Origin of the sequence: Stenotrophomonas sp. GD03654 (assembly GCF_029845105.1) — a bacterium.
In the GTDB taxonomy this organism is placed as follows: domain Bacteria; phylum Pseudomonadota; class Gammaproteobacteria; order Xanthomonadales; family Xanthomonadaceae; genus Stenotrophomonas; species Stenotrophomonas africana.
The window spans coordinates 1-57,244 of the sequence record NZ_JAOCLC010000011.1; the positions used below are offsets into that span (position 1 = coordinate 1).

General features: G+C 62.8%; 50 protein-coding genes, 1 tRNA gene and 1 pseudogene (1 of these 52 cut by a window edge). 33 read left to right on the top strand and 19 right to left on the bottom strand.

The window, feature by feature from the left end; translation table 11 throughout:
- Positions 1–71: 71 nt before the first annotated feature.
- The gene (locus tag N5J73_RS06360) at positions 72–260 is read right to left on the bottom strand and encodes a hypothetical protein (RefSeq protein WP_049444507.1); all 189 of its coding nucleotides are present in this window, start codon (positions 258–260) and stop codon (positions 72–74) included.
- Between the two features lie 113 nt (positions 261–373).
- Positions 374–943, bottom strand: a complete 570-nt coding sequence (locus N5J73_RS06365; RefSeq protein ID WP_049444509.1) for a TlpA disulfide reductase family protein — start codon at positions 941–943, stop codon at positions 374–376.
- A gap of 162 nt (positions 944–1,105) precedes the next feature.
- Between N5J73_RS06365 and N5J73_RS06370 the strand changes: the two genes are divergently transcribed.
- Positions 1,106–1,246: a hypothetical protein gene (locus tag N5J73_RS06370; protein ID WP_162838403.1), complete on the top strand. Its 141-nt coding sequence runs from the start codon at positions 1,106–1,108 to the stop codon at positions 1,244–1,246.
- A 10-nt stretch (positions 1,247–1,256) separates the two neighbouring features.
- On the opposite strand, the gene N5J73_RS06375 is transcribed toward N5J73_RS06370, so the two are convergent.
- Together N5J73_RS06375 and N5J73_RS06380 are read right to left on the bottom strand one after the other, a co-directional pair.
- A complete protein-coding gene (locus N5J73_RS06375) occupies positions 1,257–1,541 on the bottom strand; it encodes a hypothetical protein (protein ID WP_019337170.1) in 285 nt (94 codons plus the stop codon).
- A gap of 30 nt (positions 1,542–1,571) precedes the next feature.
- Positions 1,572–2,339, bottom strand: a complete 768-nt coding sequence (locus N5J73_RS06380; protein WP_049444511.1) for a MipA/OmpV family protein — start codon at positions 2,337–2,339, stop codon at positions 1,572–1,574.
- 145 nt (positions 2,340–2,484) lie between these two features.
- On the opposite strand from N5J73_RS06380, the gene N5J73_RS06385 reads away from it, so the two are divergent.
- The 14 genes from N5J73_RS06385 to N5J73_RS06450 all read left to right on the top strand — a co-directional run bounded on the left by N5J73_RS06385 (position 2,485) and on the right by N5J73_RS06450 (position 18,499).
- Complete coding sequence (locus N5J73_RS06385) at positions 2,485–3,156, top strand: response regulator transcription factor (protein WP_049444513.1); 672 nt, start codon at positions 2,485–2,487, stop codon at positions 3,154–3,156.
- Position 3,157: 1 nt separating this feature from the next.
- Positions 3,158–4,501 carry a HAMP domain-containing sensor histidine kinase gene (locus N5J73_RS06390; protein WP_049444515.1) on the top strand — a complete coding sequence of 448 codons (1,344 nt, stop codon included), beginning with the start codon at positions 3,158–3,160 and terminating at the stop codon, positions 4,499–4,501.
- 59 nt (positions 4,502–4,560) lie between these two features.
- The gene (locus N5J73_RS06395) at positions 4,561–6,960 is read left to right on the top strand and encodes a DNA internalization-related competence protein ComEC/Rec2 (RefSeq protein WP_049444517.1); all 2,400 of its coding nucleotides are present in this window, start codon (positions 4,561–4,563) and stop codon (positions 6,958–6,960) included.
- 3 nt (positions 6,961–6,963) lie between these two features.
- Positions 6,964–7,626 (top strand): MotA/TolQ/ExbB proton channel family protein, encoded by a 663-nt coding sequence (locus N5J73_RS06400; protein ID WP_049444519.1) that lies wholly within the window; start codon positions 6,964–6,966, stop codon positions 7,624–7,626.
- 3 nt (positions 7,627–7,629) lie between these two features.
- Positions 7,630–8,052, top strand: a complete 423-nt coding sequence (locus N5J73_RS06405) for a biopolymer transporter ExbD (RefSeq protein WP_004152323.1) — start codon at positions 7,630–7,632, stop codon at positions 8,050–8,052.
- Entirely contained in the window at positions 8,049–9,797 is a 1,749-nt protein-coding gene (msbA, locus tag N5J73_RS06410; RefSeq protein WP_049444520.1) for a lipid A export permease/ATP-binding protein MsbA, read from the top strand. The genes N5J73_RS06405 and msbA overlap by 4 nt, the downstream gene beginning before the upstream one ends.
- Positions 9,797–10,816 (top strand): tetraacyldisaccharide 4'-kinase, encoded by a 1,020-nt coding sequence (lpxK, locus tag N5J73_RS06415; RefSeq protein ID WP_049436561.1) that lies wholly within the window; start codon positions 9,797–9,799, stop codon positions 10,814–10,816. Before msbA ends, lpxK begins: the two co-directional genes overlap by 1 nt.
- Before the next feature lie 74 nt (positions 10,817–10,890).
- Positions 10,891–11,664, top strand: coding sequence for a 3-deoxy-manno-octulosonate cytidylyltransferase (kdsB, locus tag N5J73_RS06420; RefSeq protein WP_049444522.1), 774 nt, complete (start codon positions 10,891–10,893; stop codon positions 11,662–11,664).
- Positions 11,661–12,149 carry a low molecular weight protein-tyrosine-phosphatase gene (locus tag N5J73_RS06425; protein WP_049444524.1) on the top strand — a complete coding sequence of 163 codons (489 nt, stop codon included), beginning with the start codon at positions 11,661–11,663 and terminating at the stop codon, positions 12,147–12,149. Before kdsB ends, N5J73_RS06425 begins: the two co-directional genes overlap by 4 nt.
- Entirely contained in the window at positions 12,146–13,558 is a 1,413-nt protein-coding gene (locus N5J73_RS06430; protein ID WP_049444526.1) for a nhl repeat protein, read from the top strand. Before N5J73_RS06425 ends, N5J73_RS06430 begins: the two co-directional genes overlap by 4 nt.
- Positions 13,555–15,399: an excinuclease ABC subunit UvrC gene (gene uvrC / locus N5J73_RS06435; RefSeq protein WP_049444528.1), complete on the top strand. Its 1,845-nt coding sequence runs from the start codon at positions 13,555–13,557 to the stop codon at positions 15,397–15,399. The genes N5J73_RS06430 and uvrC overlap by 4 nt, the downstream gene beginning before the upstream one ends.
- Before the next feature lie 18 nt (positions 15,400–15,417).
- Positions 15,418–16,044, top strand: a complete 627-nt coding sequence (pgsA, locus tag N5J73_RS06440) for a CDP-diacylglycerol--glycerol-3-phosphate 3-phosphatidyltransferase (protein ID WP_049444530.1) — start codon at positions 15,418–15,420, stop codon at positions 16,042–16,044.
- Between the two features lie 209 nt (positions 16,045–16,253).
- A tRNA-Gly gene (locus N5J73_RS06445) sits at positions 16,254–16,329 on the top strand.
- A 226-nt stretch (positions 16,330–16,555) separates the two neighbouring features.
- The gene (locus N5J73_RS06450) at positions 16,556–18,499 is read left to right on the top strand and encodes an integrase arm-type DNA-binding domain-containing protein (RefSeq protein WP_012614046.1); all 1,944 of its coding nucleotides are present in this window, start codon (positions 16,556–16,558) and stop codon (positions 18,497–18,499) included.
- 66 nt (positions 18,500–18,565) lie between these two features.
- On the opposite strand, the gene N5J73_RS06455 is transcribed toward N5J73_RS06450, so the two are convergent.
- Positions 18,566–19,207, bottom strand: coding sequence for a LysR substrate-binding domain-containing protein (locus N5J73_RS06455; RefSeq protein WP_012614047.1), 642 nt, complete (start codon positions 19,205–19,207; stop codon positions 18,566–18,568).
- Positions 19,208–19,311: 104 nt separating this feature from the next.
- On the opposite strand from N5J73_RS06455, the gene N5J73_RS06460 reads away from it, so the two are divergent.
- A complete protein-coding gene (locus tag N5J73_RS06460; protein ID WP_024082527.1) occupies positions 19,312–19,605 on the top strand; it encodes a helix-turn-helix transcriptional regulator in 294 nt (97 codons plus the stop codon).
- Between the two features lie 26 nt (positions 19,606–19,631).
- Here N5J73_RS06460 and N5J73_RS06465 read toward each other — a convergent pair whose 3' ends face one another.
- Together N5J73_RS06465 and N5J73_RS06470 are read right to left on the bottom strand one after the other, a co-directional pair.
- Positions 19,632–20,525 (bottom strand): LysR family transcriptional regulator, encoded by an 894-nt coding sequence (locus tag N5J73_RS06465; protein ID WP_012614048.1) that lies wholly within the window; start codon positions 20,523–20,525, stop codon positions 19,632–19,634.
- A gap of 320 nt (positions 20,526–20,845) precedes the next feature.
- Entirely contained in the window at positions 20,846–21,442 is a 597-nt protein-coding gene (locus N5J73_RS06470; protein ID WP_017511445.1) for a VOC family protein, read from the bottom strand.
- Here N5J73_RS06470 and N5J73_RS06475 point away from each other — a divergent pair.
- Together N5J73_RS06475 and N5J73_RS06480 are read left to right on the top strand one after the other, a co-directional pair.
- Entirely contained in the window at positions 21,441–21,659 is a 219-nt protein-coding gene (locus tag N5J73_RS06475) for an Lrp/AsnC ligand binding domain-containing protein (RefSeq protein ID WP_017511446.1), read from the top strand. The two genes, N5J73_RS06470 and N5J73_RS06475, sit on opposite strands and share 2 nt — an antisense overlap.
- 100 nt (positions 21,660–21,759) lie before the next feature.
- Positions 21,760–21,954, top strand: a complete 195-nt coding sequence (locus N5J73_RS06480; protein ID WP_012614049.1) for a heavy-metal-associated domain-containing protein — start codon at positions 21,760–21,762, stop codon at positions 21,952–21,954.
- A gap of 74 nt (positions 21,955–22,028) precedes the next feature.
- Here N5J73_RS06480 and N5J73_RS06485 read toward each other — a convergent pair whose 3' ends face one another.
- The 5 genes from N5J73_RS06485 to N5J73_RS06505 all read right to left on the bottom strand — a co-directional run bounded on the left by N5J73_RS06485 (position 22,029) and on the right by N5J73_RS06505 (position 26,333).
- Entirely contained in the window at positions 22,029–22,397 is a 369-nt protein-coding gene (locus N5J73_RS06485; protein ID WP_223656233.1) for a MauE/DoxX family redox-associated membrane protein, read from the bottom strand.
- A gap of 95 nt (positions 22,398–22,492) precedes the next feature.
- Positions 22,493–22,765, bottom strand: a complete 273-nt coding sequence (locus N5J73_RS06490; RefSeq protein WP_012614050.1) for a glutaredoxin — start codon at positions 22,763–22,765, stop codon at positions 22,493–22,495.
- 223 nt (positions 22,766–22,988) lie between these two features.
- Complete coding sequence (fdx, locus tag N5J73_RS06495) at positions 22,989–23,327, bottom strand: ISC system 2Fe-2S type ferredoxin (RefSeq protein WP_012614051.1); 339 nt, start codon at positions 23,325–23,327, stop codon at positions 22,989–22,991.
- Between the two features lie 15 nt (positions 23,328–23,342).
- Complete coding sequence (gene cueR / locus N5J73_RS06500; protein WP_012614052.1) at positions 23,343–23,822, bottom strand: Cu(I)-responsive transcriptional regulator; 480 nt, start codon at positions 23,820–23,822, stop codon at positions 23,343–23,345.
- Positions 23,823–23,837: 15 nt separating this feature from the next.
- Positions 23,838–26,333, bottom strand: a complete 2,496-nt coding sequence (locus tag N5J73_RS06505; protein ID WP_017511447.1) for a heavy metal translocating P-type ATPase — start codon at positions 26,331–26,333, stop codon at positions 23,838–23,840.
- Between the two features lie 235 nt (positions 26,334–26,568).
- On the opposite strand from N5J73_RS06505, the gene N5J73_RS06510 reads away from it, so the two are divergent.
- Positions 26,569–26,925 carry a metalloregulator ArsR/SmtB family transcription factor gene (locus tag N5J73_RS06510; RefSeq protein WP_015912826.1) on the top strand — a complete coding sequence of 119 codons (357 nt, stop codon included), beginning with the start codon at positions 26,569–26,571 and terminating at the stop codon, positions 26,923–26,925.
- Positions 26,926–27,034: 109 nt separating this feature from the next.
- Here N5J73_RS06510 and lpdA read toward each other — a convergent pair whose 3' ends face one another.
- From lpdA to N5J73_RS06540, 6 genes are all read right to left on the bottom strand, one after another.
- Complete coding sequence (lpdA, locus tag N5J73_RS06515; RefSeq protein WP_015912827.1) at positions 27,035–28,462, bottom strand: dihydrolipoyl dehydrogenase; 1,428 nt, start codon at positions 28,460–28,462, stop codon at positions 27,035–27,037.
- Positions 28,463–28,567: 105 nt separating this feature from the next.
- Entirely contained in the window at positions 28,568–28,966 is a 399-nt protein-coding gene (locus N5J73_RS06520; RefSeq protein WP_015912828.1) for a hypothetical protein, read from the bottom strand.
- Between the two features lie 53 nt (positions 28,967–29,019).
- The gene (locus N5J73_RS06525) at positions 29,020–32,166 is read right to left on the bottom strand and encodes an efflux RND transporter permease subunit (protein ID WP_012614056.1); all 3,147 of its coding nucleotides are present in this window, start codon (positions 32,164–32,166) and stop codon (positions 29,020–29,022) included.
- A 13-nt stretch (positions 32,167–32,179) separates the two neighbouring features.
- Positions 32,180–33,295 carry an HlyD family efflux transporter periplasmic adaptor subunit gene (locus N5J73_RS06530; protein WP_003821159.1) on the bottom strand — a complete coding sequence of 372 codons (1,116 nt, stop codon included), beginning with the start codon at positions 33,293–33,295 and terminating at the stop codon, positions 32,180–32,182.
- Complete coding sequence (locus N5J73_RS06535) at positions 33,292–33,843, bottom strand: hypothetical protein (protein ID WP_015912829.1); 552 nt, start codon at positions 33,841–33,843, stop codon at positions 33,292–33,294. The genes N5J73_RS06530 and N5J73_RS06535 overlap by 4 nt, the downstream gene beginning before the upstream one ends.
- A 34-nt stretch (positions 33,844–33,877) precedes the next feature.
- Entirely contained in the window at positions 33,878–35,089 is a 1,212-nt protein-coding gene (locus tag N5J73_RS06540) for a TolC family protein (protein WP_223656232.1), read from the bottom strand.
- A gap of 399 nt (positions 35,090–35,488) precedes the next feature.
- On the opposite strand from N5J73_RS06540, the gene N5J73_RS06545 reads away from it, so the two are divergent.
- From N5J73_RS06545 to N5J73_RS06600, 12 genes are all read left to right on the top strand, one after another.
- The gene (locus N5J73_RS06545) at positions 35,489–35,746 is read left to right on the top strand and encodes a metal-sensing transcriptional repressor (RefSeq protein WP_003821156.1); all 258 of its coding nucleotides are present in this window, start codon (positions 35,489–35,491) and stop codon (positions 35,744–35,746) included.
- A 9-nt stretch (positions 35,747–35,755) separates the two neighbouring features.
- Positions 35,756–37,066, top strand: a complete 1,311-nt coding sequence (locus N5J73_RS06550) for an MFS transporter (RefSeq protein WP_003821155.1) — start codon at positions 35,756–35,758, stop codon at positions 37,064–37,066.
- 133 nt (positions 37,067–37,199) lie between these two features.
- A complete protein-coding gene (locus tag N5J73_RS06555; RefSeq protein WP_003821153.1) occupies positions 37,200–38,222 on the top strand; it encodes a cation diffusion facilitator family transporter in 1,023 nt (340 codons plus the stop codon).
- Between the two features lie 43 nt (positions 38,223–38,265).
- Positions 38,266–38,643: a metalloregulator ArsR/SmtB family transcription factor gene (locus tag N5J73_RS06560; protein WP_003821152.1), complete on the top strand. Its 378-nt coding sequence runs from the start codon at positions 38,266–38,268 to the stop codon at positions 38,641–38,643.
- A 229-nt stretch (positions 38,644–38,872) separates the two neighbouring features.
- Positions 38,873–39,442 (top strand): DUF4148 domain-containing protein, encoded by a 570-nt coding sequence (locus tag N5J73_RS06565; RefSeq protein WP_034018378.1) that lies wholly within the window; start codon positions 38,873–38,875, stop codon positions 39,440–39,442.
- A gap of 166 nt (positions 39,443–39,608) precedes the next feature.
- A complete protein-coding gene (locus N5J73_RS06570; RefSeq protein ID WP_012614060.1) occupies positions 39,609–42,323 on the top strand; it encodes a heavy metal translocating P-type ATPase in 2,715 nt (904 codons plus the stop codon).
- A gap of 111 nt (positions 42,324–42,434) precedes the next feature.
- On the top strand, positions 42,435–43,742 hold the full coding sequence (locus N5J73_RS06575) for an efflux RND transporter periplasmic adaptor subunit (RefSeq protein ID WP_003821145.1): 1,308 nt from the start codon (positions 42,435–42,437) through the stop codon (positions 43,740–43,742).
- Positions 43,739–46,915 carry an efflux RND transporter permease subunit gene (locus N5J73_RS06580; protein ID WP_012614062.1) on the top strand — a complete coding sequence of 1,059 codons (3,177 nt, stop codon included), beginning with the start codon at positions 43,739–43,741 and terminating at the stop codon, positions 46,913–46,915. Before N5J73_RS06575 ends, N5J73_RS06580 begins: the two co-directional genes overlap by 4 nt.
- Positions 46,916–46,935: 20 nt before the next feature.
- Positions 46,936–48,441: an efflux transporter outer membrane subunit gene (locus N5J73_RS06585; protein ID WP_003821143.1), complete on the top strand. Its 1,506-nt coding sequence runs from the start codon at positions 46,936–46,938 to the stop codon at positions 48,439–48,441.
- A gap of 49 nt (positions 48,442–48,490) precedes the next feature.
- A complete protein-coding gene (locus N5J73_RS06590) occupies positions 48,491–48,877 on the top strand; it encodes a MerR family transcriptional regulator (RefSeq protein ID WP_015912830.1) in 387 nt (128 codons plus the stop codon).
- A gap of 79 nt (positions 48,878–48,956) precedes the next feature.
- Positions 48,957–50,087, top strand: coding sequence for an MFS transporter (locus tag N5J73_RS06595; RefSeq protein ID WP_049285238.1), 1,131 nt, complete (start codon positions 48,957–48,959; stop codon positions 50,085–50,087).
- 14 nt (positions 50,088–50,101) lie between these two features.
- Complete coding sequence (locus tag N5J73_RS06600; protein WP_073661981.1) at positions 50,102–53,542, top strand: molybdopterin-dependent oxidoreductase; 3,441 nt, start codon at positions 50,102–50,104, stop codon at positions 53,540–53,542.
- A 230-nt stretch (positions 53,543–53,772) separates the two neighbouring features.
- On the opposite strand, the gene N5J73_RS06605 is transcribed toward N5J73_RS06600, so the two are convergent.
- A protein-coding gene (locus N5J73_RS06605) for an IS630 family transposase (RefSeq protein ID WP_161789755.1) occupies positions 53,773–54,802 on the bottom strand; the annotation gives its coding sequence in 2 pieces (ribosomal slippage) (positions 53,773–54,349 and positions 54,348–54,802; 1,032 coding nt in all).
- A 119-nt stretch (positions 54,803–54,921) separates the two neighbouring features.
- Here N5J73_RS06605 and N5J73_RS06610 point away from each other — a divergent pair.
- Both N5J73_RS06610 and N5J73_RS06615 read left to right on the top strand, forming a co-directional pair.
- Positions 54,922–56,154 carry an efflux RND transporter periplasmic adaptor subunit gene (locus N5J73_RS06610; protein ID WP_073661980.1) on the top strand — a complete coding sequence of 411 codons (1,233 nt, stop codon included), beginning with the start codon at positions 54,922–54,924 and terminating at the stop codon, positions 56,152–56,154.
- A pseudogene (locus N5J73_RS06615) lies at positions 56,151–57,244 on the top strand (efflux RND transporter permease subunit) (its annotated part continues 643 nt past the right edge of the window); the annotation flags it as partial. The gene N5J73_RS06610 and the pseudogene N5J73_RS06615, both read left to right, overlap by 4 nt.

Here is a 57,244-nt window from a genome sequence, read left to right on the forward strand (position 1 = left end):
CGCCGCAGGGCTGGCTCAGCGCTGCGGCACCTGCAGCAGATCAGCGGGGCCGGCCTGCGGCGCGGCTTCGATTACAGCGGATCACAGCACAGCACCTGGCCAGGCTTGCCCGAGTTGCCGAACGGGCAGCTCGGATGCGGCTCGCAACCGGGCGCATAGCCGGTCTTGGGGGCGACGGCGAAGGCCTGGCTGGCACCGAAGGCCATGGCCGCAACAACGACGATACCGGCGACGGACGAAAGCACTTTCTTTCCGATCATGTGTATCTCCTTGGTTGGCGTAGTGGTGTTGCAGTTGCCGAAGGCACTGGAGTGCCGGTTGTGGCGCGTATGCGGTAAACGATGACGCGCGCGCTGATGCGGCGCGCGGTATCTCAGGGCAGTGCGGCGACTGGCGTCAGCGAGTTCATGGCGGCGCGCACCACCTGCTCATCAAGCTGGCCCACATGCTTGTAGATCACGCTGCCATCGGTGGCCAGCACCATCAGCATCGGCGTGACCGTGGCGCGGTAGCGATTGGACGCATCGCCCTCGCTGTCGATGGCGATCGGGAACTGCAACGCATGCTGTCCGGCGTAGTCGGCCAGTTGGTCGTAAGGAGGCAGTCCCACACCGATCAGCTCACTGCGGCCGCGCGCTGCTGCGATCTGTTGCAACTGCGGCATCGAGGCCAGGCAGTAGCGGCAGGTAGTGGAAAAGAAGTACAGGATCTGAGGTGCGTCGCGCGCGCCGCCGATATCGACGTGGGTGTGCTGGGTCGTGCGCAGCGCCAATGCATCCGGGCGGCTGCCCAGGCCGGGACCATGTGCTTCCAGCCGCATGTTCTGCAGTTGGGCAGCCATCTGCGCGTTGATCTGCCGGAGCTGGTGGTTCTGCCATCCCAGCGCGACGATCAGCGCGGACAGCAGCAGGGCGACAACGGGGAACAGGACGCGCTTGAGCATCGATCATCCTTGAACACAGCGTTGGACCGAACATACCCGAACGGGCGCGTAGGATGTTAAGGCGATGTTCCCCGCACATCCGTAGAGGCGCCACCTGGACTAGAGTGGTGCCTGCGCGGTCAGGCACGCGCACCCCGCAACCACCACCAGGATCAAACAACGATGAGCGATCACGTACCGGTTTCCAGACCCAATCCGTTCTTCGAACTGCTGTTCGGCGGCAACATGCTGGAAGGCACCTTCAAGGCGGTGATCTGGGTGGCCTTGCTGGCGGCGGTGCTGGCCTGGACCACATTCCGCTGAGCGCGGTCGCTCAGGCACTGAAGGCCTGGCGCAGGCTGCGCAGGGTAGCCTGGCGATGTTCCTTTGCGGTTGCTTCGCCCATCTCAAGTTCCTGCAGGCGCAATCCCACCAGCGTCATCGACAACGCATAGCCGCGCGCTGCATCGGCAGCGCGCGAAAGGCCCAGTGCGCGGCGCGTCAGCGCGTTCACGTGTTCCAGGTCGGGCAGCAGCCCCAGGTAGGCGCGCTCGGCGCTGTCCAGGTCCGGGGCACGCAGGATCGCGTGCGCTTCAGCAGCAGGGGAGACGGAGGCCATGGGGGGTCCTTGTCCGTTACGGGAGCTCGATCAGAACGAGCGCATCAGGGAAACGAAGGCCGACGTCTGGGTACCGCGACGGGCCATCGGGCTGTCCTTTACGGCATCGCCGAACCACTGGTTGGCGACGACGCCGGTCGCGCGCCACTTCGTGCCTAGGGGCGTGCTGACGGCGATCTGCAGGCTCGGTGATGTCGCGCTGCCCGGGGTGTAGGCGGCAAGTCCCGAGCGCAGCGCTTCTTCGTCGGTGATGCCGTAGTAGTAGTCGAGCAGGCGCGCACTGGAGTGCACCACGCCGACCTTGGGCACCCAGGTGAAGCGACCGGCCTGGATCGGATAGCTGTAGTGCAGGCGCGTCTCCATGCCACCTCCGTGCCCGGTGACCTCGCGCATCACGCTGGCCTCGACGACGCCCCAGTCCGTGCTGTATTCACCATTGACGCCGGCCATGGCGGACATCTGCCGGCTGTGCAGGCGACGCAGCTGAGGATCGTTCACGTCGTCGGTCTTGAAGCGCAGCGTGTAGGGCGTGACTGCCGCCGACAGGCGCAGGCCCTCGCGCTTGTACAGGTACATGCCCAGCGAGCCCGGGCTGGCGAAGAAGCGCTCGCCCTGCCAGGCAATGGACGGTACGACCAGCGGCTTGACGTCGTAGTGGGCGTACGCCCCTGAGGTCGCGCCGGCACTGATGCCGGCCTGCACCCCCGTGTTGCGGTCGGCGGCGTGGGCGATCAACGGAAGGCCGATGGCAGCGGAGAACAGCAACGGGCGCAGCAGGGTCGGGGACAGCGACGGCATCGATCAGCCACTTTGCGGGGGATGGCTGCGCATGGTGGGGGCACAACATTGTCAGAACATTGCGCCTTGGCAATCGGCACGCGAACGCGCCCAAACCCGGCGCCAGGCACTATGATCGGCACCGTTTCCGGTTGCCGAGCCCCTGATGCGCATCCTCCTGGTCGAAGACGATCCCGATCTGTCCCGTGCCCTGCAATCGGGCCTGGAGCGGCAGGGCGTGGTCGCCGACGTGGTCGGCAGCCTGGCCGAAGCCGCGCTCGCGCTGCGCGAGCCGGTGCACCAGCTGATGCTGCTCGACCGCCAGTTGCCCGATGGCGATGGCGTGGCGTTCGTCGCGACCGCGCGCGCACTGCGCCCGAACCTGGCGGTGATCATGCTGACCGCCAAGGGCACGCTGTCGGACAAGGTCGAGGGGCTGGACGTCGGTGCCGATGACTACCTGGTGAAGCCGGTGGCGATCGAAGAACTGATGGCGCGCATCCGTGCAGTCTCGCGGCGGCCCTCGGCAATGGTGACACCGAGCCTGCATCTGGGTCGGCTGGAATTCGACTTCGAATCGCTGCAGGCACAGGTGGAGGGACAGGCGCTGGCGCTGCCACGCCGGCAGGTACTGGTCCTGCAGGCGCTGGCGATGCGTCAGGGGCGCACGGTCACCCGCAGCGCACTGGAGGCGGCGGTGTACGGTTTTGATGATGAGATCCAGTCCAATGCGCTTGATGCGCACATTTCCAAGCTGCGCAAGGCGCTGCAGCAGGCCGGGGCCGGCGTGGAGATCCATGTGATCCGAGGCGTCGGCTACCTGCTGGCGGAGGCCTGAGATGGCCCGTCCGATCCGCTCCATCACGCTTGGCCTGGCCTGGCGGTTGTTCCTGGCGCAGGCCTTCACCGTGCTGTTCGCGGTGGTCGCGCTGATCCTGACCTGGGGCGACAAGGACTCCTGGGGCATGGACATGTTCACCGCCGAGGCAGTGGCCAAAGCCGTGCACAGCGAAGGTGGCAGGTTGGTGCTGGACCAGGCGCGCTGGGAAAAGCTCAACGCCGGGGCCGGCGGCAATCTCTGGTTCGCGGCGGTCGATGACAAGGGCATGTGGCTGGAACGCGGCACGATTCCGGCGATCCACGCGCCGTTGCTGGCACGCTTGCCGACAGTGGGTGCAACCGAACTGGGTTCACTGGTGCCGCCCTATCTGGACGTGGCGCGGGTGATGATCCGCAACGAAGATGGGCGGCGCATCACGGTGATGGTGGGCGGGGCACCGAAGGGCGGGTTGCTGGATGGCGCGCTGATGGTGCTGCGCCTGATCGGCCTGTGGTTCTTCCTGCCGTTGATCGTGGTCACGCTGCTGGTGATGCCGACCGTGATCCACCGTGCGATGCGTGGCGTGCGCCGGTCCGCACAGCAGGCCAAGGAGCTGGACATCGGCCAGGCCGGCGCGCGGCTGGATGCACAGCTGGTGTCGACCGAGGTTGCGCCGCTGGTGGAGGCCTTCAACGATGCCATCGACAAGGTGCAGCAGGGCTATGCGGCGCGTGACAAGTTCCTTGCCGACGCCGCGCACGAACTGCGGGTGCCGATCGCGGTGGTGCAGGCGCGCCTGTCGCAGCTGCCGCAGGGCGAGCTCAAGTCGCAGCTGCTGACCGATGTTGCGCGGCTGGGCAACGTTGCCGAGCATCTGCTGGATCTGCAGCGGCTCGATCGCAACGTCGGCGCGCTGCAGCGGCTGGACCTGGCGCTGCTGGTGCGTGAGGCAGCTGCTGATCTGGCGCCACTGGTGGTCGGTGCCGGCTATGGCTTCGAAGTGGATGCACCGGAGGCTCCGGTGTGGATCCACGGCGACAGCTTGGCGCTGGGCCGGGTGATCGCCAACCTGGTGCACAACGCCATCGTCCACGGCGGCGGACGCGGCACCATCTGCGTGCGCCTGGACACGCGCGGCCTGCTGGAAGTCAGCGACCAGGGCGCCGGTATTCCAGTGAGCGACCGCGAGGCGATCTTCGAACCCTTCCATCGCCTCCGCGCGGCGGGCAGCGGCAGTGGCCTGGGCCTGCACCTGGTGAAGGAAATCGTGCAGCACCACGGCGGCTCGGTCAGTGTGGGCGAGGCCGCCGGCGGCGGTGCCAGCTTCCGGGTCAACTTCCACCGCGGCACCGTCCGGCGCTGACAGCCACGCGGGGAAAATCCCGATAGGCAGCCTGTTACGCCTGGCGGCAGGCTGGTGGAATGGTTTCCGAACGTTCCGCGCCGGCCCTGTTCGGCCCCGGCTGCGCCGCCGGCCTGGTGCTGGGTGCGTTGGCCTGCGTGCAGATGCCGGTGCTGCTGCCGCTGTGGCTGAGCGTGCCGATGGCGGTTGCCGGCGGTGCGGGCTGGCTGTTGCGCTGGCGCGGCCGGGCCTGGGCTGCAATCGTGCTCGGCCTGGCATGGGCCACATTGCACGGGCAGTGGGCCCTGCACGGCCAGCTACCACCGGGCGCGCCGCCGCAGGATGTGCAGGTGCGCGGGCGGGTGGCTGATCTTCCACAGCGCGGGCCCGGCTACACGCGTTTCGTGTTGCACGTGGATGAGGCCGATACGCTGCCAGCACTGCGTGGCAGGCGCCTGCAGCTCACCTGGAACGACCCGTGGCGCAGATCGTCAGCGCACGAGGCCGAGGGCGGACGCCATGCAGTTCGTGCGGGATCGCATTGGCAGTTGTCGTTGCGCGTGCGTGCGCCACGCTCGCGAATCAATCCCGGCGGCTTCGATGGCGAACGCCATGCATTGCTGCGCGGCATTTCCGGCAATGGCACGGTGCGCGATCCGGGCGCTGCGCATGAGCGCACGCCCGCGCAGGGCCTGCCGGCCTGGCGCGAGCGCAGTAGTGACGCCATCGCCACGCAGGTGGCACATCCTGCCGCACGGTTCGTGCAGGCCTTGGCCCTGGGCGACACCCGCGGACTGTCCGATGCCGACTGGGAGCACCTGCGCGCGCTGGGCCTGACCCATCTGGTCGCCATTTCCGGGTTTCACGTGGGCGTGGTGGCTGGTTTCGGCGTACTGCTGTGCCGCTTGTCGTGGTGGCTGTGTCCGCTGCTGGGACGGTACTGGCCACGGCCGCAGGCGGCGGCGTGGGGCGCGGCGCTGGCCGCAGCCGCTTATGCCGTGGCAGCCGGCGGCGCGCTGCCAACGGTGCGCGCGGCGCTGATGATCGGGCTGGTGGCACTGGCCCGTGCCGGACGTCGCCCGGTGGGTGCGGGGCAGGGGCTGGCCCTGGCCGCGATGGTGATGCTGCTGCCGGCGCCGCTGTCGGTGCTGTCGGCCGGGTTCTGGCTCAGCTTTGGCGGCGTGCTGTGGCTGCTGTGGTGCCTGCCGCGAACCGGGCCGGAGGGCGTCGGCGGCGGCCTGCGCGGCTTCCTGGCCGCGCAGGGCGTGGCCAGCCTCGGCCTGTTGCCGCTGTGCGTGGCCCTGTTCGGCGGCACCGCGCGCTTGGGGCCGCTGGTCAATCTGCCGATCATCCCGTGGTGGACGCTGCTGGTGGTGCCGTTGTCGCTGCTGGGTACCGGCCTGCACGCGCTGCATGACGGCGCCGGGCGTTGGGCCTGGCGCGTCGCCGCCTGGCTGTTCGAGCTCAGTTGGCAGGCCCTGCAGCCACTGGCGCTGCACCCGCAGGCGATGTGGTGGCTGGCCGAGGCGCCGCGCTGGACAGTACCGGCGGCGCTGCTGGGGGTGTTCTGGTGGCTGCTGCCGCGCGGCGGCGGCGGTGGCCTGGCGGGCCTGCTGCTGTGCCTGCCGCTGCTGTGGCCCGCCCGGCATGCACCGGCCGAAGGGGAACTGGAACTGCTGGTGCACGATGTCGGCCAGGGCACCGCGGTGTTGCTGCGCACGGCGCGGCACGCACTCTGGTACGACGTGGGGCCGCCGACCGGAGGCGATGGCAATGAGCGGATCCTGGTGCCGGTGTTGCGTGCGCTGGGGCAGGAGCCGCCGCAGCAGGCGATGCTCAGCCATGACCATCTGGACCACACCGGCAGCCTGCCGAGCCTGCGCCGGCAATTGCCTGGGTTGCAGCTGATGGCGCCGCCCGGCAGCACCATCGCCGGAGCCACGCCCTGCCAGCAGGGGATGCGCTGGCAGTGGGACGGTGTCGACTTCCAGGTGCTGCACCCGGCACCGGGCAGCCGGCAGGCTGAGAATGAAGACAGTTGCGTGCTGCGCGTCGCCAGCCGTCATGGCGTGGTCCTGCTGCCGGGCGATATCGGCCGCCCGGCCGAGCAGGTGCTGTTGCAGGCGTCTCCGGCGGCATTGAAGGCGGATGTGGTGCTGGTGCCGCACCATGGCAGCGGTGGCAGCTCCAGCGCGCCGTGGGTGGCCGCCGTGGCGCCACGGTTGGCAGTGGTCTCGGCCGGGCACCGCAACAGCTTCGGTCATCCACGCCGGGACGTGGTCGAGCGCTGGCAGGCGCAGGGGGCGGAAGTGCTGGCCACGGCCGACTCCGGGGCGATCCGCGTATGGCTTGGTGCACAAGGGCTGCAGCTGCGTGAACAGCGTATCCACGCATCCCGGTGGTGGGATGCCGCTGGGCGGGCGCGGTCGGCTGCTATCCTATCGCCGATCGAACAAGCGGCCATTGGGCCGGAGGGTTGAAACGTGTGGGAACTGGTCAAGGCCGGTGGCTGGCCGATGGTGCCGCTGCTGCTGTTGGGCGTACTGGCTTTGGCGATCATCCTGGAGCGTTTCTGGTCCCTGCGGCGAACTGAGGTGCTGCCGCCCGGCCTCGGCCAGGAAGTGCGCAACTGGGCCGCGCGCGGCAAGCTCGACCCGGCCCACCTGCAGACCCTGCGTAGCAACTCGCCGCTGGGCGCGCTGCTGGCCGCCGCACTGGAAGCGCGCAACCGCCCGCGCGACCAGATCCGCGAACGCATCGAAGACACCGGCCGTCACCTGGTGCACCGCATGGAGCGTTTCCTGAACGCGCTGGGCACCATCGCCTCGGCCGGCCCGCTGCTGGGCCTGCTTGGCACGGTCATCGGCATGATCCAGATGTTCCTGGGCATCCTCGACCACGGCGTGGGCGACGTGAACCAGCTGGCCGGCGGTATCGGCAAGGCGCTGGTGTGCACCGCCACCGGCATGATCGTGGCCATCCCGGCGCTGATGTTCCATCGCTACTTCAAGGGCCGTATCCACGGCTACGTGGTGGAAATGGAACAGGAAGCGAGCGCCCTGCTGGATACGCTCGACGGCCGCCCCGGGGTGATGAACCCGGCCCCGGCCGCGCGTCCGGCCGGCGCCGCCACGGCGAAGGCCTGATCGATGCGTATCGGCAACGACCGATCCCAGGATGAGCCGCATATCGATCTGGTGCCGCTGATCGACGTCATCCTGGTGCTGATCATCTTCTTCGTGGTCACCACCACCTTCGATGCGCGTTCGACGCTGCAGGTGCAGCTGCCAACGGCCAGCCAGCAGCAGACCAACGAACCGCCGCGCTCGCTCAGCGTGCTGATCAACGCTGAAGGCCGCTACTTCATCAATGACCAGGAAGTGCTGCGCAGCGACGTCGAGTCGGTCAAGCAGACCATCGCCGCCGTGGCCGGCAGCGATCGCGAGCAGACCGTGCTGCTGCGTGCCGACGCACGCACTCCCTACCAGGCCGTGGTGACCGCGCAGGACGCGCTGGGTCAGCTCGGTTTCCGCCGTATTGCCATTGCAACAGCACCCGAGGTGCGTCCATGAGTTCCAATCACGCGCCGGTGTGGCCGATCTACAAACGTCTGCTGGGGTACACCCGTGCCTACTGGGTATTCATGGTGGCCGCGGTCATCGCCATGGTGGTCGAAGCCCTGGCGGGCTATCACTTCACCAAGTTGATGGAGCCGCTGGTCAACCGTGGTTTCGTCAACCCGGAACCGCGCATGGCGGTGATCCTGCCGCTGACGATCCTCGGCCTGTTCCTGATGCGCAGCATTGCCACCTGGGTGAGCGACTATGCGCTGGCCAAGACCGGCCGCAGCGTGGTGCGCGACCTGCGCGAACAAGTGCTGGCCAAGTACCTGCACCTGCCGTCCTCGCATTTCGATACCGAAGCGACGCCGGTGATGGTCAGCCGCCTGAACTTCGATACCGAACAGGTCACCCAGGCCAGCGCCGACGCGCTCAAGACCGTGGTCGCCGATACCCTGACCATCATCGCCATGCTGGCGGTGATGCTGCAGATGAGCGTCAAGGTCACCGTGGCGATGCTGGTGGTGGTGCCGCTGATCGGCGTGATCGTGTCCTTCGTGGGCAAGCGCTACCGCCGCATCAGCCGTGGCATCCAGGACGGCATGGGCTCGATGGCGCAGACCGCCGAGCAGTCGCTGGCCGCGCAGCAGGAAGTGAAGGTGCATGGCACCCAGCAGCACGAGATCACACGCTATTCGCGCTTGGCCAACCGCATGCTGTCGCTGAACATGAAGGTGGAAGTCACCCGTGCCGCGGCGTCCAGCGTGGTCCAGTTCCTCGCCGCCCTGGCACTGGCGGTGATCGTCTGGGTATCTACGCGCGAAGCGCTGGCCGGTCGTCTCAATGCGGGCCAGTTCATGGGCCTGATGACCTCGATGATGGCGATCATTCCTTCGCTGCGTCGTCTGACCAGCGTGCAGACCTCGATCTCGCGGGGCGTGGCGGCTGCCGAGCGTCTGTTCAGCATTCTCGACATGCCGGTGGAGCGCGACGAGGGCCGCAGGACGGTGCAGCGCGTGCGTGGCGAACTGGCCTTCGACCACGTCATGCTGCGTTACCGCGAGGACAGTGGCATTGCGCTGGACGACATCAGCTTTGTTGCCAAGCCCGGAACGGTCACCGCCATCGTCGGCCGCTCAGGCAGCGGCAAGACCAGCCTGATCCGGCTTGTGCCGCGCTTCTATGAACCCAGCGGCGGACGCATCACCCTTGATGGCGTCGCGCTGGATGATTATCCGCTGGCCGACCTGCGTCGCCAGGTGGCGATGGTGGGGCAGAAGGTCATGCTGTTCGATGACACCATCGCTGCCAACATCGCTTACGGCATGGAGGCCAGCGACGAGCAGATCCGCGCGGCGGCCGAAGCGGCCAATGCGTGGGAATTCATCGCACGCATGCCGCAGCAGCTGCAGACCCCGGTGGGTGAGAACGGCGCGCTGCTGTCCGGCGGCCAGCGCCAGCGCCTGGCGATCGCCCGCGCGATCCTGCGGGATGCGCCTATCCTGATCCTTGATGAAGCCACCGCCGCGCTGGACAACGAATCCGAGCGGCTGGTGCAGGATGCGCTGCAGCGCCTGATGCCGGAGCGCACCACGCTGGTCATCGCGCACCGCCTGTCGACCATCGAGCACGCCGACCTGGTGCTGGTGATGGACCACGGGCGCATCGTCGAACGTGGCACCCACAAGGAGCTGCTTGCCATGGGCGGCCTGTACCAGCATCTGCACAGCATGCAGTTCCGCGAAAGGCAGGACTGATGGCCGGCAAGGGTACCCAGACCCCGCCGTATTGGTACGACGGCAGCCCGGTTCCGTGGGCGATGCGTCTGCTGGCGCCGCTGTATGCCGGCGTCACCGCGCTGCGCCGCCGGGCCTATCGGCGTGGCTGGCGCAAGCGCTACACGCTGCCGGTACCGGTCATCGTGGTTGGCAACATCACCGCCGGTGGCACCGGCAAGACGCCGCTGACCATCGCCCTGGTCGAGCGCCTGCGTGCCGCCGGCTGGAAGCCGGGCGTGGCCAGTCGTGGCTACGGCCGCGAGGATGCGGACAAGCCGCTGTGGGTGAAGGCTGATACGCCGACCGCCAAGGGGGGTGACGAACCGGTGCTGATCGCCTGGAAGACCGGCGTGCCGGTGCGCGTGGACAGTGACCGCGTTGCTGCCGGCAAGGCGCTGATCGAGGCCGGCTGCGATGTGATCGTCTGCGACGACGGTCTGCAGCACTACCGGCTGGCGCGCGACATCGAAATCGAGGTGGTTGATGCGCAGCGCCGCTACGGTAATGGCCGGATGATCCCGGCCGGACCACTGCGCGAGCCGGTCAGCCGCGCCAGCGAGTGCGATTTCCGCGTGGTCAATCTCGGCCAGGCCGATGAGGAATCTGCGGCCCAAGCCTGTGGCTTCGGCCAGTGGCCGATGGCACTGCACATCGACAGCGCACAACCGCTGGCCGGAGGCCGTGCCCGTCCGCTGTCGTACTTCAAGGGCCAGCGCGTGCACGCCGTGGCCGGCATCGCGCATCCGCAGCGTTTTTTCGACATGCTGCGCGCGCGTGGTATCGGCGTCGTACCGCACGCCTTCGCCGACCATCAGGCCTATCAGCCGCAGGACCTGTCCTTCGGCAGCCAGCTGCCGGTGCTGATGACCGAAAAGGATGCGGTGAAATGCCGCGCGTTCGGCAATGACTGGCATTACGCGGTCCCGCTGCGTGCTGAGCTGCCTGCGGCATTCTGGGTGGCGCTGACCGACCGCCTGGACAAGCTGCGACCGAACTGAATGGCGCGGCGGCGCTTGCATTCATGCGCCGCCGGCCGCATTCCCGTTGTAACGAGCCTGCCGAGTACCGCCCCATGACCGAATTCGTCGTCGCCATCCCGGCCCGCTATGCCGCCTCGCGGTTGCCGGGCAAGCCGCTGCGCCTGCTGGGCGGTGAGCCGCTGGTGCTGCACGTGGCGCGCCGCGCGCTGCAGGCCGGTGCCGGAGAGGTCTGGGTCGCTACCGACGACCAGCGCATTGCCGACGCACTGTCCGGGCTGGCCGAAGTGAAGGTGGCAATGACCGCCACCTCGCATGCTTCCGGTACCGACCGCCTGGCCGAGTGCGCGCGCATCGCTGGCTGGGTCGACGACACCGTGGTGGTCAATCTGCAGGGCGATGAACCGTTCGCGCCCGCGGCGGGCATCCGCGCGGTGGCCGAGGCGCTGGTTGAAGGCAATGCGCCGATGTCGACCCTGGCCACGACCGTCGAGGATGCGCATACCTTGTTCGACCCGAACGTGGTGAAGCTGGTGCGCAATGTGCGCAACGAGGCGATGTACTTCAGCCGCGCGCCGATTGCGTGGCACCGCGATGGCTTTGCGCGCAGCCGCGACACGTTGCCGGCCGGTCACAACTGGCTGCGCCATATCGGCATCTACGGCTACCGGGCCGGCTTCCTGCAGCAGTTCGCGGCGATGCCGCCGGGCCAGCTGGAGCAGGTCGAATCGCTGGAACAGCTGCGCGTGCTGGAAGCGGGCTTCCCGATCAGCGTGGCGATCTCGCCGGAGCCGTTCCCAGCCGGCATCGACACCCCCGAGGACCTGGAGCGCGCCGAAGCGTTGCTGCAGGCAATGGCCGCGCGATGAAGCTGCTGGTCGTCTGCCTCGGCAACATCTGCCGTTCGCCGATGGCCGAAGGTGCGCTGCGCGCCCGCCTGGAGGCCTCGCCGCTGGCCGGGCGGGTGCAGGTGGATTCGGCTGGCACCGGCGACTGGCACGAGGGCGAGCCACCGGATCGGCGCGCGATCGCCTGCGCGGCCGGGCACGGTGTGGACATCGGCGGCCTGCGTGCGCGCCAGCTGCAGGCCGCGGATTTCGACCGCTTCGACTGGATCCTGTGCGCCGACGAAGCCAACCTGCGTGATGCCGGTCGCTTGGCCACCTCTGCCCAGCGCGAACGCTTGGCACTGTACCTGCCATGGTCGGGCGGAGAGGGCCGGATGGCGATCCCGGATCCCTACACCGGCGGTAGTGATCATTTCGAACAGGTCTGGTCGCTGGTCGACAATGCTGCAAAACGTGCCGTGGCACGACTGTTGCATGACGCCGACTCCGGCATAATCGGGTCATGAACGTCCAGCCCGTCCCGGACCTGCCCGAGTTCGCCACCTGGCTCAATGCCACCCCCTGCACCCTGACCGAACTGCGCGGTCGGCCGGTGGCGCTGTTGTTCGTCAACGCCGCCTCCGCCTGGAGCGCGCAACGCCTGGCCGAATTCGGCCAATGGCTGTCACGCCACCCCGGCAAGCTGCAGCCGCTGGTGCTGCAGGTGCCGCGCTTCGACTTCGAACGCGACGCCGGTGCCGCACTGAAGCTGTTGCGTCGCCAGGGCCTGACGATGCCGGTCCTGCTCGATGCCGACTGGGATGGCTGGCGCCGCTTCGGCATCACCGCCTGGCCAACCCTGGTGCTGCTGGATGCGCAGGGCCGCGAACAGCAGCGGCTGGTCGGCCAGGGCGCGCCCGGCGAACTGGAGCGTGCCTTGAACGCACTGTGCGAAGGCGCACCGTCGGCGCCGCCGCGCGGCGGCAGCGAACTGCATCCGGAACCGCGCCAGTCCCTGCGCTTCCCGCAGGGACTGGCGGTCAGCACCGAACGCCTGTACATCGCCGACAGCGGCCATCACCGCATCCTCGAATGCAGCCATGGTGGCCGCATCCTGCGCCAGTTCGGCCTCGGCACCGCCGATTTCATGGACGGCAACCTCGCCGAAGCGGCGTTCCATCGCCCGCAGGCGCTGGTGCTGGAGCGCGATTCGCTGTACGTCGCCGACACCGGCAACCACGCGGTGCGCCGCATCAACCTGTTGACCGGCATCGTCGACACGCTGTGTGGCAACGGTCGTCCCGGGGCGCCGGTGGAAGGTCCGGTCGCGCAGGCGCGGCAGGTCCCGCTGGACCATCCGGTTGGCCTGGCCATCGCCGACAACCAGCTGCACATCGCCATGGCCGGCGACAACCGCATCTGGAGCTACCACCTGGGCCAGCGCAGCCTGCAATGGCGCGCGGGCAGTGGTTCCATCGACGAGCGGGATGGCAGCGGCCATCTGGCTGCCTTTGCCCAGCCAACCGCGCTGGCCGTGGTGCAGCAGGTGCTGTACGTGGCCGACGCGCTGGGTTCCTCGATCCGCGCGCTGCAACTGCGCGGCGACCTGGTGCAGACGCTGGTCGGGCAGGGGCCGTGGCGCTTCGGCAGTGAAGACGGCCCGCGTGCGCAGGCCAGCCTGCAGTTTCCCCAGGCGATTGCATTGAGCGCGGACGCCCCGCTGCTGTGGATTGCCGATACCGGCAACGGCCGCCTGCGCACGCTGCGCCTGGGCGGTGGCGAACTGACCACCCAGCCCCTGCCGCGTCGCCTGCATGGCCCGGCCGGGTTGGCGGTGGGCGCCGGGGCGGTGTGGATCGCCGAGACCGACGCCCACGCCGTGCTGCGATTCGACCCCGACAGCGGCGTGCTCAGCGAAGTGCCGATCAGCGAATGACCGACGTTCCTGCTCCGGTCTTCGACGGCAAGGCCTTCGCGGCCCAGCTCAGCACCGCCCCCGGCGTATACCGCATGTACGCGGCCGACGACACTCTGCTGTACGTGGGCAAGGCGCGCGCGCTGCGCAATCGCGTCGGCAGCTATTTCAACGGCAGCCCGAAGAACGCGCGGATCATGTCGATGATCTCGCAGATCACGCGCATGGACGTGACCGTGACGCGCTCGGAAGCCGAGGCGCTGCTGCTGGAAAACCAGCTGATCAAGTCGCTGTCGCCGCGCTACAACGTCTCGCTGCGCGACGACAAGACCTACCCGCATGTGCTGCTGACCCGCGAGGACTGGCCGCGCATCGCGCTGCATCGTGGTCCGCGCGCCATTCCCGGCCGCTATTTCGGGCCGTATCCCGGCGTGACCGCAGTGCGCGAAACGCTGAACCTGATGCACAAGCTGTTCAAGCTGCGCAGCTGCGAGGACAGCGTGTTCCGCAACCGCTCGCGGCCGTGCCTGCAGTACCAGATCGGACGCTGCAGCGCGCCCTGCGTGGAGCTCGTGCCGGCAGCGGAGTATGCCGAGTCGGTACGCCGCGCCGCGCTGTTCCTCGAAGGCAAGAGCGACGAGCTCACCCGCGAGCTGGGCGAGCAGATGCAGGCCGCCAGCGAGGCACTGGAATTCGAGCAGGCTGCGCGTCTGCGCGACCTGATTTCCTCGCTGCGCAGCATGCAGACCCGGCAGTACGTGGATGGCCGCGCCGCCGACCTGGACGTGCTGGCGGTGGCCATGCAGGGGTCTCAGGCCTGCGTGCTGCTGCTGGCGTTCCGTGATGGCCGCAACCTTGGTACCCGTCCGTTCTTCCCGCGCACCAACGGTGAAGAAAGCCCGGAAGAGGTGCTGGCCGCGTTCGTCTCGCAGTACTACATCGAATTCGAGCCGCCGCGCGAGATCCTGCTGGACCGCGAGATTCCCGACGCCGACCTGCTGGTTGCCGCGCTGTCGGCCTCGGCCGAGCGCAAGGTGCAGCTGAAGTGGAACGTGCGCGGCGAGCGCGCCGGCTACGTGGAACTGGCCAGCCGCAACGCGCAGCTGACCCTGGCCACCGAACTCAACAGCCGCAACGCGCAGCACGCGCGCAGTGATGCGCTGCGCGAGATGCTGGGTCTGGCCGAGCCGGTCAAGCGGGTCGAGTGTTTCGATATCAGCCACACCCTGGGCGAGGCTACCGTGGCCTCGTGCGTGGTGTTCGATGCGGCCGGCCCGGTGCGTGCGCAGTACCGCCGCTTCAACATCAGCGGCATCGAGCCCGGCGATGACTACGCCGCCATGCGCCAGGCCATCGACCGCCGCTTCCGCCGTGCGGTGGAAGAGCAGGGCGTGCTGCCGGACGTGCTGCTGATCGACGGTGGCGCCGGGCAGCTGGCGCAGGCCCAGTCCGCACTGGCCGATCTGGGCGTGGAAGGCGTGCTGCTGGTGGGCGTGGCCAAAGGCGTGGAGCGCCGCGCCGGCCACGAAGCGCTGGTGATGCCCGATGGCCGCGAGCTGCGCCCGGGCGCGGCCAACCCGGCGCTGCAGTTCATCCAGCAGGTGCGCGACGAGGCGCACCGCTTCGCCATCACCGGCCATCGCGGCCGCCGCCAGAAGGCGCGGATGACCAGCAAGCTGGAGGACATCCCCGGCATCGGGCCGCGCCGGCGTGCCAGCCTGCTCAAGCATTTCGGTGGCCTGGTGGGCCTGAAAGCGGCCGGTGAAGCGGAAATCGCCAAGGTGGAAGGCATCAATGACGCCCTTGCGGCACGCATCTACGCTAACCTGCACGGGTTGGCCACGCCTGATGCGGCCGAGTAGAGAGAGAAGCACGCAAGCATGAAGTTGACCCTGCCCACCTGGCTGACGTTGTTGCGGATCGTGATGATCCCGGTGCTGGTGCTGGTGTTCTACCTGCCCTACACCTGGACCAACTTCGCTTCGGCGGCGATCTTCGGTATGGCCGCGATCACCGACTGGCTCGACGGCTGGATCGCACGCCGTTACCAGCTGGAGTCGGCCTTCGGCGCCTTCCTCGACCCGGTCGCGGACAAGCTGATGGTGGCAGTGGCACTGTTCCTGATCGTGCAGGGCCACCCGACGCCGTGGATGGCCTTCTGGGCAGCGGTCATCGTCGGCCGTGAGATTGCGGTATCGGCGCTGCGCGAGTGGATGGCCGAGCTGGGCCAGCGCGCCAAGGTGCGCGTGGCGATGATCGGCAAGGTCAAGACCACCGCGCAGATGGTCGCGCTGCTGTGCCTGCTGTATTCGGTGGCCCCGAACGTGCCGGTGGAAGACATCTGGATGGGCTGGCCGGTGTTCCATGTCGGCGACTGGACCCTGGCCATTGCCGCGGTGCTGACCCTGTGGTCGGGCCTGCAGTACCTGCACGCTGCCTGGCCGAGCCTGCGCGATGACGAGCGCGCGGCGCGCGAGCGGGCGCGGCAGAAGAAGCTGGGCAACTGACCTGGGGTCTGACCCCATCGATGCGTCTATCCACGCATGGCGTGGATCTACTGGAAATGCCGCATCCAAGGAGGGGGCGGATCCATCAGTTTGCGGAGACGCTGTAGTAGATCCACGCCATGCGTGGATACGCGGTGCCAGGTGCCTCGGTAGACCCTGAAAAAAGCGCTTGACGCCATCCTTGGAATAGGTAAAATTTCGCCTCCCAAGCGGGAATAGCTCAGTTGGTAGAGCGCAACCTTGCCAAGGTTGAGGTCGCGAGTTCGAGTCTCGTTTCCCGCTCCAGATAGTGATCTACAGACTTCTACTGACGTCTGTAAGTCGTTGAAAAGAGGGGCTTTGGCCCCTTTTTTCATTCCAGCGAGCGCCACGGAAATCCACCCACAGCTACCGTTTTTGAGTGACCAATTGAGGCACAAGAATACGGTTGGGACGGCTACCGGATAGTTGCTGGGGCTGAGCGGGAACCATGACGAGCATTAGGCCTAAGTCATAACTTAGGAGCCTCGAAATGGCACTCTCTGATCTGACAGTCCGGCAGGCAAGAACCACCGGCAAGCGCTACACCCTCTCCGATAACGACTGCCTGGGCCTGATGGTCTCTGCCGCAGGCGGCAAGTCGTGGATCTTCCGATACTACTGGCTGGGCAAGCAAAAGCGCATGTCCCTGGGTGGCTATCCCGCCCTCAGTCTGCGCGAGGCCCGCGCCGAGCGGGACAAGGCTCAGGTTCTGCTCGCCAAGGGCATTGATCCCCAAATCGAACGCGACCAGCGCCGGCACGCGGCCAAGCTGGCGGGCGAATACACCTTCAAGAACGTCTTCGATGCTTGGGTCGAGCATCGCCGCAAGGAACTCAAGGAAGGCCGTCAGAGCACGCTTTCGCAGATCCTGCGCATCTTCAACAAGGACGTGCTGCCTACCCTGGGGAAGATGTCGATCTACGACATTCGACGGCCCCAGCTCGTGGGCGTCGTGGCGGCGATCGAGAAACGCAAGGCGTTCACCACCGCCGAGAAGGTCCGCACCTGGTTCAACCAGATGTTCCGCTATGCCCTGGTCATCGCCGAAGGGCTGGAAGTCAATCCGGCCGCGGACCTGGACGTGGTGGCCGAGCCCAAGCCCCCGGTGGCCCACAACCCCTATCTGCACCTGCCCGAGCTGCCCGAGTTCCTTCAGAAGCTCCGGCGCTACAACCCCCGGGGCTGGCAGACCCAGCTTGGCGTCCGGCTGCTGTTCCTGACGGGGGTGCGCACGGGCGAGTTGCGCCTGGCCGAGCCTGAGCAATTCGACCTCGACCGCGGCTTGTGGATCATCCCGCCGCAGGTCGTCAAGCAACTCCAGGACGAAATGCGCAAGGCCGGCAAGCGGCCGCAGGACGTGCCGCCCTACATCGTGCCCCTGTCCCTGCAGGCCATCGAGATCGTGCGCTATCTCCTGGGCGTGATGCGTCCAGCGCAGAAGTACCTGCTGTCGCATCGCAGCGAACTCAAGAAGCGCATCAGCGAGAACACCCTCAACAAGGCCGTGCAGCTCATGGGCTACGAGGGGCGCCTGACCGGCCACGGCATCCGCGGCACCATCTCGACCGCGCTCAACGAGATCGGATACCCGAAGATTTGGGTGGACGCTCAGCTTTCGCACTCCGACCCCAACAAGGTGAGTTCGGCCTACAACCACGCCAAGTACGTGGAGCCTCGGCGTCGCATGATGCAGGACTGGGCAGACCGTCTTGACCTGCTCGAACAGGGTGAAGTCGAAGCCGCGAGCGCGCATCTGACCATCCGTATCGACGGGGTGCCGGCAATGGCGGAAGTGGAGGAAGTGGTGGGCGCGGTCTCCACGACTGCTGAGCCTGTTGTCCCCGGCGTGCCGCCCGTGGTGGCCACGCCTATCGTCGTGACCCCCAACAGCGGCGGAATCATGTTCCAGCGGCTGTCGCAGGTGCCGCCGCCTCCGGTGCATGCCCCGGAGCCGGAAGTCTCCGCGATCCAGCGCGAGCGCGAGGAAATGCTGGCCATCTACGAGTCGCCGAACAATCTGCCGGTCCCGCTGTTCGGCAAGCTGGCCGGGAAGTCCAAGGACCAGATCAACCGCGAGCTGAAGGCGGGCAAGCTGCTGTCGATCAGCCTGGGCAACCGGGGGCAGCGGGTTCCCGACTGGCAACTGGTGCCGCTCAAGCACAAGCTGGCCCAAGTGCTCATGAACCAATGCCCGCACGCCGATTCGTGGGACCTGTACCGCATGCTGACCCAGCCTCACCCCGACCTGGGTGATCGTGCGGCCATTGATGCGGTCACGCCAACGAACGTGCCCGCAATCATCCGGGTTCTCATGGGCGACTACCAGCACCATGCGGATGTGCCCGAGGCCGTTGCCCCGCGGCCCATCCCCGAGGACGTGCGGCAGAGCGTCCGCCGACTGGTGGACAGCGCAGCGGTGCTTGAAGGGGTCTAGTCCGGTCTAGTCCCATGCTGCAACCTATGGCCGGGATGAGACGGCTCCGGCCTATAGGAGTGCCTGCTACAGGGCGCCTGCCTCGGCGATCTGCAGCGCCCTGCGCTCGAAACGCTTGGCAGCAGAATCTGCTTGCGCGTGGGGCCGTTGGAGGTACGTCACGATCTCATAGGGGCCATCGGCGAGCGGTCGCATGCTTACCCCCCATTGATGGGCACGCTCGATGCGCGATTGCGCGCATACGCCGATGCCGTAGCCGGCTGAAACCCACAGCGCCATCATCTCGAATGAAGTTGCAGGCAGGATGTTCTCTTGGTCCACTGGCATCAGGGAGGCCAACCTCTCGTCCAGCAAGGGACAAGCCTCCGCCTGCCAGCGATAGATTGGATAGTCCTGAAGATCGGAGATGGTGAGCTTCGCCTGATCAACCAAACGGAACCGCGGTGGTATCGCGACGGCCATGCTTTCGCACCACAGCCTCCGGCTACTCGTCAGGTGATCCCCCGCACTGCTAAGAGATAGCCCCGCGTCGTAGCGGCCCTCATGCAGGCCCGTTACCAGCTCTTGATCCGAAACTTCACGCACGGCGATCGCGACACCCGGCTCGTGCGCTCGCTGCAGTGCAAGCAGCGCCGACAGCCGTGAAGACGGCACACCTGGCGCTATGGCGAGTGTGAAATTCGGGGACGGTCTGATGGCGTTGTGCATGGATGCCCCCAAGAGGCAACGGGATCGAAAAGAGCAGCCGACATCATACTCAAGAGATATCTTTAACGTGGTTAAAGATCAGTGATTCCATGACGCTTCTGCGAATGCAGAAGCGCACTATTCGGCCTGGACGGCCCGCCGGAGTAACCACCTATGAGTCCGCACCGGCGTTGGCGTTCGGGCAAGCGGTGCGAGCCGCTCGCCTGGCTCAGGGGATTGCTCAGGATGAGTTCGCGGGCTTGGCGGGGATCGCGCGCTCGCACATGGGCAAGATTGAGCGCGGCGAGCACATGCCGACACTCGCTCTCATTCTAAAAATTTCCCTGGCTCTCAAGATCAGCTCGGCCGAACTGATGACGGCCACGGAGCGCAACCTCTACCTTCAGGGCGATGCGTGACGCCGGATGTGGCGCAGGCGTCGTAGCTAATCGCTCTTTGGCGAACGCAAACGCTCGATGAAGCGCTCTACGGGTGCGGATAGTCCGCTACCGCCTTCGGGCCGAAGCAGGTAGGTGATGATGACGGCCGAATCGAGCGCCAACGGCCGGATCACCACGTCGGGACGTTGACACGCCGCGATTCGGGTCGCCGTTGCGAAGCCGATGCCGTAACCAGCTCCGACCAATGTGAGCATCATGTCCAGCGACGAGACATGCTCAACGATGGTGGACTCGCGCTCCAGGGGATGTAGCAGCCGGGTCAATTCGCGGCAGTAGCCCTCGCAAAGCTGCGGATCGCACATCACCAGCGGGTAACTCACGAGTTCACGTAGCGACACTTCCTTGTGGGCCAGCAACGGGTGCCGGATCGGCACGGTCACCACCAGCGGGTCCTGCCAGATGGGCTCCGTCACCAGTCCGTCGCCGACGTCCGCGGTGTGTGCGAAACCGATCGCGAAGTCGCCGGATCGCAGTCCCCGCAACTGTTCCGCCAGGGTGACCTCGGAGAGCCGTATTTCGATCTCCGGCTCCTCCTGGCGGCACAGGGCAAGAAGTGCAGACAGCCGCGGGTCGATGGCGCCATCGGAGATGGCGATGCGCACGCTGCCTCTTAGGCCTGCGGCGATCGCCCTGACGTTTTCTCGTGCCTGCTCCAGGTTGGTGAACAGCCTGCGAATGTCCTGAAGGAAGGTGGTGCCCGCTGGCGTCAACCGCGTTCCCCGCCGATCGCGGTCAAAGAGCAGCACCCCCAGTTCGTCTTCCAATTCCTTGATCGTGCGGGACAGCGGCGGCTGCTCGATGTGCAAGCGCTCCGCAGCACGGGTGAAATGCAGCTCTTCGGCGAGAGCCACGAAGCAGCGCAAATGACGAAGTTCCATGGGCACGTCCTTCAGCAATCCTGGTCATTGGGTTGGCCACGGCGCATTGCTGCCGAAGTGCGCTTAGAGGGGGCGACGTAGTGCTGGGTCCCTCTTCAGGGCGAGGAAAAAGGCCATCGGTGTATCTGAATAAGAATACATATGTTCATGTATTAACTCAAGTCAAGGGCGGTAGCAACTGTTTCGGAACGTGACGCCGAAGCCAACCCGCTCAATGCTTGAGCGGCTAAGGCAGTACTGACGCCAAAGTAGCGCGAGCCCACAGAGGGGCTCGCGAGATGTAGGACTGAAGGCGCTCTGCCTTCATGGAAAGGCCCAAATCAGGCCGGGTTGATTTCCAACGAGCCACGGTTGATCTGGTCGCGTTCCATCGACTCGAACAAGGCACCGAAGTTTCCTTCGCCGAAGCCCTCGCGGTAGTTGCCCTTGCGCTCGATGAACTCGAAGAACACCGGGCCAAGCAGCGGCTCGGAGAATATCTGCAGCAGCAGGCGGGGCTGGCCGCCTTCGGTCGTGCCGTCGAGCAGAATGCCGCGCGCCTGCAACTCGGGTACGGGCTGGCCATGGCCGGGCAGGCGCTTTTCCAAGTTTGCGTAATAGATGTCGTTGGGGGCGGTCAGCAGCGGGATACCGGCCATCTGCACGCGGTCGAGCGCATCGAGTAGGTTGTCGCACAGCAGGGCGATGTGCTGGATGCCCTCGCCGCTGAACTGCATCAAGAATTCCTCAATCTGGCCGCCGCCCTGGCGTGCTTCCTCGTTCAGCGGGATGCGGATCAGGCCGTCCGGCGCGCTCATCGCCTTGGAGGCTAGGCCGGTGTACTCGCCGTTGATGTCGAAGTAGCGGATCTCTTGGAAGTTGAAGAACTTCGTGTAGAAGTCGGCCCAGTACTCCGACTCGCACAAGCGCAATCCCATGGACGTGTTCCGCGCGTCTGTCCAGAACTGGCCAGAGGTTGTGGAGTGCCATGCGCTGACCGGCGACATGGACTATCTGCTGCGGGTGGTCGTCATGGACATGGCTCACTACTCCCGCTTCGTGCTCGACACGCTGCTCAAGCACCCCAGCGTGCAGGACTGCAAGACCAGCTTCGTGCTGGATCGCGTAAAGAGCACCACGGCCTTGCCCCTATGAGCATTCGGCCGGTTGGTGTGGCGGGGATGCAAATAGCGATTGACCTTCCAACGGTGGCAAGGAGCACACTTCAAACACCCCAACCCGAAAGGAGTTTTCCATGCAATTCCATCTCGAAGACATGACCTGCGGCGGCTGCGCCCGCACTGTGACGAAAACGATCCAAATGATCGACCCCAACGCCAAGATCGTCACGGACCCGCCGACCCGCCGTGTCGAGGTCCAGACCTCGGCCTCGCAAGAGCAGATCGCCGCGGCCCTGAGCGAAGCTGGCTTCCCGCCGCGCGCGCAGTAACACCGCATCGTGGCCGGCATGCACACAGGACGGCCGATGCGAGCACGTGCGCTGCGCCGTACCTGGCGCGGCGCTCAGTGCATCCCAAGGTAGGCCGACCTTGGCCACAGGGCCATCGCCACCATCATCAGGTTCTCGGTCAGGGACACGAAGCCCAGCGGCACGTTGCTGTCCCCGCCCACGCAGGCGCACTTGAGTTCCCGGCGATCGACATAGACCGCCTTGAAAACCGACACGGCCCCGACGGTCCCGATGAACAGCGCCAACGGAATCGACACCCACATCCCCACGCCCGCGACCATCTGGACGCCTGCGATGGCCTCCGCGAACGGGTAGAAATAGGCATACCGAACCCAGCGCTTGGCCAGCAGGTCGTCGCGAAGCCGTCCACGTCCTTGAGCTTCTGCAGCGCCAGGAGGCACATGGCAAAGGCCACGAACCACTCTGCCGCCTGAATGCTCTAGACTTGGCCGAAGGCCGCCCAGCTCGCCGCCAGCGCCATTGCGGCCGCCGTGGCGAACAGCGCGATCACAGGGGTCTAGGTCACGGCGTTCTTGTCCTTCACGGACATGCCGAAGAATTTGCGTAGGTCGTCGTAGCCGCCCACGCGCCGCCCGTTTATGAAGACCTGGGGCGTGGTCTCGATGCCATGCTCCTTCTTGAACGCATCCGTCTGCTCGCGGCTTGCCAAGTGTTTGTCCTCGACCTCGTAGCCCTTGCGGTTGAGCAGATCGAGCGACTTCAGCCCGTAGGGGCAGGTATGGCCGGGCATGACCATTCGGTAGAGCGTGGCTAGCTTGGGCGCAGACATGCAGGACTTCTCCTGTGGGACTTTCCATGGGCCGGCCGTCACGGATTTAAGGACGTTGATGACCTTTCCAGCCTAACCGACGACCGTGCAAAGGGAGTGTAGACACCTGGCTCGCGGGTTGGTCTGGCCCACGGGTTGGTTATCTGGCGGCAATGCCGTCAGTCCTCCATCTGCCAGAGCAACCCTGCCGCAGGCCGGTGCGCCTGAGGCAGCACGCAGGCTCCTAGTGGTTCTCCTTGGCATGGTTGATCGTGTACTTGGGGATCTCGACGGTCAGGTCTTCGGTCGCAACGATGGCCTGGCAGCTCAGCCGCGACTGCGCCTCCAGTCCCCAGGCCCGGTCGAGCAGATCGTCCTCGCATTCCTCGACTTCGTTTAGAGAATCGAACCCCTTGCGCACGATGCAGTGACAGGTCGTGCAGGCACAGCTCATGTCGCAGGCATGCTCGATCTCGATGCCGTTGTCCAGCAGGGCCTCGCAGATCGAAGTGCCTGCTGGCACGTTCAGTTCGGCTCCCTCAGGCGCCAGTTCAGGATGGGGCAAGACGGTGATTTTGGGCATATCTCTCCTGGCTGCTCAGTGCGCACACGGCTTTTTTCCTGCTGCGTTGGCTCGCGCGCGGCGCGGCACTGCGCCAGTGCGCGCTTCGGGCTTGTTGTCACTGATATCGGGCTGCTCCAGCGTGTGCAGGATCGGGCAGTCGGGCCGTTCGTCGCCGGCGCAACACCGGATCAGCGCCTTGAGCGTCGCGGCCATCTCCAGCATGCTCTCGATGCGCCGGTCCAACTCGTCGATGTGTTGCTGGGCCAGACGCTTTACATCAGCACTCTGGCGCGACTTGTCATTCCACAGTCCCAGCAAGTCCGTGATCTCGGCCACCGAGAAGCCGAGGTCGCGCGAACGCCGGATGAAATGCAACCGGTGAACGTCGTCCTGGGTATAGGCGCGGTAGCCCGAATCGGTGCGGTCAGCCGGAGGGATCAGACCGATTTGCTCGTAGTAGCGGATCATTTTGGCCGAGACCTTCGAGGCCTTGGATGCTTCACCGATGTTCATGGTGTTCCTCCTTTCTCAATGAGCGGTATCCGCCGCCAGCGGCGGCTGGAAGCGGCGCAGGCGCAGCGCGTTGCCGAGCACGAACACGCTGGACAGCGCCATCGCGCCAGCCGCGAAGATCGGCGACAACAGCACACCGTATGCGGGGTACAGGACGCCAGCGGCCACCGGGATCAGGGCCGTGTTGTAGCCAAACGCCCAGAACAGGTTCTGGCGGATGTTGCCGATGGTCGCCTTGGACAGCGCGATGGCGTTGGGCACGCCCTGCAGGTTGCCCGACATCAGCACTACGTCGGCCGACTCCACCGCCACGTCGGTGCCGGTGCCGATGGCCAGGCCCACGTCGGCCTCGGCCAGCGCCGGGGCGTCGTTGATGCCGTCGCCCACGTAGGCGATCTGGCCGTGGCTGGCTTTCAGCCGGCGCACGGCTTCGACCTTGCCCTCGGGCAGCACTTCGGCCACCACCTCGTCGATGCCCAGTTGCTTGGCGATGGCCTGCGCGGTACGCGCGTTGTCGCCGGTGATCATCGCCACCTTCAGGCCGAGCTGGTGCAACGCGGCAATGGCCGCGGGCGTGCTGGACTTGATCGGATCGGCCACCGCGATGATGGCGGCCAGCCGGCCGTCGATCGCGGCGTACAGCGGTGACTTGCCCTCGTTGCCCAGGCGCTCGGCCGTGCGAGCGAAGCTGCCCACGTCCAACCCCAGCTCACGCATGAAGCGATCGGCACCGACCTCGACACGCGCGCCGTCCACGGTGGCGCGCACGCCCATGCCCGTGACCGAATCGAAGTCTGTCATCGTCGGCAGCGCGATGCCACCTTCCACGGCCGACTCGACGATGGCGCGTGCGATCGGATGCTCCGAGCGCGATTCGACAGCGGCGACCTTCGCCAGCACCTGGTTGCGGTCAAAGCCGTCGGCAATCTCCAGGTCGGTCAGGACCGGGCGGCCCTCGGTCAGCGTGCCGGTCTTGTCCACGGCCACCACCTTGGCGTCCTTGAGCAGTTGCAGGGCTTCACCCTTGCGGAACAGCACGCCCATCTCGGCGCCCCGGCCCGTGCCGACCATGATGGAGGTCGGCGTCGCCAAACCCATGGCGCAAGGGCAGGCAATGATCAGCACCGCCACGGCATTGACCAGCGCGAAGGACAGCGCGGGCGACGGGCCGAACACCAGCCAGACCAGGAAGGTCAGCACCGCGGCCAGCATGACGGCGGGCACGAACCACAGCGTCACCTTGTCCACCACGGCCTGGATCGGCAGCTTGGAACCTTGCGCCTGCTCGACCATGCGGATGATCTGCGCCAGCATGGTCTGACCGCCCACGGCGGTGGCACGCAGCGTCAGCGCACCCTTCTGGTTGACGGTGCCGCCGACCACGGTGCTGCCTTCCGCCTTTTCGACGGGAATCGGCTCGCCGGTGATCATCGACTCGTCCACGAAGCTGCGGCCCTCGGTCACTTCACCATCGACCGGCACGCGCTCGCCGGGGCGCACTTCCACGATGTCGCCCTGCGCCACGTCGTTGATCGGGATGTCCACGATGCGGCCGTCGCGCAGCACGTGCGCCTCCTTGGCCTGCAGGCCGATCAGGCGCTTGATGGCCTCGGAGGTGCGGCCCTTGGCCCGTGCCTCAAGAAAGCGGCCCAGCAGGATCAGCGCCACGATGACGGCTGCCGCCTCGTAGTACACGTTCACCGTGCCGGCCGGCAGCAGACTGGGCGCGAACGTGGCGACCATCGAATAACCGAAGGCCGCGGCCGTGCCGACCGCGACCAGCGAGTTCATGTCGGGACCCAGGCGGAACAGCGCCGGGAAGCCCTTCTCATAGAAGCGCCAGCCCGGAATGGCGAGCACCAGCAGGGTCAGCACGAACTGCAGATACCAGCTCTGCTGGATGCCAATGGTGGAAGCCACCCACTCGTGCATGCCGGGAATCATGTGCGAGCCCATTTCGAGCACGAACACAGGCAGCGCCAGCACGGCGGCCAGGGTCAGGTCGCGCTTGAGTTCGGCGCGCTCGGCGTCCTTTTTCTCGGCAGCTTCCTCGTCGGCCTGCATGCCTGTATCGACCGGGCTGGCCTCGTAGCCGACCTTATCGACAGCAGCAATCAGATCCTGCACGGATGCTACGCCACGCACGGTAGCGCGCTCGGTCGCCAGATTGACCACAGCCTCAGTGACGCCCGGCACCGCCTTGAGCGCCTTCTCGACGCGGCCCACGCACGAAGCGCAGGTCATGCCTCCGATCGCCAGCTCGATGGTGCCCTGAGGCACGTCGTACCCTACCTTCTCGATCGCCTGGATCAGCGCCATGCGATCGACAGGACGGTTCAGGCGAATGTCCGCTCGCTCGGTGGCGAGATTGACAGACACGCTTGCCACGCCCTCGACCTTGGCAAGGGCGGCCTCGACTCGGCCGACACAGCTTGCGCAGGTCATGCCCTCGATGGGCAGGCTGATTGCCGCTGCTTGGGCGCCAGCACTACTCGTTGTTGCCATGCTCATGGTGTGCTTCCCATAGTTGAAATTCGACATGGAGGGAGCTTAGGGTTTACCATCGTGGGAAGGTCAAGCGCTTTTTCGGATGCTGTCAGGTTTCAGAAATGACCCGGTGCACGGGGAACGGAGGCCTTGCCTGCCAGGCTCGCACTGGTTCTTTGCTGCGCGCGCCTAAGCGGCCGCTGCCTTGTTAATTCTGAAGGGCGAAAACAGCCATTCGAGGTTAGGAAATATTTTAAAAATGAATACAAGTAAGCCATTCAGTACCCCACCGAAGGGTCCCAGCGCCGATTTGGAATCGCTGTCACAGAATGACGTGACCATCTTGGCTGAGACATTCCGCCTCCTGGGTGACCCGTCCCGGCTGAGAATCATGCTGTGCTGCATGAAAGGCTCTTCCTCGGTCGGGGACATCGCTGAAACCCTCGAACTCTCGCAGTCGCTGGTGAGCCACCACCTGCGGCTGCTGCGCGGTGCTCGCCTGGTCAAGGGCGTGCGCCAAGCCAAACAGATCTTCTATGAGGTGGCGGACAAGCACGTGAACCAGGTGCTGCTGGATATGGCCACCCACATCGCGGAAGACCACAACGACGAGTAACTGTTGGGCATAGCATGCCGTTGCGGCGTGGCCTACGTTCCATGGCGATATGCGCCCCACCGCCCGCAGCTGCGTTCGGTGAGGTGGTTTGGATGCCGCTTCCGATCAATCAGAAGTTGAGCGCGCGCTTGTCCACGGCCAGCGAGGCCTCTTTGAACGTCTCGGAGAGGGTCGGATGGGCAAAGCAGATGCGGGCGATGTCTTCGCTGCTGGCCTTGAACGCCATGGCGATCACGGCCTCGGCCACCAGTTCACTGGCCTGCGGGCCGACCACATGCACGCCGAGTATCTCATCAGTGGCAGGATCGGCGATCACCTTGACGAGGCCCGGCGTGTCGCCCAGCGCACGCGCGCGGCCATTGGCCATGAACGGGAAGGAACCGATTCGATAGGCGGTGCCCTGCTCTTTGAGCTGCTGCTCGGTGCGGCCTACCCAGGCAATCTCTGGGCTGGTGTAGATGACGTTGGGGATCGTATTGAAATCGACGTGACCGTGCTGGCCGGCAATGCGCTCGGCCACTGCGACACCTTCCTCTTCCGCCTTGTGCGCCAACATCGGGCCACGCACCACGTCACCGATGGCCCAGATGCCGGGCACACTGGTGCGGCATTCATCGTCCACCAGCACGGCGCCGCGCTCATCCAGTTGGAGTCCCACGGCGGCCGGATTCAGGCCTTCGGTGTTGGGCACACGGCCGATAGCCACGATCACTTTGTCTGCCTGCAAGGACTGCGTCTGGCCCTGGCTGTCGGTGTAGTGAATAGTCACGCCAGCCTCGGTTGCATTGACTTCGCGAACCTTCGCACCTAGTTCGATCTTCAGGCCTTGCTTGTCGAACGCCTTCTTCGCCTCCTTGGCGATGGCTTGGTCGACGATTGGCAGGAAGCTGGGCAAGCCTTCGAGGATCGTGACATCCGCCCCCAGGCGGCGCCAAACGGAGCCCAGCTCCAGGCCGATCACGCCGGCACCGATGACGGCCAACCGATCGGGCACGGCCGCGATGTCCAGCGCGCCGTCGTTGGAGAGCACGACCCGCTCATCGAACGGTAGGTTGGGGAGTGGCCGCACGTTGGAGCCTGTGGCAACGATGATCTGCTTGCCCACCAAGGTAACAGCCTCATCGGCGGCGACGCTCACCTCGAAGCCACCATCGACAGTCCTGGTGAAAGACGCCAGGCCGTTGAAAAACTGGACCTTGTTTTTGCGGAACAGATAAAGGATGCCTTCGTTGCTGGACTTCACGACCTGATTCTTACGTTCCAACATCGTGGTCACATCCATGCGCAGATCACCCGTGGAGATGCCGTGCGTGCCAAAGTGGTGCTTGGCTTGTTCAAAGTTCTCTGACGACTGCAGTAGCGCTTTCGAAGGGATACAACCGATGTTGTTGCAGGTGCCGCCAGGTGCTGGCTTTCCGTCCTTGTTCTTCCAGGCATCTACACAAGCGACCTTCATGCCTAATTGGGCAGCGCGAATGGCCGCGATGTATCCGCCTGGGCCGGCACCGATAACAATGACGTCGAAATGCATTTCCATGATTTACATCTCCAAAGTTTTTGAGGAAATAGTGAGCGCCTATGTCGCGCCTTTTGTCAGGTGGTCGCCAGATTACAGCTCGTTCCCTGACGATCACGTTGAACACTACGGCAGAACGAACCGGGCGCTCGCGGTATTGCCCCCACGTTCGACTTGGACGACGGCCTTCGTGCCCTTGGCTGCGGCGAAGGTCCCGCTGCCTTCGAGGCGGCTTCCGTCCGCGGCAGGCGTGAGTTGCACCTCCTGCTTTTGTGAGCCGGTCAACAGTGTGAGCTTGGCTTTGGTGTTGCTTACATTGACCTGCTTGCCGTGGTCGCGCAGGTAGAGTTGCGCTGCTGCGGGCTGAACGACCAACTCGTAGTCCACGTCCCGGACTTCGGTCACGACGCCACCATGCAGCGGCTTGTGGTCATGCGCGTGGTCATGGTCGCCTGCGGCGAAGGCGGTGACGGATGCCAGGGCGAGGGCGGTGCCGGCCGTGAGGGAACGAAATCGAACAGACATGAAAGCTCCTATAGGGTTACGGTGGTTGAAATCGGGTGACAGAAGGCGTTGCATCAGAATGCCTCCGCGTCGCGGTCGTCCAGCAGGCGTTCGGCAGGCTTGCGGCCGAACAGCCAGAACATGGCGGGTGTAAGGAAGGTGTCTAGCAGCGTGGAGCTGACCAGCCCCGAGAAGATCACCACCGCGACGGGGTGCAGGATCTCAGTACCGGGTCGGGACGCCTCGAACAGCAGCGGGGCCAGCGCGAAGGCCGTGACCAGCGCGGTCATCAGAACCGGGGAAAGCCGTTCGAGCGAGCCACGCACGATCATCTTCTGGTCGAAGTCCTCGCCCTCCATGCGCATGAGGTTGAGGTAGTGGCTCACCTTCAGGATGCCGTTGCGCACAGAAATACCCGCGAGCGTGATGAAGCCGACCAGGGCGGCCACGGACAACGGCTGGCCAGACAGCCACAGCCCCAACACGGCGCCGACCAGGGCCAATGGAATGTTCACCATGATGAGCGCTGATAGGACGACCGACTTGTAGCGCGTGTACAACACCACGAACATGAGCGTCAGGGAGACGATGGACAGCAGGCCCACCAGTCGCGAGGCTTCCTCTTGTGCCTGGAACTGGCCGCCCAGCGTGATGAAGTAGCCTTCGGGCAAGCGCACTTCTTGGACGACGCTGCGTATGTCGGCCACTACTTCGGACAGCGGCCGTCCCTGAGCGTTGGCCGACAAAACTATGCGTCGACGGCCATCGTCGCGGCTGACCTGGTTGGGGCCGTCGCTGTCTTCGATGGTGGCAAGGCGCGACAACGGGACCCGACCCATGGGCGTGTCGATGAGGATGCGGCTCAAGCCCTCAATCGACCGCGCCTGCTCGGGCAGGCGAACCACCAGCGCGAAGCGGCGGTTGCCCTCGATGACCTCGGTGATCTTTTCGCCTTCGACCAGGCTTTGCAGCGTGGACAGAATTTGCGGTGCGGCCACGCCGTAGCGTCCCGCCGCCGCATAATCCACGCGGATTTTGATCTGCGGCGCTAGGACCTGCTTTTCGATCTCCAGGTCAGCAAGCCCCGGAATTCCGGCCAGCTTGGCGCGCAGCAGATCCGCCTGCCCGCGCAGGACGTCCAGGTCCTCGCCGAACACCTTGATGGCGATCTGCGAGCGCACCCCCGACAACATGTGGTCGATGCGGTGCGAGATCGGCTGGCCAATGCCGATGGAGCCGGGCAAGTGAGCCAGACGCGAACGGATGTCGGCGGTGATCTCCTCCATGGAGCGCTTTAGCTCCGAGGCGGGCAGCAGGCCCACGTCCAGCTCGCTGACATGCACGCCTTCGGCATGCTCGTCCAGCTCGGCCCGTCCGCTGCGCCGGCCCACGTGCTGCACCTCTGGCACCTGCGCGACCAGCAGCTCGGCTTGCTGGGCAAGCGCCGAAGATTCGGCCAGCGTCACACCGGGATTCAGGCGCAGGCCCACCAGCAACGTTCCTTCATTGAACGGGGGCAGGAACGTGGTCGGGAAGAATGGCACCGCGGCGACAGCCAGTGTGACAGCCACAGCGGCCATGCCAAGGGCGGCACGCGGCCGCTGCAAGACCCGCTGCAGGCCGCCCTGATAGCGCGTCTTCAACCAGGCTAGAAGCCGAGTGTCGCCATGGTCCAGCGTCCTCATCTTGGGCAGCAGGTAGTACGAAAGCACCGGAGTGACCGTCACAGAGACCAGCAGCGAGGCCAGCGTGGAGACGATGAAGGCGATGCCCAGCGGCACGAACAAGCGCCCCTCCATCCCCGGCAGCGCGAACAGGGGCAGGAACACCAGCACAATGATCATCGTGGCGTAGAGAATCGCCGAGCGAACCTCCATCGAGGCCCTGGCAACGATGACCAGGGGCGTCAGCCGGTTCTCAGGGTGGCGGGTGCGGTCCTCCTTGAGCCGCCGCATGATGTTCTCCACATCGACCACAGCATCGTCCACGAGACCGCCGATGGCGATCGCCAGCCCACCGAGCGTCATGGTGTTGATTGATAGGCCGAAATAGTGGAACACCAGCCCGGTCACGAAGATCGAGGCAGGAATCGCGGTCAACGCGATCACCAGGGGGCGCAAAGTGCCCAGGAAGAAGAACAGGATCACCGCCACGAAGACCGATGCGCCGATGAGCTTGCCTTGCAGCGTGCTGATGGACGCCTCGATGAAGTTGGCTTGTCGGAAGGTCACCTGTGGCTCGGCCATGCCAGCCGGCAGTGAGCCCTTCATGTCCGCCAACGCTGACTCGATCGAGCGGGTCAGTGCAATCGTATCGGCCGTGGGCTGCTTTTGGATGCCCAGGATCACGGCTGGCAGGCCCTCGAAGCCCGCATCGCCGCGCTTGATGGCTGGCGCAAACTGAACATCGGCGACCTGGTGGAGCAGGATGGGTTGGCCCGCACGCACCGCGAGAGGCAGGTTACGCAGGTCGTCGAGTCGGGACGTGCGGCCCAGGTTGCGGATCAGGTACTCGCGGCCATTGATCTCCAGGAAGCCGCCGGAAGTGTTCGCGGAGAAGCCCTTGAGAGCCGCATCCAGATCGGACGCAGTCACGCCCAGCTCTGACATTCGCGTGGTGTTGGGCTGGACCTGGAACTGACGGACCTCGCCTCCGATCGGGATGACTTGGGCAACACCAGGTATGGCCATCAGCCGGGGGCGTAGCACCCAGTCCGCGTACTCGCGAGTGTCCATGGCCGACAGCGGCGGGGCTGCGTTCTTCTGCCCTGAGGGCTTGGCACCGATGGGGATTGCAATCTGCATGATCTCGCCCATCACTGAGCTGATTGGCCCCATAGTGGGCGTCACGCCCGGGGCTAGCCCTTCCTCCATGGACGTCAGGCGTTCGGAGACCATCTGGCGCGCCCGGAAGATGTCGGTCTTCCAGTCAAATGTCACGTAGATGAAGGAAAGCCCGGCGCTGGAGACCGAGCGCACGCTTTCGACGCTGGGCAGGCCGTTCATGGCCGTTTCGAGCGGGAACGTGATGAGTTGCTCGACTTCTTCGGCAGCCATGCCGCCAGCCTCCGTCATGAGAGTGACGGTCGGCTTGTTGAGATCGGGAAAGACATCTACCGGCGTGCGCGTCAGGGTGAACGCGCCATACGCCATCAGCACCAGCGCCCCGATGATGACCAGGAGCCGGTTTCGTAAGCTATTTTCGAGAAGCCACTTGAACATGGAATGGTGCCCCTCAACGAACTTGATTGATCAGGGACGCGCCCTCGACAACCACGCGGTCGCCGTCCGCCAGGCCCGAAGTGACAGCGATGGATGCACCATCCAAAGGAGTGATGTTCACGACACGCGGCTCGAAGCGCTCGGCCTGGTCTTTGACCCAGACGATGTTCTGGTTGGCAGGGTTCTTCATCAGCGCACCGGAAGGCACGCGGTAGCCAGGTACCGTCGTCGCCTCTTGCACGAAGACCACCACCGGCATACCGACCGCCAAGCGCGAGAGGCTTTCGCTGGTGCCCTTGAACAGCATGGGCAGGGCCTGCTCGCGCAGGCTGCTGGCGGCACCGACGAAGCTCAGCGGCACCTTCTGACCGCCTACTGCGAGTGCAGCACCGGCCAGGTTCTGTGCCATTGCCGGATCGTAGGCAAGCGCCTCGATGCGCAGTTGGGTCGGATCGACCACCTCAAACACCAGTTCGCGCGCATCCACGACCTGCCCGGCAACTGCGGGGCTGGATGCGATGACGCCGCTGACTGGGGCCTTCAGTACGTCCCTGCCGGCGAGGCCCCCGCTCAAGGCGCGGGCGCGTTCGGTCAGGCTGTTCACTTCGCTTTCGGCTGCTTCGATCTCCTTGCGGGGCACGGTCTCCGACAGCTCGCGCAGCCGGGCCAAGCGCTTCTGCGCGAGCGCTTGGCCCGCACGCAGCTCGGCAACCTGGGCCATCTGGCCTGAGCGCTCCAGCACACCGCTGGCCGGTTCGATGTAAGCCAGCACCTGGCCCTTGCGCACGGATTGGCCGATCTGCGGCAGACCATCCGGCCCGGGCACCAGCCGGCCCATTACCATTGCCTGGACCTTGCCGCCTGTCGTCGGGTCCATGATTACTTTGCCAGCCAGTTCATGGCTGCGGGCCAAGGGCTCCTGCTTGATCAGCTGGGTGCGTACACCGATCTGACGTTGCGACGGTTTCGGAAGAAACACGCTGCCATCAGGCTGGCGCTGGGGGCCATTGGAAGACGCAGCCGGCGCTTCGTCGCCGTGGTCATGGCCGTCGTGAGCGAACGCGGGAGCAGCCAGAGCCAATGCAGCCGCCATGGCCGTCGTCATTAGGAAACGGAAGTTGCGCTTCATGCTGCACCTCGCAGTGCACCGTTGGTGCGTGTACGTCTGCGCAGCGCCCACGCTAGGACACCGACGCCGAGGACTGCGGCACCGCCACCTAGTACGACCACACGGCCGGATGCGACGGCATGCTCGTGTTCGGCGTCTTCGCTATGAACATCGAGAACGCCCGTCAACAGGTCCGATTGGCCCTGCGCAGTAATAGTGGCCATGATTGAGGTCTCGCCATCGGATAGCGGCTCAGTCAGATCGGCCTCGAACTCTCCAACCCCGTGTGAGCTGACCTTTACCTGTTGACCACCCAGCTCGAGGGTCAGCTCGCCATCGGTCACCGGCCGGTTGTCGGCAGCATGGTCGAGGTAGAGTGTGAGACGCTGGCCGTTCAGCACACCCACCAGTTCGAAGTCATCGGAAACTGCGGCAAAGCGCGGAAGCGCGGCCGCTGCGGGGGCAGGAGCGGCTTCGCCATGGTCATGGCCGTCGCCGGCCCACGTTGCGCTACTGCCAAGCAGGAGGCTGGACAAGGCAGCTGCACGCCAGAAAGAGGATTGCGACATTTCTAAGGTTCCAGGATGGTTGAGCGCGCGCCGATCAGCGCGTGCCGGAGATGTCAGTGAAAGTCTCGGTCGGCTGCGGCAGCGTGCCTTGTGCCTGCAACAGGGACGAGATGGCCGCGGCATGCTCCACCTTGGCGAGCAGCGCCGCGCGCTCGGCCTCGGTGGCCTCCTGCTCGATGCGAAGGCGTGTCGGCATGTCCGTCTCGCCCATCGCGAACGACTTTTGGTAGAAGGTGCGCGTTTGTTGGGCTAGTCGCTGGCGCTCCGAAGCGGCCTGCATCTGGGTGCTGGTTGCCAGTTCGCGCGATTGGGCAGTTCGAATTTCCGAGAGTAGCCGGGTGCGCTGGGCCGCGAGTGCCGACTCAGCCTCCAGTGCCTGCGCATTGGCGCTGGACAATTGCTCGGTATGACGGCTACCCGTACCGAAGGGAATGCGCACACCCACCGTGATCGTCTGGTTGTAGCGTTCGCCGTAGCCGCCCCGATCCCGCGTGGTCGCCAGGGTCAGTTCGGGGTTGGCGTACTTCTGATGGGACACCAGTTCCGCAGAGCGGCGGGCCGCCAGCGCCTTGTGCTGCAGTTCCAGCAGCGCAGGGTGGTTACCCAACAACGCGCCGGACGGCTGTGCCGATGCCGGTTGAACTCGGACACCTGACTGCTCCGGCTGCGCGGAATCGGCCTGCGACGGGATACTCTCGATGCCGGTCAGTGCCAACAACGCCTCGCGCTGCGTGATTTCTTCGGCCTGAGCAATGGCCAGGGCACTACGAGCCGACGCCAAGGCGCCATCGGCCTGGTTTCTGTCGGCTTGCGCCAGGTCGCCCGCGCGAACTCGGCGAGCCACATCTTGCGCCAACTCGTCCGCGCTGCGGGTGCGATCCTGCGCCGCCACCAATTCGGCCTGGGCACGCTGCCATGCCCACCATGCCTGGCGAACCTGTCCGGCCGTGCGTAGCTTGGCGGCCAGCATCCGGCTGGATAGCGCGAGGCTTTCCGCGTCCGCCCAGCGTGCCGACGAGGCGCGCTCACCAGGCATCCAAAGGGGAATAGCCACCCCGACTTCATATTCGCGCTGTCCGTTGCGGTTGTTGAACCGATCAGTTTTGGTGGAGGCTTCCAGCGCCATCGGACCTGCCACCCAACTGCCGGCCGTCTCTTGGCGTGCTTGGGCGGCCTGCTGCCAGGCGCCTTCTCCAGCGGCTTCTGGCTGCCGCTGCCAAGCTGACTCCCACAATTGGGCGACCATGTGGCTGTCTGGTCTGGATGGGACGTGAGGGGCGGCTACTGGCTGGGCTAGCACGGTGCCGGCCCAAAGCGTGGATACCGCCCATATCCATCCCTTGCGTATGTCTTTGCGAAGCATTCAATTCTCCATCGGTGTTGCATCAGTACTTACCCCCGGCTGGGTGTTCTCTTTCCGAGCAAGTGCTTGTCGTTGAAAAGCCACTGTTCACTGGCTTAGATATGAACAATTGTATATCTATTCATATGAATGGGAAAGAAAACCTTACATCCTTTGAGCACCAATCGCCTTAGAGAGGGCGTCGGGCGCAAGACATCGAGAGGCGAGGTGGGGCTAATCCACTGCGCAAACAGCTATGCAGACTCCTTGAGCATATCCCCCGGGGGGGGATATGATTGCTGCATGAAAGAGATGCACAAGCACACCAGCCACCCAGATCTCGTGAAACGGCTCAAGCGCGCCGAGGGTCATCTGCGACACGTCATCGGGATGATCGAAGGAGAAGAAACCTGCCTGGACATCGCTCGCCAGCTCGCTGCGGTGGAGAGCGCCGTCACAGCGGCCAAGCGCGTCCTGATCCATGACCACATCGACCACTGCCTATCTCATGATGAGGACTCCGTTCTAGCCGAAATGAAGGCGCTAACCAGACTGCTCTGAGGTCTCTCGATGCTCTCCGTCCTAAAGAACCGCACCTACCGCCACCTGTTCACCGCGCAGGTGATCGCACTCGTCGGCACAGGCCTGATGACGGTAGCGCTCGGCCTACTTGCCTACGAGCTGGCCGGGGCCGATGCAGGTGCGGTGCTCGGGTCGGCGCTGGCTATCAAGATGCTGGCCTATGTGGGAGTCGCTCCAGTCGCACAGGCCTTCGCCGACCAGTTCCCGCGACGGTCATTGCTCGTAGCGCTGGACCTGGTACGAGCGGTTGTCGCGATCTGTTTGCCCTTTGTCACCGAGGTCTGGCAGATCTATCTGCTGATCTTTGTCCTGCAAGCGGCATCCGCCGGCTTCACGCCGACTTTCCAAGCCACTATCCCGGACATCCTTCCCGATGAAGAGGACTACACGAAGGCGCTGTCGCTGTCCCGGCTGGCCTATGACCTGGAAAGCCTGATTTCCCCGATGCTGGCTGCTGCGCTGCTGACCGTCATCAGCTTTCACAACCTGTTCGCGGGAACAGTGCTCGGTTTCCTCGTTTCAGCCGCGCTCGTGGTCAGCGTGCGGTTGCCCACAACTATTCCCGGACCGCGCCGCGGCATTTGGGATCGCACGACCCGCGGCACACGCATCTATCTCGCTACGCCACGCCTGCGGGGCCTGCTGGCGATCAGCTTGGCCGTCTCGGCGGCGGGCGCCATGGTGATCGTGAACACGGTGGTTCTCGTGAAGGCGCGCTTTGGCCTAGGCGAGGTCGAAGTGGCGTCGGCACTGGCGGCATTCGGAGGCGGTTCGATGGTGGCAGCCTTCGTTCTGCCATCCTTACTGGAAAAGGTGGCCGACCGAACCGCGATGCTCACCGGCGCTACCGTACTGGTCGTGGGCACGGGGATCGGCGCACTGCTGCCGAGCTATGCATTGTTGCTGCCGCTGTGGTTGATCATCGGCTTTGGCTACAGCGTGGCGCAAACGCCATCCGGCCGTCTTCTGCGCCGCTCGGCCCATGCCGAGGACCGTCCTGCGATCTTCGCGGCACACTTCGCGCTGTCGCACGCCTGTTGGCTCATCTGCTACCCACTTGCCGGCCGCTTCGGCGCGGTCATGGGCTTGCCATCGACCTTCATTGTCATGTCCCTGGTCGGCTTGGCCGGCGTGGCGCTGACGCTCTGGCTGTGGCCGGCCAGCGACCCTTCTGACGTGGCGCATGACCACCCCAGCTTGCCGCCGGATCACCCTCATTTACGCACACACGCAGACCAAGGCAGGCACCATCACCAGCTGATTCTGGATGACCTGCACCGTATCTGGCCGAAAGGATAGGCACATTTTCTCGTTGCGGCATCACAACGCATGGCTTCGGAGGCTGAGAAGGGTGAGCGAAAATATATCACATGAACACATATTCATGTGTTATATTTCGCCATAGTCAAACACTCAACCAGCAGAGGCGCCCATGTCCCAATCCAATGCACATGACCATGGTCACGACCATGATCACGACCACACCCCCACAGTGACGAGCGCCAACGAGCGCAAGGTTCTGGTTTCCTTCTTCCTGATCTTCGGCTTCATGCTCGTGGAAGCTGTCGGCGGCGTGCTGTCGGGCTCGCTAGCCCTACTTGCCGATGCTGGCCACATGCTGACCGACGCCGTGGCACTTGCCCTGGCTTACGCTGCCTTCCGATTCGGTCGCCGCGCAGCCGACAGCAAACGCACATTCGGTTACCTGCGCTTCGAGGTCATCGCCGGCTTCCTGAACGCCGTGACCCTGTTCGCGATCGTCGCATGGATCGCCTACGAGGCGTGGGAGCGGCTGCAGGCGCCGCCCGTCATCCTCGCCGGCCCGATGATGATCGTCGCCGTGCTCGGCTTACTGATCAACGTCCTCGTGCTGTGGATCATGACCCGCGGCGAAACCGATCACGTCAATGTGAAAGGTGCCATCCTCCACGTGATGGGTGACCTGCTCGGCTCTGTCGGCGCCATCGTTGCAGCGATCGTCATCTACTTCACCGGCTGGACTCCGATCGACCCCATCCTGTCGGTTCTAGTAGCGGCGTTGATTCTGCGCAGCGCCTGGAAGCTCCTGGCCAAGTCGATCCATATCCTGTTGGAGGGTGCGCCAGAGGACGCTTCGCCGGAAAAGGTGGAACAAGGCCTGATGAGCACTGTGCCCGGCCTGGCGGCTGTCAGCCATGTTCACGTGTGGCAACTCACTTCCGGTCGCACGATGGCCACGCTACACGTTCGACCCAACGTGGACGAGGAGGCGCGAGCTGTGGTCAAGCGCGTCGAGGCGGTGCTGCGAGAGCAGTTCAGCATCGAACACGCCACAGTCGGAATCGACTGGAACTCGGAGGCTGACGAGAACATCTGCAGCCTGCAACCCACGACAGGCCGTCAGGACCACAGCGGCCACGACCACAGTGAGCACAATCATGACCATGACCACTCCGCTCCCGGTCACAAGCATTGAGGCCGTGCTAGACGGTTCGCAGTTCACTTGAGGGTTTGAATCCATGACATCCCGCAAAACCACCAGCGCCGCTATTGTGCAATGTTCGACCTCTAACCACGGCACGACCACTGATGTCCTCGCACTATCGCAAAGTGACGTCGCTGTTCTGGCAGAGACCTTCCGCCTGCTGGGCGACCAATCGCGATTGAAAATCCTGTTGCAGTGCATGCGCGGATCGGTCGCAGTGGGCGACATTGCTGGCTCGCTAGACCTGTCGCAGTCCTTGGTCAGCCATCACCTGCGCCTGTTGCGCGGCGCGCGCCTCGTGCGCGGCGAGCGCCAAGCCAAGCACATCTTCTACGGCATTGCCGACCAGCACGTCAGCCAGGTACTCCAGGACATGGCGGTTCACATTTCGGAGGACAGACACGACGATTGACTGAACATGTGAGTGCGCGCCGGCCTACGCCTTCAAGGGGTAGGCTTTTTTTGGCTATTAATCTAGAGAGACACCGGCGCGCCTTGCTGAATGCCTAGAAGACCCCAAGCAAAAAGCACTCTAAAAATAAACACTTGAACATATCTTCATGTGTGTTATTATTTGTCTACGGGGTATCCGAAAGGCGTAAGGACCACGCCATTATTTTTAACGTCAAGGAGTATTGACCATGTCCAAGAAAATTCGCTTTGCTGTTCTGCTTTCCGCACTTTTTGCTGCTGGAGTAAACGCTCAACCGTTCGCCGCAGATATGACACGGCAACAGGTCCAGGAGGATCTGGCTGCTTGGAGGCAATCTGGGTTGGAAGCGTTGTCTCGCGGCGAAAGCGGCCCGGATACGTTCAGCCCTCAATACCAGGCTGCCTTTCAGCGCTACTTGCAATTGACCCAAGGTGATATGTATCAGGCGCCCTCAGCAGGAAAGACTCGTGCTGAAGTGATGGCTGATTTGGAACTGTGGAAAATCTCCGGCATGCACGCGTTCACCTCGCGCGGAATCACCACCGCTTCGCACACCCAAGCCTACCAACAAGCCTACGAGAGCTATCTCCAGCTCAAGCTGGTTGCGGCTTACAAGGCTCCGGTGGCATTGACTCGTGCTCAAGTAAAGAGTGATTTGGCAGATTGGCAGGTTGCGGGAATGGCTGGATTCTGGGCTGGTGAGCAGACGCCTGATACCTATAGTGATGCCTACCGCACCGCATTTGAAACCTACCAGATGCTGCGCAACAAAAAATGACTTAATGGCAGCTGCATAAAGCAGCGGTCGGATGGTTCAGCCAGAAAGAGATTCTTTCTTTTTTTTGAATAAACATACAAACAAGTGTTCATTTGTTTGCATAACATTCCGATCGCTGATTTGTGCGTCCTGCCACGGCGATTACTCAGAGAACCAGGAGATTGATATGTCTTTGGAAACATTGGACGGCACAGGAGCGCAGGACGAACAACTGGGCTTTCGGGTCGAAGGTATGGATTGCGCCAGTTGCGTCGGCAAGATTGAAACAGCGCTTGGTCGAATTGATGGCGTATCAAATGTACAGGTTAATTTTACAAATGAGACGCTGACGTTGACGCGCAGCACAAGTAGCCGAAATACTGCACGCGACATTGCCAAGAAAATCCGGTCCCTGGGCTTCGACGTGCAGGCACTGCCCGCGTCCGAAATGTCCGCAGCACCTGCACCGTGCCATGCGGCCCACGCGCATGACCACGCCGGCTGCGGCGGCCACCATGACCATGGGCATGCCCACGACCACGGGCACGATCATTCGCACGGCAAAGCGTGCGGTGATGACCATGGGCATGGCCATGCTCACGGCCATGCCCATGCCCATGACCACGGTCACGATCACGGGGCCTGCAGCGGGCATGACCATGCGCCGGCCTCTGCCTCCCGTGGAGCACCCAGCACGCCCCCCAACGTGTCCATGCGCGTCGAGGGCATGGACTGCGCCAGTTGCGTCGGCAAGATCGAAACGGCGCTCGCTCGCATGGATGGCGTGTCCGATGCCCGCATAAACTTCACCGCAGAAACGCTGGAATTGACGCTCGCGTCTGGCGGCCCCACGCAGCTCGGCCACATCGAGAAGACCATCAAGAGCCTGGGCTTCGGCGTCTCCGACGTGCGCCGCCATGATGGCTCAGCACCCGCGGCCCCAGCAGCAGCATCGACGGCGCGCCATCAGCGCTGGTGGCAGACGAAGAAAGGCAAGCACGTGCTGGGCCTGGGCGGCCTGATGGGCTCGGCCTACGCGATCGCGCAGTTCGTTCCTGGCTACGCTGAATGGATCTTCGCCGCTGCGGTGATCGCGGGCGTGCTGCCGTTCGCTCGCAAAGCCTTCGCGCTGGCTGTGTCAGGCTCGCCGTTCTCTATCGAAACGCTGATGGTCGTCGCCTCGCTGGGCGCGCTCGTGATAGGCGAGGCCGAGGAAGCTGCTGCCGTGGTGTTCCTGTTCGCGATCGGCGAGCTGCTGGAAAGCGTGGCCGCCGGCCGCGCGCGCGCCGGCATCAAGGCGCTGGCCTCCCTGGTGCCTAAGACGGCGGTACTGCTCGATGCCGCGGGCGGGCAGCGCGAAGTGCCCGCCGCTTCCCTGCGCGTGAGCGACCGCGTGCTGGTGCGCCCTGGTGACCGGGTGCCTGCGGACGGCAAGATCCTCCGCGGTGAAAGCAGCCTGGACGAGTCGCCTATCACCGGCGAGTCCGTACCGCGTCAAAAGGCTATCGGTGCCGACGTGTTCGCCGGCTCCATCAACGTCGATGGCGTGCTCGAAGTACAAGTCGAGAAGACGGCATCGGACAACACCATTTCTCGCATCATCCAACTGGTGGAGCAGGCGCAGTCCTCCAAGGCGCCCACGGCTCGCTTCATCGAAAAGTTCAGCCGCTACTACACCCCTGCCGTCATGGCCATCGCGGCGTTGATCGTGGTGGTTCCGCCACTTGCCATGGGTGGCGACTGGGGTACCTGGCTGTACCGCGGCCTCGCACTGCTGTTGATTGCCTGCCCATGTGCGCTGGTGCTCTCCACACCGGCGGCCATCGCCTCGGGCCTTGCGGTGGCCACGCGACGGGGCCTGCTGATCAAGGGTGGCAACGCGTTGGAAACCATCGGCCGCGTGCGCGCCATTGCCTTCGACAAGACTGGCACGCTGACCGAGGGCAAGCCGCGCATCACCGAGGTCCTGCCCTTCGGGCTGTTCAAGCATCAACAGGTCCTTGCGCTTGCCGCCGCTGTCGAGTCCGGCTCAAACCATCCCTTGGCGAAGGCCATTGTCGCCCATGCCAAGAGCCTGGACGTGGCGATTCCCCAGGCCACGGGCGCATCGGCCATTGCCGGCAAGGCGGTGCGCGCCACCGTGAACGGCAGTGCGCTCGCTGTCGGATCGCCCGCCCATGCGGAACAGACGGCCACGCTGACAGCCGCGCACCGCAGGGAAATCGACAAGCTGGAGGATGGCGGCAAGACCGTGGTGGTCCTGTTCGACGAAGCCAGCAAGAACGTTCTGGGCCTGCTGGCCCTGCGCGACGAGCCCCGCCGCGACGCGCGCGAAGGCGTGGCCCAGCTCAACGCCATGGGCGTGCGCTCGGTCATGCTGACCGGCGACAACCGCCGCACCGCGCAGGCGATCGCCGGCAAGCTGGGCATCGAGTGGGAGGCCGAGCTGCTGCCGCAGGACAAGCTGCGCTTGGTCAACGAGATGAAGCGTGATGCCAAGGTGGCGATGGTCGGCGACGGCATCAACGACGCGCCGGCCCTGGCGACCGCCGACGTGGGTATCGCCATGGGCGGCGGCACGGACGTGGCGCTGGAAACCGCCGATGCCGCGCTGCTCAAGAGCCGCGTCACGGACGTGGCCCACCTGGTGGCCCTGTCGCGGGCGACGATGGCCAACATTCACCAAAACGTCGTATTCGCCATTGGCCTCAAGGGCTTGTTCCTGGTCACCACCGTGTTGGGTATCACCGGCTTGTGGGTTGCCGTGCTGGCCGACACCGGCGCCACGGCCCTGGTCACGCTGAACGCACTGCGCCTGCTGCGCTTCAAGGGCGCGCCGGAGGCCAACCACGGCGACGACGCCGGGCGTCCCACCACCTTGTCCGTGCCGTCTGCCCGCTGAGGCAACAAGAGGGCTTGACCTTGCCGTCGTTGTAACGCCTAGCCTCCACACAAATGTCTGCAGAGCGCTTCGGAAGGGCCGGAGTCCTGCATCCAAGAAAGGGTCACTTCCATGCGTAAAAAAATCAGAATCATTGTGGTGGCAGGCGTCATCGCAGCCGTCGGGGGGATAGCGATCGCTGCCCGCGACGCCAAGGACGAGGGCAAGGCCGCGGCGCCCCCGGCGGGCGCGCCGATGGCGCCGCAGGTGCCCGTGGCCGAGGTCATTACCCGCACGGTCGCGCCATCGGCCGAGTACACCGGCTTCCTGGCCGCGCCCAAGACCGTCGAGCTGCGCTCGCGGGTCGGCGGCGCCGTCGATGCGGTGAGCGTTCCCGAAGGTAGCCTCGTGCGCAAGGGCCAACTGCTGTTCCAGATCGACCCGAGGCCGTTCCAGGTTGCGCTCGACACGGCCGTGGCGCAACTGCGTCAGGCCGAGGTGCTGGCCAGCCAGGCCCAGGCCGACTTTGACCGCGCCGAGCGCCTGGTGGCGACCGGCGCCGTCGCGCGCAAGACCTATGACGATGCCGCCTCCGCACGCAACGCGCGCCAGGCTCAGGTGCAGGCGGCTAAGGCCGCCGTTGCTGCGGCTCAGCTGGACCTGTCCTACGCCCGCGTCACTGCGCCCATCGCCGGGCGCGTCGACCGCGTGCTCGTGACCGAGGGCAACTTGGTCAGCGGTGGCGGCGCCGGCGCGGCCACGCTGCTGACCACGATCGTATCCATCGACCCGTTGCACGTGTACTTCGACATTGATGAGGCCACCTATCTCAACGTCGTCAGCCGCTCGCGGCCCGCTGCGGGCGCCGGTAGCAAGGCTTCGCTGCCCGTGCAGGTCGGGCTGACCACGGACAAGGGTTTCCCGCACAGGGGCGCGCTCGACTTCGTGGGCAACACCATTGACCGAAGCACCGGCACGATCCGCGCGCGCGCCGTTGTGCCCAACCCGGATGGGCGCATGGCACCCGGCATGTTCGCCCGGGCCAAGCTGTCCACCGGCGCGGCGCGCGAGGCCGTCCTGATCGACGATCAGGCCGTGGGCACCGACCAAGGGCGCAACTACGTGCTGGTCGTGGGCGAGAACAACCAGGCCCAGTACCGGCCCATCGAACTGGGGCCGGTGGTGGACGGGCTGCGCGTCATCAACGGCGGCCTGCAGGCCGGTGAGAAGATCATCATCAAGGGCCTCGTGCGCCCCGGCATGGCGGTCACGCCGCGCATGGTGCCCATGCAGGCGCCCGCGGCACCGGCCGCCGGCGCGACCGGCGCGACCAAGGCTGCGGCAAACGCTCCGGCTCCCGCTGCGGCGCCTGCCAAGGCCGGTGGCGCGGACCCCGCCAAGGCTGACGGCGCGGCCGGCTCGGCGGAGGCCCGCAAATGAATTTCCCCCGCTTCTTCATCAACCGGCCGATCTTCGCCATCGTCCTGTCGGTGCTGATGCTGATCGCGGGCGCGATCAGCTATTTCCAGCTCCCCCTGAGCGAGTACCCCCAGGTCACGCCGCCGACGGTGCAGGTCACCGCCAGCTATCCCGGCGCCAACCCGCAGGTGATCGCCGACACCGTGGCATCGCCGCTGGAGCAGGCGGTCAACGGCGTGGAAGGCATGATGTACATGCAGTCCCAGATGTCCACGGACGGGCGGATGGTGCTGACCATCTCGTTCGAGCAGCACATCGACCCCGACGTCGCGCAGATCCAGGTGCAGAACCGCGTCTCACGCGCGCTGCCCCGGTTGCCGCCCGAGGTCCAGCGCATCGGCGTGGTCACCGACAAGACCGCGCCCGATATTCTCATGGTGGTGCATATGCTCTCGCCGGGGGACCGCTACGACCCGCTGTACGTGTCCAACTACGCGATGCTCAACGTGCGCGACGAACTGGCGCGCCTGCCGGGCATCGCCAACGTGATCATCGGCGGTGAAGGCGAGTACGCAATGCGCGTCTGGCTCGACCCCGAGAAGGTCGCATCGCGGGGCATGACCGCCAGCGATGTGGTCGCCGCCATCCGCGAGCAGAACGTGCAGGTCGCAGCCGGCTCGATCGGCCAGCAGCCGAATGCGTCGGCCGCCTTCCAGGTCAGCGTCAATGCGCTGGGGCGCCTGACCACCGAAGAGCAGTTCGGCGACATCGTGATCAAGGCCGGCGCCAACGGCCAGGTGACCCGCCTGCGCGACGTCGCACGCCTGGAACTGGGCTCGGACAACTACACCATGCGCGGCCAGCTCGACGGCGAGAACGCGGTCGGCCTGCAAATCCTGATGACGCCCGGCTCCAATGCCCTGGACACGTCCAGCGCGGTGCGCGCGACGATGGAGCGGCTGCAGGCCAAGTTCCCCGAAGGCATCGAGTACAAGATCGCCTACGACCCCACAGTCTTCGTGCGCGCCTCGCTCCAGTCCGTCGCCGTCACGCTGCTGGAGGCCATCCTCCTGGTGGTGATCGTGGTGGTGCTGTTCCTGCAATCTTGGCGCGCGTCGATCATTCCACTGATCGCCGTGCCGGTCTCGCTGGTCGGCACGTTCGCGGTGATGCACATGTTCGGCTTCTCGCTGAACACGCTGTCGCTGTTTGGCCTCGTGCTCTCCATCGGCATCGTGGTGGATGACGCCATCGTGGTGGTGGAGAACGTGGAGCGCCACATGGCGCTGGGCGAATCGCCCAAGGATGCGGCGCGCAAGGCGATGGATGAAGTGACTGGCCCGATCCTGGCCATCACCTCGGTGCTGGCAGCGGTCTTCATCCCCTCGGCGTTCCTGTCGGGGCTGCAGGGCGAGTTCTATCGCCAGTTCGCGCTGACCATCGCGTTCTCGACCATCCTGTCGGCGATCAACTCGCTTACGCTGTCGCCAGCGCTGGCCGCCATCCTGCTCAAGCCGCACCACGGCGCGGCCAAGCCCGATCGTCTCACGCGCATCATCGACGGCGTGTTCGGCGGCTTCTTCCGCCGCTTCAACCGCTTCTTCGATCGCGCCTCGAATTCCTACGTCGGGGGCGTGCGCCGCGCGGTGCGCGGCAGCGCCATCGTGCTGCTGCTCTACGTCGGCTTCCTGGGCCTGACCTGGCTGGGCTTCCACAAGGTGCCTGCGGGCTTCGTGCCGGCCCAGGACAAGTACTATCTCGTGGGCATCGCCCAGCTTCCGACCGGCGCCTCGCTGGATCGCACCGAGGCGGTCGTCAAGGAGATGACCAAGATCGCACTGGCTGAGCCGGGCGTCGAGAGCGTGGTGGCCTTCCCGGGCCTGTCGGTCAATGGACCGGTGAACCAGCCGAACACCGCGCTGATGTTCGCCATGCTCAAGCCCTTCGATGAGCGCAAGGACCCGTCGCTGTCGGCCTTCGCCATCCAGGGCAAGCTCATGGGCAAGTTCAGCCAGATCCCGGACGGCTTCGTTGGCATCTTCCCGCCGCCGCCGGTGCCGGGCCTGGGTTCGATGGGCGGCTTCAAGCTGCAGATCGAGGACCGGGCGGGCCTGGGTCCCGAGGCGCTTGCGCAGGCACAGGGCCAGATCATGGGCAAGGCCATGCAGGCGCCCGAGCTGGCGAACATGCTCGCCAGCTTCCAGACCAATGCGCCGCAGTTGCAGGTGGACATCGACCGGGTGAAGGCCAAGTCGCAGGGCGTATCGCTGACCGAGGTGTTCGACACCCTGCAGGTCAACCTTGGCTCGCTCTACGTCAACGACTTCAACCGCTTCGGTCGCACCTACCGGGTCATGGCCCAGGCCGATGCGCAGTTCCGCATGCAGGCTGAGGACATAGGCATGCTCAAGGTGCGCAATGCAGCGGGCGACATGATCCCGCTGAGCGCGATCGCGACCATCGAGCGCAGTTCCGGCCCCGACCGGGTGATGCATTACAACGGCTTTCCCTCGGCCGACATCAGCGGCGGGCCAGCGCCGGGCTACTCGTCCGGCCAGGCCACCGCCGCGATTGAGAAGATCGTGAGCGAATCGCTGCCGGACGGTATGACCTACGAATGGACGGACCTGACTTTCCAGGAAAAACGGGTTGGCAACACGGCGATCTACATCTTCGCGCTGGCGGTGCTGCTCGCCTTCCTGTTCCTGGCGGCCCAGTACAACAGTTGGTCGCTGCCGTTCGCTGTGCTGCTGATTGCACCCATGGCGCTGCTCTCGGCGATCGCCGGCGTCTGGCTCTCTGGGGGCGACAACAACATCTTCACGCAGATCGGTTTCGTGGTGCTGGTCGGCCTGGCTGCCAAGAACGCGATCCTGATCGTGGAGTTCGCCCGCGCGAAGGAAAGCGAAGGGGCCGATCCGCTGGCAGCCGTGCTCGAAGCCGCGCGCTTGCGGCTGCGCCCGATCTTGATGACGTCGTTCGCCTTCATCGCTGGCGTGGTGCCGCTGGTGCTGGCCAGCGGTGCGGGCGCCGAGATGCGCCACGCCATGGGCATCGCGGTGTTCGCCGGCATGCTGGGCGTGACGGTATTCGGCCTGGTGCTGACGCCGGTGTTCTACGTTGTGGTGCGCAAGCTGGCGCTGCGCCGCGAAGCGCGCCATGCCCGTGGCGGCATGACCGACCAGCACGCATGACGGCCAGGAGGACATACGACATGAAAACATCTTTCGCATTCACACGACCCGCCAGGACGCTGGCGCCGCTCGCCCTCGCGGCGGCGCTGGCTGGCTGCTCCATGGCACCGAAGTATGACCGGCCCGCAGCGCCGATCGACACGGCCTATCCCTCGGGCGCGGCCTATGTGGAACTGGCGGCCGCGACGCCCGACGACGCGATCACGGCCGAGATCGGTTGGCGGGACTTCTTCCGCGACCCGCTGCTGCAGCAGTTGATCGGCATTTCGCTGGAGAACAACCGCGACATGCACAAAGCCGCGCTCAACGTGGAGGCGGCTCAGGCGCTGTACCGTATCCAGCGTGCCGAGATGCTGCCGAACCTGGGCGTTTCCGCCCGCGGCGCGTCAGAGCGCGTACCGGCCGACCTCAGTACCACGGGGCAAAGCGACGTGCTCCGGCGCTACGACGTGGCCGGGGTGACGGCCGCCTGGGAGCTGGACCTGTGGGGCCGCATCCGCAGCCTCAACGACCGGGCGCTGGCGTCCTACCTGGCCCTCGACGAGACCCGCATCGCCACGCAGATGAGCCTGGTGTCCGAGGTGGCCAGCGCCTACCTCACGCTGCGCGCCGACCAGGAACTGCTGCGCCTGACGAGCGACACCCTCGCCACACAGAAGCGCTCCTATGACCTGACCACCCAACTGGTGGAAGCGGGAAATTCCACGCAGCTCGACCTGCGCCGCGCGGAGATCGCGCTGCGCACCGCCGAGGCCAACCGCGCCGCCTACACGCGGCAGGCGGCCAAGGACCGCAACGCGCTGGTGCTGCTGCTGGGCCAGCCGCTGACGCCGGAGCTGTCCCGGCAGCTTGACGAGGCCGTGGCGCTGCCGGACGACATCGTGCCGACCGACCTGCCGAGCGGCCTGCCGTCCGAACTGCTCGCGCGTCGGCCGGACATCCGCGCCGCCGAGCAGATGCTGATCGGCGCCAACGCCAACATCGGCGCGGCGCGGGCCGCGTTCTTCCCGACGATTAGCCTCACGGGCTCGGCGGGCACGGCCAGCGCTTCGCTGGACGGCCTGTTCGATTCGGGCTCGCGGGCCTGGAGCTTCCTGCCGCAGATCACGCTGCCCATCTTCCGCGGCGGCGCGTTGCGAGCCAATCTGGACGTGGCACAGGTACAAAAGAGGATCGAAATCGCCAACTACGAGAAGTCTATCCAGGCGGCCTTTGCTGAGGTGGCTGACGGCTTGGCGGGCAAGCGCACGCTTGATGAGCAGATCCGCTCGGAGCAGCTCCTGGTAGCGGCTAGCCAGAAAGCCTACCAACTAGCCGAGCAACGCTTCCAGGAAGGCGTGGACGACAACCTCACCTTGCTCGATGCGCAACGCACACAGTACGGTGCGCAGCAGACCCTGGTGCGCACGCGCCTGACGCGGCTGAACAACCTCATCCACCTCTACAAGGCGCTGGGTGGCGGCTGGACTGAGCACACGGTGCAATCGGGCGCCACCGGGCAACCATCCGCCCGGTCGCCGGGATAAGGGCTATGCGCAACGGCGGCGTTCCCCATCGTTGCGCACGGAGAACCGGATGAGGATCGGTGAACTTGCGCGCTTGACGGGCACCCCCCCGGAGAACATTCGGTTCTACGAGCGGGAGGGCCTGTTGCAAGCCCCGGAGCGGTCACGCAACAACTATCGGCGCTATGGCCCGGCCCATGTCGAACGGCTTCACCTGATTCGCAACTACCGTGCCTCGGGAATCGGCCTGGATGACGTGCGCCGCCTACTGGGTTGGGCACATGAGGGGTTCCTGGAACCTGAGCTGCTAAGGCAGGCTGTCCAAGGCCATCTCGCCTGTGTTGAGGAACGCATGGAGCAACTGATCCAGGTGAAAGAGCACCTGCTCGCATTGGCCCTGCACGGTGCTGCTTCCGCCGGGGCTTCCGAGGATGGACCGGCTCGCGATGGTTCGTGAGCATCGCATGTCCATATAACTGAATATATATTCATGCGTGTAATATTTCCGGCCAGACAAACGAATAAGAAAGACGCCCATGACCGACCAGAGCATCACGCGCCGAAACATCGGCGTTCTCACCGCCGCGCAGGCGCTCGGCGGCGCCAGCGCGCCCATCGTGATGTCGCTGGGTGGGCTGGTCGGCCAGCAGCTTGCCAAGAATTCGGCCTGGATCACCTTGCCCGTGAGTCTGTTCGGCCTGGGTCTTGCCATCGGCACCTTGCCTGCCGCCTTCATCATGCGGCACCATGGCCGCCGCAACGGATACGTGGTGGGGGTCGGCTTCGGCGTGGCCTCGGGCCTGATCGCCGCGTTGGGCATCATGCTGGCCTCGTTCTGGATCTTCTGCGCCGGCACCTTCCTGGCGGGCTTCTACGGCGCGTATGTGCAGAGCTACCGCTTCGCAGCCGCCGACACCGCCGAGGACGCGCTTAAGGCCAAGGCCATTTCCTGGGTCATGGTGGGCGGTCTCGCGGGCGCCATCATCGGGCCGCAGTTGGTGATCTTCACGCGCGATGCGGTAGCGGGCACGCCCTACGTTGGCAGCTTCCTCAGCCAGGCGCTGCTGCCGCTGATCGCCTTGCCGATCCTGCTGATGCTGCGCACGCCGAGCCAGACCCAGGCCGAAGCAGTCGCCGATAGCGGTCGGACGGTGCTGCAGCTCTTGGCGATGCCGCGCTATCTGCTGGCCGTGGCTGCGGGCGTGGTGTCCTATGGGGTGATGGCGTTCGTGATGACGGCCGCGCCGGTGGCGATGGTCAACCACGGGCATTCGGTGGACAACGCCGCCCTAGGAATACAGTGGCACCTGCTGGCGATGTTCGGGCCGAGCTTCTTCACCGGGCGACTGATGGTGCGCTACGGCAAGGAGCGCGTGACCGCCGTCGGCATGGTGCTGCTCGCCGCCTCCGGGGTGGTGGCCCTGGGCGGGCTCGGCCTGTCCCACTTCTGGGGCTCGCTGGCGCTGTTGGGCATCGGCTGGAATTTGAGTTTCATCGGCGCCACGGCGATGGTCACCGACTGCCACACCCCGGCCGAGCGGGGCAAGGCGCAGGGCATGAACGACTTCTTCGTCTTCGCCGCCACGGCGGCCGTGGTGGAAAATCGCATGTCGCGCGCAACGAAGCACAGGCCGTCGGCAATTTTAAAGAATATTAACTGTTTTTAGTAGTGAGGTTTCCAATGTCAGATATTATTCCCGGATATTGCACACTTTGCCGTTCGCGGTGTGGGACGCTGAGTGAAGTAGCAAATGACCACCTGATCAAGGTACGGGCTAACCCTGAACACCCTAATGGTAAGGCCATGTGTATGAAGGGGAAAGCGGCACCTGAGCTGGTGGACAGCGCAAATAGAATTCTGTACCCGATGAAGAGAACTCATCCTAAAGGTGCAGAGGATCCGGGCTGGCAACGTATAAGTTGGGAAGAGGCTATGTCAACGATAGCCGGACAACTGGAAAAATTTAAACGAGAGGATGGAGCTGAATCTGTCGCTTTCGGCTTTACGAGCCCAAGCGGTACCCCCCTCAGTGATGCAATTGAATGGTTAGAGCGATTTGTTCGTATCTATGGCAGCCCAAATACCAGCTATGGAACTGAGATATGTAACTGGCATAAAGACGTTGCACATCGATGGACCTTTGGCTGCGGCATTCCTGTTGCTGATTATTCCCATGCCGATCTTATTCTTCTTTGGGGGCATAACCCCGCGAATACTTGGCTTGCCCAGGCTAGTGCGATTGGTACTGGTCGAAATAACGGCGCAAAACTGATTGTCGTGGATCCTCGCCCGACACCCTTAGCGAAAGAAGCAAATGCCTGGCTTGATGTCAATCCTGGAACTGACGGTGCATTAGCTTTGGGGTTAAGCCATCTCCTGGTAGAACGAAACCTGTTTAATCATGAGTTTGTTCGAAACTGGACTAATGGTCCTTTGTTGGTTCGAAATGATAATGGTTATTTTCTTCGGGAAAAAGATATTAACCCACTTGCCATCAGTAATCGCTATACAGTTTGGGACGAACACAACCAGCAAGTCACATTTATCGATTCCGAGACTCGAACTGAAGAAACGCTGATGCCTACAGCTGCACTTGAGGGCAATGTTGAAGTCGCAATAGCTGATGGTGCAAAAATTTCCTGCCAAACGGCGTTTTCATCTTTTAAAGATATGTTGGCTAATTATGACCCAGAAAACGTAAGCCGTATCACCGGGGTATCTGTTGCGTCAATTGAAGCCGCTGCGAGTTTGATTGCCGGGGCCAAGAAAATCGCCTACCACAGTTGGTCTGGAGTGGCTCAACACACTAATGCCACCCAAACAGAACGTGCGATTGCGACACTGTATGCTTTAACCGGTTGTTTCGATCAGGAAGGATGTAATCGAATCTATGCCAGCCACCCGGTAAATGTGGTTAATTCACCGACATTGATGCCTAAATCACAATGGGATAAAGCATTAGGCCTTGAAGAAAGGCCTATCGGGCCGCCTTCACAAGGTTGGGTTCATTCTCAGGATATCTGGCATTCAGTATTAGAAGGTACACCCTATAAAATTCGCGGGTTAATTGGCTTTGGTGCCAACATATTACTTTCACAAAGTGATACTTCTCTCGGACAACAGGCGCTTGAGGCGCTTGAGTTTTATGCCCATGTAGATTTGTTTGAAACGCCTACATCAAAGTATGCTGATATCCTTCTGCCAGTTAACACTGCCTGGGAGCGCGAAGGCCTAAGAACCGGGTTTGAAAGTAGTGCTGCTGCTCAGGACCACATTCAGTTGAGAAAAAAAATGGTCTCTCCGCGCGGTGAAAGCCGTTCCGACCTTGAGATTGTTTTCGATCTTGCATGCCGGTTAGGAATGAATGAAGCGTTCTTCGACGGCAATATTGAGGCAGCCTGGAATTATCAACTAGAACCATTAGGTTTGACTGTTGAGATGCTCAGAAATAAGCCAGAAGGTTACGATATCCCGCTTGAGCATAAAGTCAGAAAATATGCTTTCAGAGACCCAAATAGTGGATATCTGGCAGGTTTCAATACAGAAACAAAACGTGCAGAGTTTTACTCTGAGATCCTTCATCACTATGGTTACAATCCTTTACCTGAGTATGTACAGCCGCAAGAATACCAGCGCAACGATCCTGATTATCCATTAATGCTGACATCCGTTAAAAGCGGATTCTTCTGTCATAGCCAACATCGAAGCCTGACTAGCCTACGAAAAAAAGCACCTTATCCAACGGTAGACATTTCGGCAACTCTGGCTGACGAAGAAGGTATCAAGACGGGGGATTGGGTAGAAATTGAAACGAGAGCAGGTCTTGCTCGATTTAGAGCAAAAGTGGAAGCCAAACTCTCTCATGAAACTGTAATTGCTGAGTTTGGGTGGTGGCAGGCTTGTCCTGATTTTGGCAAACCTTCATACCCGGTTAAAGGTGAGTACAGTAGCAATTACAATAGTTTAATCAGCGGTGATAGCTATGATCCAGTCAGCGGTGCTTTACCTTTGCGTTCATTCCGCTGCCGCATTCGCCGCTTGAATGATTTTGAGCTGATAAGGCGCCCCTGGGAAGGTCGTAAAACATTCAAAGTCATTGAACTGAAAAAAGAAGCAGATAATGTTACGACAATTACCTTCCAATCGAACAGTGAAGGCTACTTACCTGATTATGAACCGGGCCAGCATATCACTGTTAGCTGTTGTCCGATGAGCGATTCTGAAGAGATCGTTACCCGGGCGTATTCGCTGACAGGCCCTGCGTTTGTTCATGACCGTAAAACCTATTCCATTTCTGTCCGTCATCAGAAAGCGACTGATGAGAAAGGTGAGTATGTTGAAGGAATAATGTCATCCTACATAAACACGCATTTGCAGATAGGCAAGGATGTTGAACTTACCCCTCCTGGGGGGAATTTCATTGTCCCGCTCAATGCCGTCCAGCCTGTCGTAATCTTTGCTGGCGGTATTGGAATTACTCCATTCATTTCCTATCTGGAGTCTATTAACCCCCAAGCGGAAGGTCCGGAGATCTGGCTTTTCTATGCTAATCAAAATAGTAGGCTACATGCGTTTAAGAAAAGAATTGCGGAGCTAAATGCGTCTATTGACAGGCTTAAAGTAATTAATATCTACAATCAGCCCCTCGACTGTGATATTCCAGGATTGGATTATGATAGAGCTGGTTACGTTGGTGCGGGAGATGTCGAGGCATATCTTATTGAGAATAATGCTCGTTATTACATGTGTGGTCCGCAGCCTATGATGGATGCGATATCGCGAGGGCTTCAGGAGAGAGGTGTACCTGCATTTGCTATTTTCTACGAGATATTTCGTTCTCCAGCAAAAATAAATAATGATCCCTCATTACGTCATAAAGTCATTTTTGCAAAATCAGGAAGAACAGAGATTTGGACCACGGATAAAGGTACTCTACTTAATTTTGGGGAAAAGCTTGGGATTCAAATGCCTAGTGGTTGTCGTGTTGGACAATGTGAAAGCTGTTCAACTAGGGTGATTGCAGGGAACGTACAGCATCTGAATGGTGTGGAGCCCTCTGATGAGGGGGCATGTTTGACATGTCAGTGCATTCCTGCCGGTGATATCACGATTGATGCTTGAGGTAAGTACTAGCTATTAGCATCCTTTACATCAGGCCATTTCAGTGGCCTGATTTTTTCTATGAATAACATTATGTTTTAAACAATTTTCAATTTTTTGTACGAATTCACCTCAATAGCCGATTTAATCAATTTTATCAGTGCGATCTTTCTAAGTTTTTATCATCCTCCCCCTTGACCTTCCAGTTACTACAAGCTTTAGCCTGTAAGAAATTATACCAATTGCATTAATTAATTGACCAACTTTATCCACTCTCTCCAACAGAGATTTTTGACTCGTTCAACATCCGCAATGAATGTATTCCAAGCGCGAGAGACCTGTTCCACTATTTCTTCGTAACCTCGAAATACGCGGTTTGATAAGCAACGTTGCCGTAACCATTGCCATACTTGCTCCATCGGGTTCAGCTCCGGAGAATAAGGTGGGAGTTTTAACAGACTGACATTGGTAAATGGGCTGGCCGTATCGATCGTATGCCAGCCCGCGCCATCCATTACAACAACGGCATGACGCCCAGGCTCTGTCGCTTCACTTATTAATTTCAGATGCTGCTTCATCACCTCTTTATTCACAAGAGGGCTGATAAGCGCCTGAGTATTACCATTGCTCGGACACACCGCCCCAAAGACATAGCCATAATCGAATTGCTGTTGCTTTACTACTCTTGGCCTGCTGCCCTTGGCTGCCCATATTCTGGACGTCTGATTTTGCTGACCGAATCGTGCTTCGTCTTGAAACCAGACGTCAACGCGATCCAGAGGAAGATGACCGGGAGTGTGAAGGATCGTTTCCAGCAGGAAATTTTTTAAAAGTGTCCTGGGTTTGTTGTGATTGTTTAGGGTGTTTAGAGCGACTGGTTATCCAACTGAAACCGAGCGCATCCATGATGCGGTATACGTTTCGCAACTGATAATCGATTTGGAAGGTGTCGCTAATGTATTGTCGTACATCCTGTGCAATCAAACGCCCCCCCTCCTTTTTAACCGCATTTTCTTTGATAAAATGTGCGATCTGTTCTCGCTGGGAGACGGAGAGCTGACAGGGTCTACCCGGACTAGGTTTGGATTGCAGACCTTCAAGTCCGTGCGCCAGATAGTTGGATACCCAGGTATTAACACTGCCTCTGGCAACCCCAAGGTAAGTTGCTATCTGGGTTCGTGTTTCCCCATTCTTGAAATGATACAAAGCTAGATAGCGGGTTCGCAGTTGCCCGTTGGAGGTTTGCTTTGCTAATTGTTTAAAGTCGTCGGCTGTATGCATATCAAAATCACTCGAATATGAATACCACTATTAGATCAAACTTTTAAGACAATTGGTATTACTACAGACGCCAACTTCGGACTGGCCGAAGAGTTTTGGTGAATGAAAGGATCGTTATGATGAAAATGAAAGTTGGGATATTGCTGATGGCAGTTGCAGTGACAGCCAATACAGAAGTGGTACTTGCAAATGATGATGCAAGCGAAACGCAAAAAAAAACTGCAAATGCGCCTGCAGGTCCACAGGTACCCGTGGCTGTTGCCGTATCACGGAATATTATACCTTCTGCTGAATTTACCGGTTCTTTAGCGGCTATTAAAACAGTGGAGCTACGCCCCAGGGTAGGAGGGGCAATCGAATCTGTTACGGTGCCGGAGGGAAGTCTGGTTCAGAAAGGACAGATGTTATTTCAAATCGATCCGCGGCCCTACCAGGTTGTGCTTGATAGTGCACAAGCGCAATTACGACAGGCAGAAGCTCAGGCGTTCCAGGCAAGCCGCAATTACGAGCGTATTAGCCGTCTGGTAAACGGAGGTGCTGTTTCGCGTAAAGACTATGATGATGCATCTTCTGAGAAAAATGCCCGCGTTGCACAGGTTCAGGTATCGAAGGCTGCAGTCGAAGCAGCAAAGCTGGATTTGTCATACTCGCGTGTGACTGCGCCAATTGATGGCCGTATCGATCGGATTTTAGTAACTGAAGGTAACTTGGTTAGCAGCAGCCAGGGGGGGGCCGCGACTCTATTGACAACAATCGTTTCGTCCGACCCTTTATATGTTTATTTTGATATTGATGAAGCGACATATCTCAATACTGTCAGTAAGGCTCGGCCTGATGTTGTCGGACGTAGCAACGAAAAATTACCCGTACATATAGGTCTGGCAAATGAGAAGGGGTATCCGCACGGGGGGGCGCTTGATTTTGTTGGCAACCAAATTGATCGTAATACCGGCACTGTTCGTGTCCGGGCTATTATCCCGAATGCTGATGGTCTTCTTACTCCTGGAGCATTTGCCAGAGTTCAGTTAGGCACTGGTAGTGAGCAAAAAGTAATTTTGGTAAACGATCAAGCCGTAGGCACAGATCAGGGCAATAAGTATGTCCTTGTTGTTGATGCCAATAATAAGGCGCAGTATCGCCCGATAGTGTTGGGGCCAATGGTCGATGGATTACGTGTTATCAGCGACGGTCTGAAGGCCGGGGAAAAAATTATCATAAAAGGGCTCGTACGACCGGGGATGGCCGTTACGCCAGACATCGTATCGATGCAAACGCTGTTGAGCGTACCTGAGAGGCAGCCTGAAGGTGCATCTAAAAAATCGAATGGCAAAAATGAGGGAGGTAGTAAATGAAATTTCCTCATTTCTTCATCCAGCGCCCCATATTTGCAATTGTCTTATCAGTTTTTATGCTGATAGCGGGTTCTTTAGCGTTTTTTCAACTTCCTCTCAGTGAATATCCGTCCGTAACACCGCCAACCGTTCAGGTAACGGCAAGCTACCCCGGAGCAAACCCCAATGTAATAGCAGATACTGTTGCCGCCCCGCTTGAGCAAGCCATCAATGGGGTTGAAGGCATGCTTTACATGAGTTCTCAAACTGCTTCTGACGGCCGAATGATTTTAACCATCTCTTTCAGACAGGGAACTGACCCCGATATTGCGCAAATTCAGGTTCAGAATCGGGTATCACGGGCTTTGCCTCGGCTACCAACGGAAGTCCAGCAAATAGGGGTTGTGACTGAAAAAACCTCGCCGGATATTCTTATGGTGGTGCATTTGTTCTCTCCTGATGAGCGTTATGATCCACTTTATGTTTCTAACTATGCAATGTTAAACGTACGTGATGAGCTTTCACGCTTACCAGGTGTCGCAAGCATAGCGCTGGGAGGTGAAGGGGAATATGCCATGCGAGTATGGTTAGATCCTAATAAAGTGGCTTCCAGAGGGTTAACATCAAGTGATGTCACTGCTGCGATTAAAGAACAAAACGTTCAGGTAGCGGCTGGCTCTGTCGGACAGCAACCTAATGCATCGTCATCATTCCAGGTCACTGTGAATGCCTTAGGGCGCCTAACTACTGAGGAACAGTTCGGCGATATAGTTATTAAAACCGGAGATGACGGACAAATTACGCGCTTGCGTGATGTGGCTCGTCTTGAACTCGGTTCAGATAACTACTCCATGAGGAGTTTACTAAATAATAAAAATGCAGTGGGTATGCAGATTGTTATGACCCCGGGCGCCAATGCACTTGAGGTGTCTGCATCGGTAAGGTCAACAATGGAACGCCTGAAAGTAAGGTTTCCGGAAGGTATTCAGTACAGTATCGCTTATGATCCGACCGTGTTTGTTAGTGCTTCCCTGAAATCTGTCACGACGACTTTATTAGAGGCCACAATATTAGTTGTGCTGGTCGTGATGCTATTTTTGCAAACATGGAG

Excerpts from the sequence above, each read along its gene's own strand:
- N5J73_RS06565 (WP_034018378.1), top strand. The coding sequence starts at position 38,873 with ATGTCCAAGAAAATTCGCTTTGCTGTTCTGCTTTCCGCACTTTTTGCT.
- N5J73_RS06575 (WP_003821145.1), top strand. The coding sequence starts at position 42,435 with ATGCGTAAAAAAATCAGAATCATTGTGGTGGCAGGCGTCATCGCAGCC.
- N5J73_RS06590 (WP_015912830.1), top strand. The coding sequence starts at position 48,491 with ATGAGGATCGGTGAACTTGCGCGCTTGACGGGCACCCCCCCGGAGAAC.
- N5J73_RS06475 (WP_017511446.1), top strand. The coding sequence starts at position 21,441 with ATGGACGTGTTCCGCGCGTCTGTCCAGAACTGGCCAGAGGTTGTGGAG.
- N5J73_RS06405 (WP_004152323.1), top strand. The coding sequence starts at position 7,630 with ATGCGTATCGGCAACGACCGATCCCAGGATGAGCCGCATATCGATCTG.
- N5J73_RS06390 (WP_049444515.1), top strand. The coding sequence starts at position 3,158 with ATGGCCCGTCCGATCCGCTCCATCACGCTTGGCCTGGCCTGGCGGTTG.
- N5J73_RS06395 (WP_049444517.1), top strand. The coding sequence starts at position 4,561 with ATGGTTTCCGAACGTTCCGCGCCGGCCCTGTTCGGCCCCGGCTGCGCC.
- N5J73_RS06430 (WP_049444526.1), top strand. The coding sequence starts at position 12,146 with ATGAACGTCCAGCCCGTCCCGGACCTGCCCGAGTTCGCCACCTGGCTC.
- N5J73_RS06525 (WP_012614056.1), bottom strand. The coding sequence starts at position 32,166 with ATGTTCAAGTGGCTTCTCGAAAATAGCTTACGAAACCGGCTCCTGGTC.
- N5J73_RS06585 (WP_003821143.1), top strand. The coding sequence starts at position 46,936 with ATGAAAACATCTTTCGCATTCACACGACCCGCCAGGACGCTGGCGCCG.
- N5J73_RS06465 (WP_012614048.1), bottom strand. The coding sequence starts at position 20,525 with ATGGAACTTCGTCATTTGCGCTGCTTCGTGGCTCTCGCCGAAGAGCTG.
- N5J73_RS06550 (WP_003821155.1), top strand. The coding sequence starts at position 35,756 with ATGCTCTCCGTCCTAAAGAACCGCACCTACCGCCACCTGTTCACCGCG.
- N5J73_RS06510 (WP_015912826.1), top strand. The coding sequence starts at position 26,569 with ATGAATACAAGTAAGCCATTCAGTACCCCACCGAAGGGTCCCAGCGCC.
- N5J73_RS06360 (WP_049444507.1), bottom strand. The coding sequence starts at position 260 with ATGATCGGAAAGAAAGTGCTTTCGTCCGTCGCCGGTATCGTCGTTGTT.
- fdx (WP_012614051.1), bottom strand. The coding sequence starts at position 23,327 with ATGCCCAAAATCACCGTCTTGCCCCATCCTGAACTGGCGCCTGAGGGA.
- N5J73_RS06600 (WP_073661981.1), top strand. The coding sequence starts at position 50,102 with ATGTCAGATATTATTCCCGGATATTGCACACTTTGCCGTTCGCGGTGT.
- cueR (WP_012614052.1), bottom strand. The coding sequence starts at position 23,822 with ATGAACATCGGTGAAGCATCCAAGGCCTCGAAGGTCTCGGCCAAAATG.
- N5J73_RS06450 (WP_012614046.1), top strand. The coding sequence starts at position 16,556 with ATGGCACTCTCTGATCTGACAGTCCGGCAGGCAAGAACCACCGGCAAG.
- N5J73_RS06530 (WP_003821159.1), bottom strand. The coding sequence starts at position 33,295 with ATGAAGCGCAACTTCCGTTTCCTAATGACGACGGCCATGGCGGCTGCA.
- N5J73_RS06480 (WP_012614049.1), top strand. The coding sequence starts at position 21,760 with ATGCAATTCCATCTCGAAGACATGACCTGCGGCGGCTGCGCCCGCACT.
- N5J73_RS06540 (WP_223656232.1), bottom strand. The coding sequence starts at position 35,089 with ATGGTCGCCCAATTGTGGGAGTCAGCTTGGCAGCGGCAGCCAGAAGCC.
- N5J73_RS06535 (WP_015912829.1), bottom strand. The coding sequence starts at position 33,843 with ATGTCGCAATCCTCTTTCTGGCGTGCAGCTGCCTTGTCCAGCCTCCTG.
- N5J73_RS06455 (WP_012614047.1), bottom strand. The coding sequence starts at position 19,207 with ATGCACAACGCCATCAGACCGTCCCCGAATTTCACACTCGCCATAGCG.
- N5J73_RS06425 (WP_049444524.1), top strand. The coding sequence starts at position 11,661 with ATGAAGCTGCTGGTCGTCTGCCTCGGCAACATCTGCCGTTCGCCGATG.
- kdsB (WP_049444522.1), top strand. The coding sequence starts at position 10,891 with ATGACCGAATTCGTCGTCGCCATCCCGGCCCGCTATGCCGCCTCGCGG.
- uvrC (WP_049444528.1), top strand. The coding sequence starts at position 13,555 with ATGACCGACGTTCCTGCTCCGGTCTTCGACGGCAAGGCCTTCGCGGCC.
- N5J73_RS06520 (WP_015912828.1), bottom strand. The coding sequence starts at position 28,966 with ATGTCTGTTCGATTTCGTTCCCTCACGGCCGGCACCGCCCTCGCCCTG.
- N5J73_RS06505 (WP_017511447.1), bottom strand. The coding sequence starts at position 26,333 with ATGAGCATGGCAACAACGAGTAGTGCTGGCGCCCAAGCAGCGGCAATC.
- N5J73_RS06370 (WP_162838403.1), top strand. The coding sequence starts at position 1,106 with ATGAGCGATCACGTACCGGTTTCCAGACCCAATCCGTTCTTCGAACTG.
- N5J73_RS06375 (WP_019337170.1), bottom strand. The coding sequence starts at position 1,541 with ATGGCCTCCGTCTCCCCTGCTGCTGAAGCGCACGCGATCCTGCGTGCC.
- N5J73_RS06365 (WP_049444509.1), bottom strand. The coding sequence starts at position 943 with ATGCTCAAGCGCGTCCTGTTCCCCGTTGTCGCCCTGCTGCTGTCCGCG.
- N5J73_RS06595 (WP_049285238.1), top strand. The coding sequence starts at position 48,957 with ATGACCGACCAGAGCATCACGCGCCGAAACATCGGCGTTCTCACCGCC.
- N5J73_RS06380 (WP_049444511.1), bottom strand. The coding sequence starts at position 2,339 with ATGCCGTCGCTGTCCCCGACCCTGCTGCGCCCGTTGCTGTTCTCCGCT.
- pgsA (WP_049444530.1), top strand. The coding sequence starts at position 15,418 with ATGAAGTTGACCCTGCCCACCTGGCTGACGTTGTTGCGGATCGTGATG.
- N5J73_RS06490 (WP_012614050.1), bottom strand. The coding sequence starts at position 22,765 with ATGTCTGCGCCCAAGCTAGCCACGCTCTACCGAATGGTCATGCCCGGC.
- N5J73_RS06610 (WP_073661980.1), top strand. The coding sequence starts at position 54,922 with ATGAAAATGAAAGTTGGGATATTGCTGATGGCAGTTGCAGTGACAGCC.
- N5J73_RS06385 (WP_049444513.1), top strand. The coding sequence starts at position 2,485 with ATGCGCATCCTCCTGGTCGAAGACGATCCCGATCTGTCCCGTGCCCTG.
- lpxK (WP_049436561.1), top strand. The coding sequence starts at position 9,797 with ATGGCCGGCAAGGGTACCCAGACCCCGCCGTATTGGTACGACGGCAGC.
- N5J73_RS06470 (WP_017511445.1), bottom strand. The coding sequence starts at position 21,442 with ATGGGATTGCGCTTGTGCGAGTCGGAGTACTGGGCCGACTTCTACACG.
- lpdA (WP_015912827.1), bottom strand. The coding sequence starts at position 28,462 with ATGGAAATGCATTTCGACGTCATTGTTATCGGTGCCGGCCCAGGCGGA.
- msbA (WP_049444520.1), top strand. The coding sequence starts at position 8,049 with ATGAGTTCCAATCACGCGCCGGTGTGGCCGATCTACAAACGTCTGCTG.
- N5J73_RS06545 (WP_003821156.1), top strand. The coding sequence starts at position 35,489 with ATGAAAGAGATGCACAAGCACACCAGCCACCCAGATCTCGTGAAACGG.
- N5J73_RS06570 (WP_012614060.1), top strand. The coding sequence starts at position 39,609 with ATGTCTTTGGAAACATTGGACGGCACAGGAGCGCAGGACGAACAACTG.
- N5J73_RS06460 (WP_024082527.1), top strand. The coding sequence starts at position 19,312 with ATGCAGAAGCGCACTATTCGGCCTGGACGGCCCGCCGGAGTAACCACC.
- N5J73_RS06580 (WP_012614062.1), top strand. The coding sequence starts at position 43,739 with ATGAATTTCCCCCGCTTCTTCATCAACCGGCCGATCTTCGCCATCGTC.
- N5J73_RS06560 (WP_003821152.1), top strand. The coding sequence starts at position 38,266 with ATGACATCCCGCAAAACCACCAGCGCCGCTATTGTGCAATGTTCGACC.
- N5J73_RS06555 (WP_003821153.1), top strand. The coding sequence starts at position 37,200 with ATGTCCCAATCCAATGCACATGACCATGGTCACGACCATGATCACGAC.